At 73.6% G+C, this 57,671-nt stretch carries 27 protein-coding genes and 1 pseudogene (1 of these 28 running past the window's edge); 17 read left to right on the top strand and 11 right to left on the bottom strand.

Annotated elements, in window-relative coordinates; genetic code table 11:
* On the bottom strand, window positions 1–1,096 hold the 5' portion of the coding sequence (locus Q5694_RS12930) for a phthiocerol/phthiodiolone dimycocerosyl transferase family protein (protein WP_443040866.1). It extends 233 nt beyond the left edge of the window; only the first 1,096 of its 1,329 coding nucleotides appear in the window; its start codon is at window positions 1,094–1,096; its stop codon lies off the left edge, out of view.
* A gap of 448 nt (window positions 1,097–1,544) precedes the next feature.
* On the opposite strand from Q5694_RS12930, the gene Q5694_RS12925 reads away from it, so the two are divergent.
* The 4 genes from Q5694_RS12925 to Q5694_RS12910 all read left to right on the top strand — a co-directional run bounded on the left by Q5694_RS12925 (window position 1,545) and on the right by Q5694_RS12910 (window position 15,578).
* Window positions 1,545–10,154: an amino acid adenylation domain-containing protein gene (locus Q5694_RS12925; RefSeq protein WP_333932977.1), complete on the top strand. Its 8,610-nt coding sequence runs from the start codon at window positions 1,545–1,547 to the stop codon at window positions 10,152–10,154.
* Window positions 10,155–10,209: 55 nt separating this feature from the next.
* The gene (locus Q5694_RS12920) at window positions 10,210–14,034 is read left to right on the top strand and encodes a type I polyketide synthase (RefSeq protein WP_333932975.1); all 3,825 of its coding nucleotides are present in this window, start codon (window positions 10,210–10,212) and stop codon (window positions 14,032–14,034) included.
* 22 nt (window positions 14,035–14,056) lie between these two features.
* Window positions 14,057–15,286: a crotonyl-CoA carboxylase/reductase gene (ccrA, locus tag Q5694_RS12915; protein ID WP_333932974.1), complete on the top strand. Its 1,230-nt coding sequence runs from the start codon at window positions 14,057–14,059 to the stop codon at window positions 15,284–15,286.
* A 97-nt stretch (window positions 15,287–15,383) separates the two neighbouring features.
* Window positions 15,384–15,578: an antitoxin gene (locus tag Q5694_RS12910; RefSeq protein ID WP_333932973.1), complete on the top strand. Its 195-nt coding sequence runs from the start codon at window positions 15,384–15,386 to the stop codon at window positions 15,576–15,578.
* Window positions 15,579–15,773: 195 nt separating this feature from the next.
* Here the strand turns inward: Q5694_RS12910 and Q5694_RS12905 are convergent, their stop codons facing one another.
* From Q5694_RS12905 to Q5694_RS12895, 3 genes are all read right to left on the bottom strand, one after another.
* Window positions 15,774–16,520: a 4'-phosphopantetheinyl transferase family protein gene (locus tag Q5694_RS12905; RefSeq protein ID WP_333932972.1), complete on the bottom strand. Its 747-nt coding sequence runs from the start codon at window positions 16,518–16,520 to the stop codon at window positions 15,774–15,776.
* A gap of 208 nt (window positions 16,521–16,728) precedes the next feature.
* On the bottom strand, window positions 16,729–18,213 hold the full coding sequence (locus Q5694_RS12900; RefSeq protein ID WP_333932971.1) for a class I adenylate-forming enzyme family protein: 1,485 nt from the start codon (window positions 18,211–18,213) through the stop codon (window positions 16,729–16,731).
* A complete protein-coding gene (locus tag Q5694_RS12895) occupies window positions 18,213–18,461 on the bottom strand; it encodes an acyl carrier protein (RefSeq protein ID WP_333932970.1) in 249 nt (82 codons plus the stop codon). Before Q5694_RS12895 ends, Q5694_RS12900 begins: the two co-directional genes overlap by 1 nt.
* Window positions 18,462–18,836: 375 nt before the next feature.
* Between Q5694_RS12895 and paaA the strand changes: the two genes are divergently transcribed.
* From paaA to Q5694_RS12850, 9 genes are all read left to right on the top strand, one after another.
* Window positions 18,837–19,949: a 1,2-phenylacetyl-CoA epoxidase subunit PaaA gene (gene paaA, locus Q5694_RS12890; protein ID WP_443040865.1), complete on the top strand. Its 1,113-nt coding sequence runs from the start codon at window positions 18,837–18,839 to the stop codon at window positions 19,947–19,949.
* Window positions 19,946–20,257: a 1,2-phenylacetyl-CoA epoxidase subunit B gene (locus Q5694_RS12885; protein ID WP_333932969.1), complete on the top strand. Its 312-nt coding sequence runs from the start codon at window positions 19,946–19,948 to the stop codon at window positions 20,255–20,257. Before paaA ends, Q5694_RS12885 begins: the two co-directional genes overlap by 4 nt.
* Before the next feature lie 4 nt (window positions 20,258–20,261).
* Complete coding sequence (paaC, locus tag Q5694_RS12880) at window positions 20,262–21,083, top strand: 1,2-phenylacetyl-CoA epoxidase subunit PaaC (RefSeq protein ID WP_443040873.1); 822 nt, start codon at window positions 20,262–20,264, stop codon at window positions 21,081–21,083.
* 8 nt (window positions 21,084–21,091) lie between these two features.
* Window positions 21,092–21,592, top strand: coding sequence for a 1,2-phenylacetyl-CoA epoxidase subunit PaaD (gene paaD / locus Q5694_RS12875; protein ID WP_333932967.1), 501 nt, complete (start codon window positions 21,092–21,094; stop codon window positions 21,590–21,592).
* A gap of 515 nt (window positions 21,593–22,107) precedes the next feature.
* Entirely contained in the window at window positions 22,108–23,145 is a 1,038-nt protein-coding gene (locus tag Q5694_RS12870) for a 2Fe-2S iron-sulfur cluster-binding protein (RefSeq protein WP_333932966.1), read from the top strand.
* A 56-nt stretch (window positions 23,146–23,201) separates the two neighbouring features.
* Window positions 23,202–23,978 carry an SDR family oxidoreductase gene (locus Q5694_RS12865; RefSeq protein ID WP_333932965.1) on the top strand — a complete coding sequence of 259 codons (777 nt, stop codon included), beginning with the start codon at window positions 23,202–23,204 and terminating at the stop codon, window positions 23,976–23,978.
* 47 nt (window positions 23,979–24,025) lie between these two features.
* Window positions 24,026–24,871, top strand: coding sequence for a tryptophan 2,3-dioxygenase (locus tag Q5694_RS12860; RefSeq protein WP_333932963.1), 846 nt, complete (start codon window positions 24,026–24,028; stop codon window positions 24,869–24,871).
* Complete coding sequence (locus tag Q5694_RS12855; protein WP_333932962.1) at window positions 24,861–25,706, top strand: alpha/beta hydrolase family protein; 846 nt, start codon at window positions 24,861–24,863, stop codon at window positions 25,704–25,706. The genes Q5694_RS12860 and Q5694_RS12855 overlap by 11 nt, the downstream gene beginning before the upstream one ends.
* Window positions 25,703–26,962, top strand: coding sequence for a kynureninase (locus tag Q5694_RS12850; protein WP_333932961.1), 1,260 nt, complete (start codon window positions 25,703–25,705; stop codon window positions 26,960–26,962). Before Q5694_RS12855 ends, Q5694_RS12850 begins: the two co-directional genes overlap by 4 nt.
* Here Q5694_RS12850 and Q5694_RS34820 read toward each other — a convergent pair.
* Window positions 26,907–27,281 (bottom strand): SbtR family transcriptional regulator, encoded by a 375-nt coding sequence (locus Q5694_RS34820; RefSeq protein WP_443040864.1) that lies wholly within the window; start codon window positions 27,279–27,281, stop codon window positions 26,907–26,909. The genes Q5694_RS12850 and Q5694_RS34820 overlap by 56 nt on opposite strands.
* A 67-nt stretch (window positions 27,282–27,348) precedes the next feature.
* Window positions 27,349–28,362, bottom strand: coding sequence for a LacI family DNA-binding transcriptional regulator (locus tag Q5694_RS12845; protein ID WP_333932960.1), 1,014 nt, complete (start codon window positions 28,360–28,362; stop codon window positions 27,349–27,351).
* Between the two features lie 326 nt (window positions 28,363–28,688).
* On the opposite strand from Q5694_RS12845, the gene Q5694_RS12840 reads away from it, so the two are divergent.
* The 4 genes from Q5694_RS12840 (at window position 28,689) to Q5694_RS12825 (ending at window position 33,563) form a co-directional block, all read left to right on the top strand.
* Window positions 28,689–29,999, top strand: coding sequence for an ABC transporter substrate-binding protein (locus Q5694_RS12840; RefSeq protein ID WP_333932959.1), 1,311 nt, complete (start codon window positions 28,689–28,691; stop codon window positions 29,997–29,999).
* A gap of 88 nt (window positions 30,000–30,087) precedes the next feature.
* Window positions 30,088–31,074 carry a carbohydrate ABC transporter permease gene (locus Q5694_RS12835; RefSeq protein WP_333932958.1) on the top strand — a complete coding sequence of 329 codons (987 nt, stop codon included), beginning with the start codon at window positions 30,088–30,090 and terminating at the stop codon, window positions 31,072–31,074.
* Between the two features lie 12 nt (window positions 31,075–31,086).
* A complete protein-coding gene (locus Q5694_RS12830) occupies window positions 31,087–32,010 on the top strand; it encodes a carbohydrate ABC transporter permease (RefSeq protein WP_333932957.1) in 924 nt (307 codons plus the stop codon).
* Between the two features lie 113 nt (window positions 32,011–32,123).
* Complete coding sequence (locus tag Q5694_RS12825) at window positions 32,124–33,563, top strand: GH1 family beta-glucosidase (protein WP_333932956.1); 1,440 nt, start codon at window positions 32,124–32,126, stop codon at window positions 33,561–33,563.
* 128 nt (window positions 33,564–33,691) lie between these two features.
* On the opposite strand, the gene Q5694_RS12820 is transcribed toward Q5694_RS12825, so the two are convergent.
* From Q5694_RS12820 to Q5694_RS12800, 5 genes and pseudogenes are all read right to left on the bottom strand, one after another.
* Window positions 33,692–35,527, bottom strand: a complete 1,836-nt coding sequence (locus Q5694_RS12820) for a S8 family serine peptidase (RefSeq protein ID WP_443040863.1) — start codon at window positions 35,525–35,527, stop codon at window positions 33,692–33,694.
* A 190-nt stretch (window positions 35,528–35,717) separates the two neighbouring features.
* Window positions 35,718–55,073, bottom strand: coding sequence for a WXG100-like domain-containing protein (locus Q5694_RS12815; protein WP_333932955.1), 19,356 nt, complete (start codon window positions 55,071–55,073; stop codon window positions 35,718–35,720).
* 81 nt (window positions 55,074–55,154) lie between these two features.
* Window positions 55,155–55,532 carry a hypothetical protein gene (locus tag Q5694_RS12810; RefSeq protein ID WP_333932954.1) on the bottom strand — a complete coding sequence of 126 codons (378 nt, stop codon included), beginning with the start codon at window positions 55,530–55,532 and terminating at the stop codon, window positions 55,155–55,157.
* Between the two features lie 2 nt (window positions 55,533–55,534).
* Complete coding sequence (locus Q5694_RS12805) at window positions 55,535–55,987, bottom strand: YbaB/EbfC family nucleoid-associated protein (RefSeq protein WP_333932953.1); 453 nt, start codon at window positions 55,985–55,987, stop codon at window positions 55,535–55,537.
* A 157-nt stretch (window positions 55,988–56,144) separates the two neighbouring features.
* Window positions 56,145–57,671: pseudogene (locus Q5694_RS12800) on the bottom strand (AAWKG family protein); the annotation flags it as partial.

Here is a 57,671-nt window from a genome sequence, read left to right as displayed (position 1 = left end):
GTCCCTCCGGCAGCCGGGGACCCGGGACGACACCCATGTTGGTGACGATCACGGTGGCCAGTTGGAGCGCGGGATTGCGGGGGATCTCCGGCGTGAGGCGCATCTCGTGGAAGTGGTCGCCGCGGGAGAGGAAGTCGTTCAGGCGGCCGTGCACGGTACGCGCCAGGACCAGTGGCTCGGCCGAATCGGACACGTCGAGGGTCTGCAGGTGCGTGGTGACCGCGGGCACCAGGGCGGAGGCGGGCAGCGGCGGGGAGAGCCGGGAACGCAGGTCGACGGGGGAGAGGCAGCCGAGGGTGCGCGAGCCGTCTCCCTCCAGCCGCCGCCGGGCCGTGCCCAGCAGCGTCGCGGCGATCAGGGCGTGGACCGAGACGCCCGCGTCGCGCGCCGTCCGCCGCAACCGCGCGGTGTGATCGGCGTCCAGGGTCAGCCGGCGGACTTCGATGTGCCCCTCGCCGTCGGCGTGGTCACCGGCCGTGACGTCGTACGGCACCAGCTCGACCGGGTGCCGCCGCACCTCCTGCAGACGGCTGTCGAGGTACTTCGCCGTGTCGGCGGCGTCGGCGCCCGGCACCAGCCGGCTGACGGGTTCGGGCCAGCTCGGCGCCGCGGAGCCGGCTCGGTCGGTGGTGGGTTCCCCCTCGACCAGTGTCCGGTAGCGGTCCCACAGCGCGTTGTGCAGCGCGATGCTGCTGTGCCCGTCGGTGACGGTGTGGTCCACCACCAGGACGAACAGATGGCTCTCGGCGTCCGGTGAGCTGACCAGGACGGCACGGCTCAGCGGTCCCCCGACCGGGAGAGGCCGATTCAGTTCCGCCGCGTAGGCCTCCGTCTCGTCGCCGGTCCGGGTGGTCAGCCGGGGCCGTTCGTCCTCGTCGAGCAGGCGCAGCAGGTGGCCGGTGCCGTCCTGCTCGATGCGGGAGCGCAGCGGCGGGTTCGTCTCCGTCATGGCGTCGAACGCGGCCGACAGCGCCGCGACGTCCACGCGTCCGCGCAGGGTGCAGGACAGCACGGCTCTGCTTCTCTGACCCACGTAGAGCGTCTCGACCGGACACAGCGCACGGTGCATGCCGTCAGCCTTCTTTCCGTCGTCCATTGCGGGGTTCCACGGCCCCGGATCGGGCGGCCGCCGCGGCTTTCCGCGGGGCGCAGGGGGAGCGTTCCGAGAGTGCACGGCGCAACACGTCCTGATCCAGCGGAGAGGGCCGTGGCGGAGGAAGTCGCGTGATTTCCCTAGAAGTTGACCGGCGTGGCGCACTCCCCGGCACCCCGCATTCCAGGGAAACCCCTAATCGGCGCCGTCACGGCCCGTTGGCGCTTGACCCGGCGGGTTCGGGTGCCGCACCGTGATGTGCCGTGAAACCGGGGCCGGGTGAGGTGCCTCCCCTGCCCCCGGCGTGCGACCCCCCGCCCGCCCTGTCGGCCGCACGGTCCGGCGCGTACACCCGCGCGAGGACCGTGCGGAGCGGTGGCCGCACCCGTTTCCGATCCGGCCGGGCCTTCGCCGTCCGGGACATTACGGCTAGCCACGTGAGGGTTGTGCTATGTCACTCCAGGAGGACGCACGTCGACCGCTGTCCGGAGCCCAGGAGGGCCTCTGGTACGCCGGGCGCCTCGCACCGGACAGCGCCGCGTACAACACCGCGGAGGCGGTGGAGATCCACGGCCCCCTCGACACCGGTCTGTTCGAGACCGCGCTGCGGCGCACGGTGGGCGAGGCCGACACCTTCGCCCTGCGCTTCGCCGAGACCGACGACGGCCCCCGCTGCCACCTCGCCGCGGACGCGGACGACTGGGTCCTGCACCGGATCGACGTCAGCGGCACGGAGGATCCCGAGGCGGCCGCCTGGGCACACGTGCGTACCGACCTCGCGGCACCCGTGGACCTGGAGAAGGGCCCGCTGTTCGCACACACCCTGCTGACCCTGGCCCCCGACCGCTTCCTGTGGCTGCTGCGGGCCCACCACATCCTGCTCGACGGTTACAGCTACAAGCTGCTCGGGCGGCGGCTGGCGGACACCTACAACGCCCTGGCCGAGGGGCGTGAACCGGAGCCCTGCGGCTTCGCGCCGGTGAGCCGGCTGCAGACGGAGGAGGCGGCCTACCGCGCCTCCGAGGGGTACGCCCGCGACCGCGGCCACTGGGCGCGGCGCCTGTCCGCCCTGCCGGAGCCCGCCCGGCTCACCTCGCGGACGGCTGCTCCCACCGCGCCCTTCCTGCGCCGCACCGCCGAGCTCACACCCGCCGAGACCGGCACCCTCGACGCAGCGGCCGCCCGCCTCGGCGTGCAGCGCACCGACCTGCTGACCGCCGTCACGGCCGCCTATCTGCACCGCATGACCGGCGCCGAGGACCTGGTGCTGGGCATGGCCACCATGAGCCGCCTCGGCAGCGCCGCCCTGCGCACCCCCGGCACCGCCTCCGACGTCCTGCCGCTGCGCGTGACCGCCCGCCCCGGAACGTCCCTGCAGGACCTGGTGCGGGCCGTCGCCGAGGAGCTGAAGGCCCTGCGCCGCCACCAGCGCTACCGCGGCGAGTTCCTCCGCCGGGACCTGGGACTGCTCGGCACCGGACGCCGGCTGTACGGGCCGGTGCTCAACATCGTCCCGTTCGACGAGTCCCCGGTCTTCGGCGGACACCCCACCACCTGGCACCACTTGTCCGGCGGGGCCGTCGACGACCTGCAGATCTCGGTACGCCCCGGGAGCCGCCCCGGTGGACTCTGGCTGGCCTTCGACGCCAACCCGGCGCTGTACGAGGAGGACGAACTCGCCCTGCACCGCGACCGGTTCCTCGCACTGCTGCGCCACTTCGCCGAGGCCGGCCCGACGGCACCGCTGGACGACCTGGACCTGCTGCTGCCGGGGGAACACCCCCGGGACACGCCCGTCCACACGTATCGCGTCGAGCGGACCCTCACGGAGTTGTTCGAGGAGCGGGCGGCGGCCGGGCCGGAGCGCACCGCCGTCAGCTGCGGGCGGGAAAGGCTCACGTACGCCGCGCTCAACGCCGAGGCCAACCGGCTCGCCCGGCTGCTCACCGAGCACGGCGCGGGCCCCGGCCGGGTCGTGGCACTGGCCCTGGAACGCGGTGTGCGGCTGCTGCCCGCCCTGCTGGCCGTCCTCAAGACGGGTGCCGCCTACCTGCCCCTCGACCCCGGCCACCCGGCCGGGCGGCTGCGGCTCGTCGTCGAGGACGCGGCCCCCGTCGTCCTCGTCACCGAGCACGCCCACGCGCACCTCGCCCCCGGCACCGTGCCGGCCGTCCTCCTGGACGACCCCGACGTCACGGCCGACCTCGCCCGCCGCTCCGGCGCCGACCTGACCGACGCCGAACGGCACGGCCCGGTGAGCCCGTCCGACATCGCCTACATCATCCACACCTCCGGTTCCACCGGCCGGCCCAAGGGCGTGCCCGTCCCGCACGCGGCCGCCGTCCGCCTCTTCGCCGCCGCGGCCGAGCACTTCGACTTCCGCGACGACGACGTGTGGACGCTGTTCCACTCCTACGCCTTCGACTTCTCCGTCTGGGAGATCTGGGGCGCCCTGTTGCACGGCGGCCGGGTCGTCGTCGTGCCGTACGCCGTCAGCCGCTCGCCACGCGACTTCCTGGACCTGCTGCACCGCGAGGGTGTGACGGTCCTCAGCCAGACGCCGTCCGCGTTCGAGCAGCTCGCCGACGCGGATGCCGAACGAGGCGGCGGCGCCGGGACGTTGCGCTACGTCGTCTTCGGCGGCGAGGCGCTGCGCCCGGCGCGGCTGCGCCCCTGGGTGCGACGGCACGGCCTGGAGCGCCCGGCGCTGGTGAACATGTACGGCATCACCGAGACCACCGTGCACGTCACCCACCACCGCCTCACCCGGGCCGATCTGGACGACCCACGCCGGGGCAGCGTCATCGGCACCCCCCTCGCCGACCTGCGCGTGCACCTGCTGGACGGGCGGGGGCGCCCGGTGCCGCCCGGCGCCACCGGCGAGGTGTACGTCTCCGGCGCCGGCGTCGCCGCCGGATACCTCGACCGGCCGGAACTGACCGCCGAACGGTTCCTCGACGACCCCTACGGCCCGCCCGGCACCCGCATGTACCGTACGGGCGACCTGGCCCGCCGCCGCCCGGACGGCACGCTGGACTACCTCGGCCGCGCCGACGCCCAGGTGCAGCTGCGCGGCTTCCGCGTCGAGCCCGGCGAGATCGAGGCGGTCCTCGCCGCCCACCCCGACGTCGCACGCGCCGCCGTCGTGCCCCGCCGGGCCGGCAACGGCGCCCTGCACCTCGTCGCCTACACCGTCCCCGCGGGTGACGCGGCCGTCGGTCCCGCGGCCCTGCGGGCACACGCCGCAGCCCACCTGCCCGAGCACATGGTGCCGGCCGTCTGCGTCCCGGTGGACACGCTGCCGCTCACCGCGAACGGCAAGCTCGACGTCGAAGCCCTGCCCGCCCCCGACTTCACCGCCGCCGCCTCCGGGACCCGTCCCCGCACGCCGCGCGAAGCCCTGGTGTGCGAGCAGTTCGAGGACGTCCTGCAGCTGCCCCGCGGCGCGGTCGGCACCGACGTCAACTTCTTCGACCTGGGCGGCGACTCCCTGCTCGCCACCCGGCTGCTGGCCCGGCTCCGGCAGGCCACGGGCGCCGAGATCCCCATCACCGCCCTGTTCGAGACACCGACCCCGGCCGCCCTCGCCCAGCGGCTCACCGCGGCGGACGACACCCCGCCCCGCCCGGTCCTCGGCGACGCCGCCCGCCCGCGGCGGGTGCCGTTGTCCTTCGCCCAGGAACGGATGTGGTTCCTGCACCGCTTCGACGACGGAGCGGCCACCTACAACATCCCGCTCCTCGTCCCGGTCGGCTCCGGCCTCGACACCGAGGCACTCCGGTCGGCCCTCGGCGACCTGGCCGACCGGCACGAGAGCCTGCGGACGGTGATCGCCGAGCACGACGGGACGGCGTACCAGCGCATCCTGCCGCCCGGGGAACTGCGTCCCGAACTGCGGCGCGTCGACTGCCCCGCCTCGGAGACCGCCGCCCACGTCGGCGCCGCGCTGCGGCACCGGTTCGACCTCACCGCCGAAAGCCCGCTGGCCGCCTGGCTGCTGGGTACCGGCGGCGAGCGCGTGCTGCTGTTCGTCCTGCACCACAGCGCGGCCGACGGCTGGTCGCTCGGTCCCTTCGCCGACGACCTGAGCACCGCCTACGCGGCCCGCCGGGCCGGCCGGGCGCCCGCGTGGACGCCGCTGCCGGTGCAGTACGCCGACTACGCCCTGTGGCAGCGCGCCCTGCTGGCCCCCGCCCCGGACGGCCCGGGGCGGCTGGAGCGGCTCACGACCCACTGGCGCACCGCGCTGGACGGCCTGCCCGAGGAGTGCACCCTGCCCGGTGACCGTCCGCGTCCCGGCACGCCGCGCGGCGACGGCGCACACGTCGAGGCGACCGTCGACGCCACCCTGCACCGCGCCCTGCTGCGCCTCGCCGACCGCGAGGGCGCCAGCCTGTTCATGGTGCTGCACGCCGCCGTCAGCGCCCTGCTCACCCGCTGCGGAGCCGGCGAGGACATCGTCCTCGGCACACCGGTCGCGGCCCGCACCGAACCCGCCCTCGACCCCCTGATCGGCCTGATCACCAACACGCTGGTGCTGCGCGCCGACACCTCGGGCGATCCCGCCTTCCGGGACCTCCTCGCCCGGCTGCGCACCGCCGACCTGGCCGCCCTGGACCACCAGGACCTGCCCTTCGACCGGCTGGTGGAGGAACTCAACCCGGCCCGCACACCCGGGCGGCACCCGCTGTTCCAGGTGATGCTGGCCCTGCAGAACAACGCACCGGCCGTCCTCGAACTGGACGGGAACCGCGTCGAGTTGAGGCCCACCGCCACCGGCACCGCCAAGTTCGACCTCTTCGTGGACGTACGGGAACGCCGTACCCCCGACGGCGTGCCCGACGGGCTGACGCTGCACGTCGAGTACGCCACCGGCCTCTACGACGCCGGCACCGCCGAGGCGTTCGCCCAGGCCCTGCGCGACACCCTGCGCCAGGTCGGCACCGACCCCGGCGTCCGCGTCGGGGACCTGCCCGCGCTGCCCGAGCGTGCCCCCGCCGGGGCGCCCTGCCACGCGGAACTGGAACGGACCGCCCTCACCGTGCCCGGCATCCGCGAGGCCCACGCCCTGGACGGCGCGGACGGCACCCCACCGCACCTCTACGTGGTGCCCGGGCGGCCGGACGCCGCCGCGCAGCTGGACACCGCACTGGACCGTGCGGGCCACGGCACCGTCCGCGTCACGGCGGTCAACCTGCTGCCCCGTGCGCAGGACGGCACCGTGGACACCGCCGCCCTGCGCGCCCTGCCCGCCGTCGACCGCACCGCCGCCGGCGACTGGCGCGAGCGGCTGGCCCGGATCCCCGGCGTCACGGCCGCCGAGGTGTCGGTGGAGACCGTCCCCGAGGAACTCGGCCTGCGCCACGCCGGACTGCCCGAGCGCGCCACGGAGTCCGCCTCCGCCGCGCCCCGCACAGCATCCTTGTCCACCGTCCCGGCCGTCAGCGAGGGCCCCGCCCTGACCGAACCCTCGGTCCCGGACTGGGCACAGGCCCTGCGCCGTGCCGCCGAACGGGGCCGCGGCGACATCGTCCACGTCCACCCCGACGGCACCGAACACCGGCGCAGCTACGCCTCCCTCGTTCCCGAGGCCTCGCGCGTGCTCGCCGGGCTTCGCCGGGCCGGGTTGCGCCCGGGCGACCAGGTGATCCTCCAGTGCGACGTGACCGAGGACTTCCTCGCCGTGCTGTGGGGCTGTGTCCTCGGCGGCTTCGTCGCCGTCCCGCTGACCGTGCCCACCTCCTACGACACCCCGTCCGCCGCACTCACGAAACTGGAGGGCATCTGGCGGATGCTCGGCCGGCCCCGGATCGTGTGCTCCACCGCCCGCGAGGCCGGGCTGCGCGAGGTCGCGGCCCGGCAGGACTGGCCCGGACTGCGGCTCACCACGGCCGACGCCCTGCGCGAGGCGCCCGAGGACCACGACTGGCACGCGGCCGCTCCGGACGACCTCATGCTGATGCTCATGACGTCCGGCAGCACCGGACTGCCCAAGGCGGTGCGCCTGACCCACCGCAACGTGCTCACCCGCTCCGCCGCCACCGAGCAGATGAACGGGCTCGGCGCGGACGACGTGTCCCTGAACTGGATCCCGCTCGACCACGTCACCGGCGTGGTGATGTTCCACCTGCGCGACGTCTACCTCGGCTGCCGCCAGATCCACGCCCCCACCCCCTGGATCCTGCAGGACCCGCTGCGCTGGATGGACCTCGCCGACCGGCACCGGGTCACCGTCACCTGGGCACCCAACTTCGCCTTCGGGCTCCTCGCCGAGCAGGCCGACCGCTTCGCCGGCCGCACCTGGGACCTGTCGCCCATGCGGCTGGTGATGAACGCCGGCGAGGTCGTCGTGGCCTCGGCCGCCCGCCGGTTCCTGCACGCGCTGCAGCCGTTCGGCCTGCCCCAGGACGTGATGCACCCCGGCTGGGGCATGTCCGAGACCTGCTCCGTGGTCACCGACGCCGTCCTGCCCGCCCGGCCCGACACGGACGAAGGGATGTTCGTCAGCTGCGGCCGGCCCTACCCCGGGTTCGCCATGCGGGTCGTCGACGAGCAGGGCACGGTCCTCACCGAGGGCGAGGCGGGCCGGTTCCAGGTCCGGGGCACCTCCGTCACCGGCGGCTACCACGACAACCCGGCCGCCAACGCCGAGGCGTTCACCGAGGACGGCTGGTTCGACACGGGCGACCTGGCGTACCTGCGTGCCGGGGAGCTGTACATCACCGGGCGCGCCAAGGACGTCATCATCGTCAACGGCGTCAACCACTACAGCCACGAGATCGAGGCCTGCGTCGAGGAACTGCCGTACGTGGAGCGGAGCTTCACCGCGGCCGTCGCGGTGCGCTCCGACCCCTCGTCGCCCACCGACGAACTGGCCCTGTTCTTCCACCTCGTACCCGAGGTGACCGCCGGGGCCCTGCGCGAGATCGCCGGGAAGGTCACACGGGAGATCGGCGTCAGCCCGGCCTTCCTGATCCCCGTGGCGCGCGAGACCGTCCCCAAGACGGAGATCGGCAAGATCCAGCGCACGAGGCTGCGCAAGCGGTTCGAAGCGGGCGACTTCGACGCCGAGGTCCGCCGCACCCAACTGCTGCTGGGCACCGCGGCCACCGTTCCCGACTGGTTCCTGCGGCCCGTGTGGCAGCGGGTGGAACGCCCCGGTGCCCGCCCGGCGGAGCCCGGACGGCACGTCCTCGTCCTGGCCCAGGAGGAGGACGCGCTGGTCCAGCGGCTCGCCCACGCCTTCCGCGACAGCGGCGGCCGGTGCACCCTGGCCGAATCGGGCACGGCGTACGCGCGCCTCGGCGCCGCCCACTACCGCGTCCGGCCCGGCGAGCAGAGCGACTACGTCGCGCTGCTGGACCGGCTGGACCACGACCAGCGGCCCGTCGACGCCGTGCTGCACCTCGGCGCACTGCGCGCCACCGGAACCGTGGAGCCCCACGACACGACCGGCGCGGAGGAACTGCTCGCCCTCGCCCGGGCCCTGACCGCGCGCCCCGAACCGGCGCGGCCCGTCGACCTGATGTACGTGACGGCGGGCGCCCACGCCGTGCACCCCGGCGAACCCGCCCACCCCGCCCACGCCATGAGCGGTGCGCTGCTGAAGTCGCTGAGCGAGGAGTCCGGCCGCCTGCGCGCCACACACCTCGACCTCGCACCGGACGGCGGCACGGACTGGCTGACCCACCTCCTCGCCGAGGCCGCGGTCGTGGCCGGCGACACCGACGTGGCGTACCGGGACGGGCAGCGGTACGTGCGCCGCCTCGCGCCCCTGCCCGACACCCCGTCCCGCGCCGGGCAGCCCGCGCCCGACGGATTCACCCTGCTCACCGGCGGCCTGGGCGGCGTCGGCGCCGAGCTCGCCGCGCACCTGCTGCGCGCCCCCGGCACCCGGCTCCTCGTCGTCGGCCGCACACCACGGCCGCAGGGCCGGATCCTGACGCGCCTGCGCGAGCTGGGCGAGGTCCGCTACACCCCGGCCGACGTCACCGACGAACAGCAGGTGCGCGACGCGGTCGAGGCCGCCACCGAGGCGTGGGGCGTGCCCCTGAGGTCGGTGCTGCACCTGGCCGGCACCCTCGTGGAGCGTCCCGTCGCGGAGCTCGACACGGCCACCTGGCGCCGGGCGCTGGAGGCGAAGGTACGCGGGGCCTGGGCGCTGCACCGGCTCACCGAGGACCACCCGGTGGTTTCCTTCACCACGTTCTCCTCGGTGAACGGCTTCTTCGGCGGCGCCATGAACGCCGCCTACGCCGCCGCCAACGCCTACCTGGACGCCCTCGCCCACCACCGCCGCGGCCTCGGCCTGCCCGCGCAGTCCCTGGCCTGGAGCATGTGGCGCGAGCGCGGCATGAGCCGCGGTTACGGCCTCACCGCGCTCACCGAGGCCCGCGGCTACCGGCTGCTCGACACCGCCGCCGCGCTGCGCTCGTTCGACCTGGCCCGTGCGCTGGACGAGCCCCACCTGCTGATCGGCGCCGACCGCACCGCCCCGTGGGTCGGCAGCCACGTCGTGACACCCGTGCGCGGGACACGGCGGCTGGCCGGGCGCGTCGGCCTGGAGGACGGCACGGACCTGGGTGCCCTGTACCGGGTGGCGGAGGAAGGTGCCCGTGCGGCCGGAGTGTCCGACGCCTGGGTGCTGCGTTCCGCGGGCACCGCGGCGGGACCGGACCGAGCGGAGGCGGGCGAGGAACCGCGCGAGCTGGAGCGCCGCCTCGCCGAGGTCTGGTGCGGCGTCCTGGGCCGGGACCGGGTGGGCCGGGACGACAACTTCTTCGACCTGGGCGGCAACTCCCTGCTGCTCGTCACCGCGCAGAGCGCGGTCAACCGCGCCTTCGGCACCGAGCTGGCGGTGGTCGACCTGTTCGCGCACCCCACCGTGCGGGACCTCGCCCGCCATCTGGCGGCCGGCGGCGCGGGCCCCGCGGCGACCGCCGAACCGTCGCCCCCGCCGCAGGCGTCCGGTCTGGACCGCGCCAAGGCACAGGCCCGGCGGCAGCGTGCCGCACGCGCACGCCGCTCCGCCCGGCACGGCGAGGACCACGGCCGTGCCTGACCGGGCACATCCAGGCCCGCACACCACCGATCCGGGAAAGGACGAGGCACACGCCGTGCACGACACCAGCGCACCCCAGGACGAGGACCTCCCCGCCGTCGCCGTCATCGGCATGGCGGGCCGCTTCCCCGGCGCCGACGACCTCGACGCCTTCTGGGAGAACCTCGCGGCCGGCCGCGAAGCCGTACGGCCCGTCACCGACGAGGAGTTCCTCGCCGCGGGCGGCGACCCGCGCGACCTGGACGACCCGGCACTGATCCGGAAGGTCTCCGTCGTCGAGGGCATCGACCGCTTCGACTCCGGCTTCTTCGGCTACAGCCCCGCCGAGGCCGCCGTCGTCGACCCGCAGCAGCGGCTGCTGCTGGAGGTGGCCTACCACGCCCTGGAGGACGCCGGCTGCCTCGGTGAAGACCGTACGGGCGAGGCGTTCGGCGTGTACGCGGGAGCCGGCGACAGCCGCTACTACCCGGCCCACGTCCACCCGCGCTTCGCCGGGCAGCCCGGGTCGGTGGCGCTCGTCCACGCCGCCACCGCCAACTCCCTGGGCACCCTCGCCACCCGCGTCTCCTACGAACTCGGCCTCACCGGGCCCAGCGTGTCCCTGCAGACGGCCTGCTCCACCGCGCTGGTCGCCGTGCACACCGCCTGCCAGGACCTGCTCGACCACCGCTGCGACACCGCGCTCGCCGCCGCCGTCTCCCTCAACCCCTCGGCCGTCCTGGGCTACCGTCACGTGCCCGACGGGCCGTTCTCACCCGACGGCCACTGCCGTGCCTTCGCCGCGGACGCCGCCGGAACGTCCTCGGGCGACGGCGTCGGCGCCGTCGTGCTCAAACGGCTGGAGGACGCCCTCGCCGACGGCGACCGCATCCGCGCCGTCATCCGCGGCAGCGCCGTCAACAACGACGGCCGCCGCAAGGTCGGCTTCAGCGCGCCCAGCGCCGCGGGGCAGACCGAGGTCATCCTCGCCGCGCAGGCCCAGGCGGAGCTCGACGCCGACACGATCGGCATGGTCGAGGCGCACGGCACCGCCACCCGGCTCGGCGACCCCATCGAGGTGTCCGCCCTGACCGAGGCGTTCCGGCAGAGCACGGCACGCACCGGGTTCTGCGCGCTCGGCTCGGTCAAGACCAACATCGGCCACCTCGGAGCCGCCGCCGGCATCGCCGGGCTCATCAAGGCCGTCCTCGCCCTGGAACACCGGCAGATCCCGCCGAGCCTGCACTTCGACCGGCCCAACCCGCTCATCGACTTCGACGCGAGCCCCTTCCGCGTGCCCACCGCCCTGGAGGACTGGCCCGCCGGCGACCACCCCCGCCGCGCGGCCGTCAGCGCCTTCGGCATCGGCGGCACCAACGCCCACGTCATCCTGGAGGAGGCCCCGCCCACCCCTGCCCACGCACCGCGCCCGCCCGAGGACGGCCGCCGCCTGGTGCTGCCGCTGTCCGCCCGGACCGCCGGCGCCCTGCGCGGCCAGGCCGAGGCACTCGCACGGCACCTCGAACGCCACCCGCGGCTGCGGCTGGACGACCTCGCCCACTCCCTGCGCACCGACCGGCCCGCACTGCCCCACCGGCTCACCGTCACGGCCGCCTCCCGCGCGGAGGCCCTGGACGCGCTGCGCTCCGCGGCGCCCACCACCCCGCCGCTCACCGGCGAACCGCCCCGCGTGGCGTTCCTGCTGCCCGGCGGCGGCACCCAGTACCCCGGCATGGGAGCGGAGCTGTACCGCGACCACACCGTCTACCGCGACACCGTCGACGAGTGCGCCCGCATCCTGCGACCCGTCCTCGGCGCCGACCTGCGCACCGCCCTGCTCGAGGAACGGCACCCCGACGACACCTCCGCCTTCCTCGCCCTGGTGGTCACCGAGTACGCCCTGGCCCGCACCCTCATCGAGTCGGGCGTGCGCCCCGACGCGCTGATCGGCCACTCGCTCGGCGAGTACACGGCCGCCTGCCTGGCCGGCGTCATCGACCTCGCGGACATGCTCCCCCTGGTCACCGAACGCATCCGGCTCATCGCCTCCGCCGGCGGTGCCACGCTCGGCGTCGCCGCACCGGCCGAGGAGATCGCGCCGCTGCTCGGCGACGACCTGTCCCTGGCCGCCGTCAACGGGCCCGGCGCCTGCACCGTCGCCGGACACCTCGACGCGGTCACCCGCTTCGAAGCCGAACTGACCCGCCGCGGTGTGCCGTTCCGCCGGCTGCGCATCCCCGTCGCGGCCCACTCCCACGTCCTGGACCCGGTGCTCCCCGCCTACGAGACCCACCTGCGCCAGGTCACCCTGCGCCCGCCGCGCATCCCCTACGTCACCAACGTCACCGGCACCTGGGTCACCGGCGCCCAGGCCACCTCCGTACGGCACTGGCTCGACCACACCCGCCGCACCGTGCGGTTCGCCGACGGCATCAGCGCCCTGTGGGACCGGCTGCACCCCGTCCTCGTGGAGATCGGCCCGGGCGACACCCTGACCAAGCTGGCCACCGGCCGGCTCACCGGCCAGGCACTGGTGACGGTGACCACCATGCGTCACGCCAAGGCCGAGGCGTCCGACGGGTTCGTCCTCGCCGAGGCACTGGGGCGGCTGTGGAGCGCGGGAGTGGACAGCGCCCTGCCCCCGGTGCCGGGCACGCCGCGGCGGGTGCCGCTGCCCCCGTACGCCTTCGAACGCCGGCGTCACTGGATCGACGCCCCGGGCGCGCGCACCGGGCCCGGCACCGCTGACGACGGCCCGGCCGAGTCCGCCACCGGCCTCGCGCCCCGGCCCCGGCTCACCACGGAGCACGTCCCACCGCGCACCGACCGCGAACGGGAGGTGACCCGCCTGTGGGAGGAGACCCTCGGCATCGGCGGCATCGGCCTGCACGACAACTTCTTCGACCTCGGCGGCGATTCGATGCGCGCCGTGCTGCTGGCGGGCCGGCTGCGCCAGTCCGGCGTGCTCGACGTCCCGGCGGCCACCCTGCTGGCCGCGCCCACCGTGGCCGGGGTCCTCGCCGCCACCGACGAACAGGGCACGGCGACCCTGGAGTCCGCCCCCTCGGCCCTCGGCCCGCTGCTGCCGCTGCGCCCCGAGGGCACCGCCACGCCCCTGTTCTGCGTCCACCCCGGCGCGGGCGTGTCCTGGCGCTACACGGGCCTGCTGCCGCATCTCGGCGGCGATCAGCCCGTCTACGGCATCCAGGCGGCCGGTCTCGACGGCACGGCCCCGCCCGCCCCGGACGCCACCGCCATGGTCGCCCACTACCTCGACCTGGTGCGCCAGGTGCAGCCCCGCGGCCCGTACCGGTTGCTGGGCTGGTCCTACGGGGGCTTCGTCGCACACGCCATGGCCTGCGCGCTCCAGCGCGACGGCGAGCGCGTCGAGCTCCTCGCCATGCTCGACGCGCCCCAGCCGCACGGCGCCCCCCACGACCCCGACGGGTCCGAACGCCAGGTGGCTGCCCTGCTGTCCCGGGTGGCCGGCCTCCCCGTCGACGGGGCGCCCGTGGCGGAAGTCCTGGACCGCATCGACGCCCGGGTCGCGGCCGACCCGTCGAGCGTCCCCGTCACCCGCGCCGAGGCCGCCGCCGTGGCCACCGTGATGCGCAACAACCTGCGCATCGCCCCCGAGTTCGCGCCCGGCGTCTACCGCGGTGACGTGCTGTTCTTCAGCGCCGCCGAGGAGCAGCACACCGACTTCCCGGCGGACCTGGCGGTGCTGCCCGGCAAGGCCGACAGCTGGCGGCCGTACGTCGACGGCACCCTGCACGACCATCGCGTGCCGTGCGGCCACTACGAGATGACCGAACCCGAACCGATCGCCCGCATCGGCGAAGCGGTCGCCAAGGCCCTGGGCGGCCTCGGGGACCGGGCCGCCGCATCCCCTTCCCCGTGAACCCTCGTCGAGGAGAACCCGCGTGAGTGCGACCCAGGACCTCTACGAACTCGGTGACGCGCCCGAGATCGGCACGGCCCCCGAGAAGATGTACGCCTCGCTCATCCGCCGCGAGCGCTACGGACAGCCCGCCGACGCCTTCAGGACCGAGGTGGTCGACGTCCCACCCGTCGGCCGGGGACAGGTCCTGGTGAAGGTGATGGCGGCCGGCATCAACTACAACAACGTCTGGGCGGCGCTGGGTTCGCCGCTCGACGTGATCGCCGCCCGGCAGAAGGCGGGCGCCACCGAGGACTTCCACATCGGCGGCTCCGATCTGTCGGGGATCGTGTGGGCGGTCGGCGAGGACGTGCGCGGGGTGCGGCTCGGCGACGAGGTCGTCGTCCTCGCCAACCGCTGGGACGAGAGGGCCGAGGACGTCCGCCTCGGCGGTGACCCGACCTGGTCGACGAGCCAGCGCGTGTGGGGTTACGAGGAGAATCACGGCTCCTTCGCCCAGTTCGCCGTCGTCGACGACTACATGTGCCACCCCAAGCCCGCCCGGCTGTCCTGGGCGGAGGCCGCCTGCTACATGGCGACCGCGGCCACCGCCTACCGCCAGCTCTTCGGCTGGCCGCCGCACACCGTGCGCCCGGGTGACCCCGTGCTGATCTGGGGCGGCGCCGGCGGCCTCGGCTGCATCGCCATCCAGCTGGTCCGGCACGTCGGCGGCATCCCCGTGGCGGTCGTCTCCAGCGAGGAGCGCGGCGAGTTCTGCCTCAAGCTGGGCGCCGAGGGCTTCATCGACCGGCGGCGGTTCGACCACTGGGGGCGGCTGCCGGACACCTCCGACGAGGCGGCGATGGGCCGCTGGCTGTCGGGGGCCCGGGCTTTCGGGCGGGCCTTCTGGGAGGTGCTGGGCGAGCGCCGCAGTCCGCGCATCGTGCTGGAGCACTCCGGCGCCGACACCATCCCCACGTCCCTGTACCTCTGCGACAACGGCGGCATGGTCGTCCTGTGCGGCGGCACCACCGGCTACAACGGCGACGTCGACCTGCGCTTCCTGTGGATGCGGCAGAAGCGCCTGCAGGGCTCGCACGTCGCCACGGCACGCGAGGCACGCGAGGTGACCCGGCTGATCGACCAGGGGATCATCGACCCCTGCCTGTCCAGGACCTTCGATTTCGACGAGATCGGCCTGGCCCACCAGCTGATCCACGACAACCGGCACCCTGCGGGCAACATGGCCGCGCGGGTGGGCGACCGCGGGTGAACGACGGACCGGTATGAGCCTGCTGCGGTGATTCGTCCACATCGGACGGGGTACCTGCGCCGAGTACGACGTACGCGCACTCCCCGGAGGTACTCCCATGGGCAAGCTGGGCGACATGATGAACAAGGCCAAGCAGATGGCCAAGGGTCACCCCGACCAGGCCGACAAGGGCGTCGGCAGCGCCGAGCGCATGGTCGACGAGCGGACGGGCGACAAGTACGACGCCCGGACCGACAAGGCCGCCGACACGGTGCGACGCTCCTACCGGGACGGCGGGACGTCGGAACACTGACCGGTTCGACCGTCCCGGCCGCCCCCGGCGTACCGCACCGGGGGCGGCAGGACGCGCGCGGTGCCGGCCCGCGCGGCCGGCGGGCCGCTCCCGGCGCAGCACACCCGGAGCGGCCGGACGCCGCGGCGTCGAGCCGCTGAACCCGCTGCCCACCCCCGGCGCACGGCGTTCACGGGTGGGCCGGGCGGCGCGGGGTCAGGCCCGCGGCCCGGCCCACCCGGTGACCTGGCTGAACACGCCCGCTTCCAGGCGCGTCACCCGCACCCGCACGGCTCGGGCGGGCGCCGTCCGCAGGGCGACGCGCAGATCGCCCTCCATCGGTTCGGCCCGCAGGTCCCTCAGGTTTCGCGGTGCCGTCCCCGCCTCATGGGCGTCGTCACGCGCACTCAGCGCCTTCCACGCGGCCTCCTTCGCGGAGAACAGCTCGGTCACCGACCAGGCCGCGCCCACCGGCCCGCAGCCGCCGGCCAGCAGCCCCTCCTCGTCCTCGCGCAGCACCAGCCGGGCCGCACCGCGGGGGAGGGGCCGCAGCTCGAGGTCGCAGCCGAGAGGGACGTCCCCACCCGGGCCCCGGGCCACGGCGACCGCCATCCCGGCACTGTGCGAGATCGACGCGGCCAGGCCCGGCGGGAACACCGGCAGCCGCCCCGCACGGGGGATCTCGCCGCAGTCCACTCCCACCGCGCCCAGAGCCCGCCGGGCGGCCCACCGGCCCGCCAGGAACTCCAGCCGCCGCCGGTCCGGCATCGACGCCGCCGCGGCCGCCTCCGCGGGCCCCGCCGGCTCCAGACACGCCTCCCACACGGCGGCGGCACCCAGCCCGAGGCCGGCGGCGACCGGCAGCGCGGTGAGCGTCGACAGGCCGGGCGGGCCGGACGGCCCGGGGCGGTCCGGGGCGCCGGGGAACGAAGGCGGAGCGGACCGCGAAGACGGCGCGGACACCACAAGCCGTGCGGGCGCCGCGGGAGGCGCGGGCGCTCCGGACGCCGCGTACGGCGCGCACGGCCCGGCCGGCGCGCTCCCGGCGCCGTGCGCCGCGTCTCCGGCCCACCGATCGCCTCGGGCCGGCCACGGCGTCACCGCCGTGGCCGGCCCGGTCCCGGAGGGGCGGCCGGTCATCGCCGCGCGCCCCGGACGGCGCCGCGCACCCTCACGCCCGCAGCACCTTCTTGATGATCTTCCCCGCGGGATTGCGCGGCACCTGCTCGATGAACTCCACCCGCCGCGGCCGCTTGTACGGCGCGAGCAACTCGGCCACGTGCGCCAGCAACGCCGCGGCGTCCGGCTCCACGCCCGGTTCCGCGACGACGTACGCCAGCGGCACCTCGCCGTAGTCCTCGTCGGGCATCCCGACGACCGCCGCGTCCCGGACCGCCGGGTGGGTCATCAGGGCGCGTTCGATCTCCGAGGGGTAGACGTTCTGGCCCGCCCGGATGATCACGTCCTTCGTGCGGTCCACCAGGCTGATCCGGCCCTCGTCGTCCAGGAACCCCAGGTCGCCCGTCCGGATCCAGCCGTCGAGGGTGATCTCACGGGTGGCCGCCGGGTCGTTCCAGTAGCCCTGCATGACGCCCGGCCCGCGCACCACGATCTCCCCGATGTCACCGGGCGGCAGCTCCCGGCCGCCCCCGTCCACGGCCCGCGCGGACATGCCCGGCACGACCCGGCCGCAGGGGATGCGGGCGGTGACGTCCCCGGGCGCGGGGTGCTCGTCGGGTCCGAGCGTGACGAACGGGCCGCCCACCTCGGTCATGCCGTACACCTGCCGGAACCCGCAGCCCAGCCGCTCCACCGCCTCGGCGTAGACGTCGAGGGGCATGGGGGCGGCGCCGTACAGGACCTCCCGCAGAGAGGACAGGTCGGTGTGCCGGGACGCCTTGGCCTGCAGCATGAACCGCAGCATCTGCGGCACCAACCACATGTGCGTGGCACGGTGCCGTTCCACCGCGGCGAGGGCCCGCTGCGGAGTGAACCCCGGCATGAGCACGATCGTCGCGCCGGCCGCCATGTACGTGAGGGACACGACCATGCTGCCGTGGTACAGCGGACAGCAGTTGACCATGACGATGTCGTCGGTGGGGCGGGCCATCACCAGCCAGCCGAGCGCGATCGCCCGGAACGACGCGCTGTCGACGGTGACGCCCTTGGCCTGCCCGGTGGTGGCGGAGGTGTGCAGCACGGCGACGGGGTCGGTGTCGGCCACGTCGGGCAGATCCCGCTCGCCCGCCAGGCTGCCCAGTTCGGCGAAGGCGGGCTTGTCGAGGGCCAGCCGCAGCCGCACCGACTCCGGAAGCCCGCAGTGCCGGTCGAGCAGTTCCGACTCGCCGATGACGGCCACCGCGCCGACGCGTTCGACGATGCCGGCCACCTCGGGCTCGGCCAGGCTGTGGTTCAGCGGCACGAACAGCGCGCCCAGCCGGGCCAGCGCGAAGTAGCTCTCCAGCACCTCGACGCGGTCCTTGGAGAGCACGGCCACCCGGTCACCCGGGCGGATGCCCGACTCGGCGAGACCCCGTGCCAGTTCGATGGTGCGGTCGTGCAACTCGGCCCAGGTGACGCTGCGTTCCTCGTCGACCAGCGCGGTGCGCCGGGGCCGGCACTGGCGGTTGCGCTCCAGCAGCTGCGTCAGCCACATCACGCACCGCCGCTCGCCCCGGCGACCGAGTGCTCGGCCACGAAGCGCTCGTAGTCACCGATGGTGTGCAGCTTCTCCATGTCCTCCGCCGTGATCTCGACCCCGAGCCGCTGCTCGACCAGGAGGACCAGGCGCACCAGGTCCCCGGAGTCGATGCCGCTGGCGGCCAGGTCGACGTCGTCGCCGACCTGGTCGGCGTACTCGGCCGTGCCGGTGAGTTCGACCAGCAACTCCCTGATGGTGCTCATGGTTTCCCCTTTCCTCGGCGTGCCGGCCGCCGTACGGGACTCGTCTGTCACCTCTGCAAGAGGGCGGCACGGCCGGTCCCACTCCCCGTGCCGTTCCGTGAGCTTTGTCACGCGGCCGATCCCGGCGGGGTGGGGATAGCCGGGGCGGTGCCCGGCCTCTTACCGCAACGAAGCACCCGCCCCGCCCGGCCGGCCCCGGCCGGGCGAACGGCCCCCGACCGAAGGAGTGATGCGAGTGCCCAGGCAGCCGGTACAGGTCCCGGCACCGGGACGCCGTCGCACGCCACGCACGGCGGACGCCCGTCGCACGGCCGGCACCGGCCGCCGGGCGGGCACCGGCCCCACGGCCGGCACCGGTCACGCCGGGAGTGCCTCGTGACCGGACCCGCCACGACGGCCGGACCCGTCGCCGCCGCACCCGACCCCGCCACCGCCGAACAGGACGCACTGCTCGCGCACTTCGACGCCCTCATCGCCGACGGCGAGACGATCGAACCGCGGGACTGGATGCCCGACGCCTACCGCCGCATGCTGATCCGCCAGATCGCCCAGCACGCCCACTCCGAGATCATCGGAATGCAGCCGGAGGGCGCGTGGCTCACCCGGGCCCCCTCCCTGCACCGCAAGTCGGTCCTCATCGCCAAGGTGCAGGACGAGGCCGGCCACGGCCTGTACCTCTACTCCGCGGCCGAGACCCTGGGCGTGGACCGCGCCGATCTCCTGGACGCCCTGCACCGCGGACAGCAGCGCGCTTCCGCCACGTTCAACCATCCGGCCCTGACGTGGGCGGACACCGGGGCCATCGCCTGGCTGACGGACGGCGCCGCCGTCATCAACCAGGCACCCCTGTGCCGCACTTCCTACGGACCGTACGCCCGCGCCATGCGCCGTGTCTGCCAGGAGGAGGCCTTCCACGTCCGGCAGGGGTACGACCTGATGCGCGCCCTGTGCGAGGGGACGCCGCAGCAGAAGGAGATGGCGCAGGACGCGGTGAACCGCTGGTGGCTGCCCGCCGTGGCGCTGATGTTCGGGCCGCCCGACACGGAGGCGGGCGGGGCCGACGCGCGGACCGCCGCGCTGGGCGCAGCGGTGTCGCGCCGGGCGATCGCCTGGGGGATCAAGCGGCACACCAACGACGAGCTCCGCCAGCGCTTCGTCGACACGTGCGTCCCGCAGGCCGAACGCCTCGGTCTGACGCTGCCCGACCCGGCGATCCGCTGGAACGAGGACCGGGGCCACTACGACTTCACGCCCGTCGACTGGGAGACCTACCGCGAAGCCCTGGGCGACGGCACGCACTGGGCGCGGCAGCGCCTCGCGCACCGCCGGGCCGCACACGAGGACGGAGCCTGGGTACGGGAGGCCGCCGCCGCGTACGCCGCCCGCACGGACGCCACGGGGATGACAGGGGCCACCGACGCCGGCGAGGCCACGCCGGTCACGGATGCCGCGGGCGTCGTGGACGTCATGGGGGAGGAGGCCGGATGAGCGGCGGGGCACGGGAGGGGGTGCCGGCGTCCTGGGAGGTGTTCCTGCGGGCCCGCCGGGGCCTGGCTCACCAGCACGTGGGATCGGTGCGCGCCGCCGGCCCGGACGCCGCGCTGGCCACGGCCCGCGACCTGTTCACGCGCCGCGGGGAGCCGTCGTCGCTGTGGGTGGTCCGCTCCGACGCCGTGCACACGGCCTCCCCGGACGAACGCGATCCCTACTTCGCGGGCACCGACAAGCCCTACCGCCATCCCGAGCACTTCGCGCCGCTGAACGAGAAAGGCCCCCGAGGTGACCACCACGCGTGACGACCTGGCAGGTCCCGCGGCCGCCGACCCGGGCGGCACACCGGCCGGCGCCGCTGCACCCGTCGCGACCGGAACCGCCGCCGACCTGGCCGTGCACCTCCAGCGGCTGGGCGACGACGCCCTCGTCCTGGGTCAGCGCCTGTGCGAGTGGATCACCCGCGCGCCGACCGTGGACGAGGACCTGGCCCTGTCCAACATCGCCCTCGACCTCATCGGGCACGCCCGTGTCCTGCTCACCCGCGCCGGCCGGCTCGACGGCACCGGCCGCACCGAGGACGACTTCGCCTTCACCCGCTCGGAGCGCGAGTTCACCAACGTCCTGCTGACCGAACTCCCCAACGGGGACTTCGCGACGACCGTGGCCCGCCAACTGGCCTACACGCACTACGCGGTGCCGTACTACGAGGCGCTGGCGAACTGCCCCGACGCCGAACTCGCCGCTTTCGGCGCTCGTGCCGCCAAGGAGGTCGCCTTCCACCGGCTGCACGCCGACCGCTGGACCCGGACGCTGGCCGGCGGCACCGAGGAGAGCGCCCGCCGCATGCAGGCGGGCTTGGAACGGGTGTGGCCCTACACCGCTGAGCTGTTCGACGAGGACGACACGGCGCGCCGCCTGTCCGCGTCCGGCACGGTTCCCTCCCCGGCGCTCCTGCGTCCGGCCTGGCAGCGGAGCGTCTCCGAGGTCGTCGGCGGAGCGGGACTCACCGTGCCCAGGGCCTCCTGGTCGGCGAGAGGGGGAAGGTCCGGCTTGCACACGGAGGAGTTCGGCCCGCTGATCGCCGAACTCCAGTCGGTGCACCGGCAGTTCCCCGGAGGTTCCTGGTGAGTGCGCCGATGCCGTCCCCGTCCCGGTGCTCCGTCCGGGAGGTGCGCGAACGGGTGGAGGCGCTTCCCGACCCCGAACTGCCGGTGATCGGCCTCGGCGACCTCGGTGTCGTGGGCTCGGTCGGAGCGGCCGCGGACGGGGTGCTGGAGGTGGAGATCATGCCCACCTACCTCGGCTGCCCGGCCCTGCCCGAGATCACCGCCGCCGTACAGGACGTCCTGTCCGCCTGCGGCCACCCCGAGGGCCGCGTACGGCAGGTGCTGTCGCCTCCCTGGACCACGGACCGCATCACCTCCGAGGGCCGGCGCAGGCTCGCCGCGCACGGCATCGCCCCGCCCGTGTCCCCGGCCCCGCACGGCCCGGTCCCCGTCGAGCTGGGCGTCGTGCCCTGCCCCCACTGCGGGTCCCGGGCCACCCGCCCGCACAGCACCTTCGGGCCGTCGCGGTGCCAGTCGGTGCTGTGGTGCACGGCGTGCCGAGAACCCTTCCCCCACCTGACCGCGCTGTGAGGCCCACCGTGAACACCGCCGCCGGCCCGCCCACCGCCACCGAGGAAACGGCCGTGAGCTCGCCCACCACCGGGAAACCGGCCGCCAACCCACCCACCACCGCCGGGGCGTCCGCGACGCCGTCCACCCATGCCGCCGGGGCGTCCGCGACGCCGTCCACTCATGCTGCCGGGGCGTCCGCGACGCCGTCCACCCATGCCGCGGGGGCGTCCGCGACGCCGTCCACCCATGCCGCGGGGGCGTCCGCGACGCCGTCCACTCATGGCGCGGGGGCGTCCGCGACGCCGTCCACCCATGCCGCGGGGGCGTCCGCGACGCCGTCCACTCATGCCGCGGGGGCGTCCGCGACGCCGTCCACTCATGCCGTCGGGGCGTCCGCAACGTCGTCCAGCCCCACCGCTGGGGCGGGCGCGACGCCGCCCGCCGCTGCTCTGCCCGCGGCGCCCGCCCCGTCCGGCCGCACCGGCTTCCACTCGCTGCGCGTCACCGACCTCCGCCGCCCGACGGCCGACACGGTGGCCGTCACCCTCGAGGTGCCCGCCACCCTGCGCGGCGTCTTCGCCCACCGCCCCGGCCAGCACGTCGTCGTCCGGCACCGCCGCTTCGGCGGTGAAGTGCGCCGCAGCTACTCGCTCTGCCCGCCACCCCACGATCCCGAGGCGCTGCGGCTGGTGATCAAACGTGGCGCCCCCGACGGCTTCGGCGCGTACGCCATCAGCCGTCTGGAAACGGGCGACCGGCTCGAACTCTCCCCGCCCACCGGCTCCTTCGCCCTGCCGGAGCTGCCGCCCGGCGCCCACCACGTGCTTCTCGCGGGCGGGTCCGGCATCACCCCGCTGGCGCCGATGGCCGCCCACGCCCTGCGCCGGGACCCGACCTGCCGCGTCAGCCTGATCCACTCCGTCCCCACCTCCGCCGACGCCGTCCTGGCCGACGAACTGGCCCGGCTGAAGGACGAGTTCGTGGACCGCCTCACCGTCCTGCACGTACTGACCCGGGAGGACCGGGGGAGCGGGGACGGGCCGCTCGCGCGACGGCTGGACGCGGCCGGTCTGCGCCGGCTGCTGGCGGCCGTGGACGCCCGGCCCGGCCCGGACACGGCGTTCGCCCTGTGCGGCCCGCCCGGTCTGCTCGACACCTCGCGGCGGGCCCTGGCGGACTGGGGTGCCGACCCCGCGCTCGTACGCTGGGAACTCTTCACGGTTCGGGCGGCAGCCCACGTGCCGCGCACAGCGTCTCCGACACGGGCGCCCGGACCGGTGCCCGCGCCGGGGGAGACCCGGGTCAGCGTCCTGCTCGACGGGCGCCGCCGCGCCGCGACCGTGCGGGCCGGGGACGCCTCCCTCCTCGACGCGCTGCTGCGCGCCCACCCCGACGTCCCCTACGCATGCCGCGAAGGCGTGTGCGGCAGTTGCCGGGCCAAAGTCCTGTCCGGGCAGGTCACGGCCGACGCCCAGCACGCCCTGGACGACCGCGACCTCGCCGCCGGCTACACACTCGTCTGCCGGGCCCGCCCCACCACCCCCGAGGTCACCGTCGACTTCGACGCCTGAGGCCCGACCCCGACCACGCCCCCCCAGTTGCCACCCGACCGCGAAGGAGATCCACGTTGACCACGACCGCACGCCACGAAGGGAAGACCGCCCTGGTCACCGGCGGCAGCCGGGGCATCGGCAGAGCCATCAGCCGCCGCCTCGCCCGCGAGGGAGCCCTGGTGGCGGTCCACTACGGCCACGACGAGGCGGCCGCCGAGCGCACCGTCAAGGAGATCGAGGCCGACGGCGGACGTGCCTTCCCCGTGCACGCCGAACTCGGTGTGCACGGCGACGCCGACACCCTGTGGACCGCCTTCGACCGAGCCCTGGCCGCCCAAGGGGCACCCGAGGGACTCGACATCCTGGTCAACAACGCCGGCATCACCCTCCCGCGGCCGTTCGCCCAGGTCACCGAGGCCGACTACGACCGGGTGTTCGCCATCAACACCAAGGCGCCCTTCTTCGTCGTCCAGCGCGCTCTGGAACGGCTGCGCGACGGCGGCCGGATCATCAACATCTCCTCCGTCGCCACCCGTGTCGCCTTCCCGCCGATCGTCACGTACACCATGACCAAGGCCGCCCTCGACTACCTCACCCTCTCCCTCGCCCAGGAGCTGGGACCCCGGGGCATCACCGTCAACGCCGTCGCACCCGGCTACACCGAGACGGAGATCAACCCCACGCTCAGCGTGCCGGAGATCCGCCGCAGGTACTCCGAGGCCTCCGTCTTCGGGCGGCTCGGCGACCCGGTGGACATCGCCGACGTCGTCTCGTTCGTCGCCAGCGACGACGCCCGCTGGGTGACCGGCCAGTGGATCGACGCGTCCGGCGGCGCCCACCTGGGTGTGTGACCCCAAGCCACCCGGCCGTCCGCCGGCCGGCCTCTCAAGGAGATGTGATGAACCACGGCACGTCCGCCCTCGACGAACCGGTGGACGACGACCTGACCCGCCCGTTCCCGGGTGCGAGCCCCTACGACACCTACGTGCACGCGTCCGTCCTCAACACGCTGCAGCACCCGCTCACCGAGGCCCCGGACGAGATGGGCTTCCTCGTCACCACCCAGGTGATGGAGCTGTGGTTCACCCTGATCGTGCACGAGTGGCGCACGGCCAAGGTGGCGTTCGCCAAGGACGACCCGGACGCGGCCATGGACGCGCTCACCCGCAGCCGCCGCGCGCTGACCGCCCTCAACGGCGCCTGGGCGCCCATCGCCGCGCTGACGCCCGCCCAGTTCAACGGCTTCAGGGCCGCGTTCGGCCAGGCGTCCGGATTCCAGTCGGCCATGTACCGGCACCTGGAGTTCCTCCTCGGTGACAAGTCCTCCGGACTGCTGCGCGCCCACCGCGGCGACCCGGCCGTCCACGAGGCGCTGGGCGAGACCTACCGCGAACCGTCCCTCTACGACGAGGTGCTGGCCCACCTCCACCGGCAGGGACTGCCCGTGCCCCGGCACGTCCTCGAACGGGACGTCACCCTCCCCTACACCTCCGACCCCGGGGTCGTGGACACCTGGCGGCACGTCTACGCCGGACCGCGGCACCACCCCCACCTCGCCCTGGGGGAAGTCCTCACCGACATCGCCGAACTGGTCACCCGCTGGCGGTTCGAGCACGTCCTGGTGGTGCGCCGCGCCATGGGCGCCAAACCGGGCAGTGCCGGCTCGGCCGGACTCGCCTGGCTCGAACGGCGGGCGGCCCGGCCGGTCTTCCCCGAGCTGTGGGAGGTGCGCGGTGACGTCTAGGACGATCTCCGCCTTCGCCGCCGAGGAGGAACAGCGGGTCCTGAGCCTGAAGCCGGTACTGGCACCGGCGCACGGCCGCTACGGCGACCACCCCCACCAGTCCTACGACGCCTGGCCGTCCGACGACCCGGACGCCCCGCTGGTCGTCCTGCTGCACGGCGGCTACTGGCGTTACGACCGCATGCACCTGACGCCCTTCGCGGCCTACCTCTCCGAGCAGGGCTTCGACGTCCTGCTGCCCGGCTTCCGCCGCTCCGGCGGTGCCGGCGGCTACCCCGAGACCTTCGACGACGTCGCCCGCATCGTCGACACCCTGCCCGAGGGACGCCCGTACGTCCTCGCGGGCCACTGCTCCGGCGGGCACCTGGCGTTGTGGTGCGCCGCCCGGGGCCTGCTGCCCGAAGGCTCACGCTGGCACACCCGCAGCCTCCCGACGAGCGTCCTCGCCCTCGCGCCGATCACCGACCTGACCGCCACCCGCCGCGACGACCTCAGCAACGGCGCCGCCCTTCAACTCCTCGGGGGGCAGGCGCACTTCGCTGAGCGGCTGCCGGAGGTCGACCCGCTCACCCTGTTGCGCGGCGCAGGCACCACCGGCGTCCCCACCGTGCTGCTGCACGGGGCGGCCGACGAGGAGGTCCCGCTGACCCAGTTCAGCGACTACGCGGCCGTGCACCGCGACCTCAGGACGGTCGTCCTGCCCGGCACCGGCCATTACACCCTCATCGAACCGGGAGCACCCGGCGCCCGCGCGGTCGCCGACACCCTCCGGGACATGGCGGCCGCCTTCCCGCCGAGGCGGTCCGGCCGCGCGGACCAGGAGGCCGCACGATGACCACCGCACTGTCCGCACCGGCCGGCCTGCGCGGGCGAGCCGCACGGCTCGACGCCGACGATCCCCTGGCCCCCCTCCGCGCGCGCTTCCAGCTCCCGCCGGACGTCGTCCACCTCGACGGCAACTCCCTGGGCCCGCTGCCCGCCGCCGTGCCCGCCGCCCTCGACGACGTCGTGCGCCGCCAGTGGGCCACCGGGCTCATCGGCTCGTGGAACGCGGCCGGCTGGTGGCAGGCGCCCCTGCGGGTCGGGGACGCCGTCGGCGCCCTCATCGGGGCGGCCCCGGGCCAGACGATCGCGGGCGACTCCACCAGCGTGCAGCTGTTCACCGCGCTCGACGCCGCCGCCGCGCTGCGTCCGGACCGTCCGCTCCTGGTCACCGACCCCGGGCACTTCCCCACCGACCGCTATATCGCGGACGCGGTCGCCCGCCGCCGGAACCTGACCGTGCGGCGGGTGCCCCCGGCGGACCTGGCGTCGTTCCTCGCCGCCGAGGGCCATCGGGTCTGCGTCGTCAGCTACGCGCCCGTCGACTTCCGCACCGGCGAGCTGTACGACATGCGGGCGCTGACCCGGGCCGTCCACGACGCCGGGGCGCTGGTGCTCTGGGACCTGTGCCACGCGGCCGGCGCCCTGCCCCTGGACGTCGACGGCCTCGGCGTCGACCTGGCCGTCGGCTGCGGCTACAAGTTCCTGTCCGGCGGGCCGGGCGCACCCGCCTTCCTGTACGTGGCGCGGCGGCATCACGCCGAGTTGGAGACCCCGTTGCCCGGCTGGACCGGACATGCCGACCCGTTCGCACTCGCTGCCGAGTACACACCGGCCCCCGGCATCGCCCGCGCCCGCATCGGCACGCCGCCGATCCTGTCCCTGCTCGCCCTGGAAGCGGCCCTGACCGCCTTCGACGGCGTCGACATGAGGCAGGTCCGTGACAAGAGCCTGTCCCTGACGGGCTTCTTCCTGCACTGCGCGGGCGAGCTTTTGACCCCCTTGGGCTTCACGTCCGTCACCCCGGCCGACCCGGGCCGCCGCGGCAGCCAGGTCAGCCTCCGCCACCCGCACGCCCGCGGACTGGTCGCCGCCCTCGCCGAACACGGCGTCATCGCCGACATGCGCGCACCCGACCTCCTGCGCTTCGGCGTCAACGCCCTGTACACCAGCCACCGGGACATGCTCACCGCCGCGCTCCGCCTGCGCGACCTCACCCGGGACGCCGCCTACGACCCCGCACCACCGGCTGCGGGACCGGTGACCTGAGAGAACACACCCGCCTTCCCCCGGCCCCGCCGCCGAGGGCCGGGGCAGGCGGGTTCCCCCGGACCCAGACGTGCCATCCGCGCGTGGGTTTCGGGGTCGTGGCCGCGAGGGACAGCCCACCGAGGCTGAAGAGCACGTCGTCCGGTTCGATGTCCGCGCGCACCAGGCCCGCTTCCCGCCCGGCGTGGAGCAGCTCCGTGATCGCGGCGGTCAGCATGGCCCTGCTCCGGGAGAAGGGATCCCCTCCCCGCCGGCGATGAGGGCGCGCAGCGCCTCCGAGATCCCGCGCTTGGTGGTCGTGTAGCGGACGAAGCCGCACGGTCCGGCCGCCCCGCGCCCGGCGAGGCAGACGGGGAAGCCGTCCTTTGTGCACCGCGGCCGGGGCGTCAGGAGGACTCGCGCACCACCAGCTCCGTCGGCAGCGTGATCTGCTGCCGGTCCGCACCGTGCCGGGTGATGTCGGTCAGGATGCGGGCCATCGTCCGGCCCAGCTCCTCCACCGGCTGACGCACGGTCGTCAGCGGCGGGTTGGTGTGGCGGGCCAGGACGGAGTCCTCGAAGCCGACGACGGCGACGTCCTCCGGCACCCGTCTCCTCCGGCGGCGCAGTTCGGCGAGGGCGCCGACCGCCATCAGGTCGGACGCGGCGAAGACGGCGTCCAGATCGGGGGCGCGTTCAAGAAGCGAACGCATGGCGTGAGCGCCCCCCTCCTCGGTGAAATCGCCCGTCTCGACAAGGAGATCCGATGGGGCGGCGCCCGCTTCGCGGTGGGCGGCGCGCCAGCCTGCGAGCCGGCTGCGGCCGACGTCCATGTCCAGCGGTCCCGTGATCGTGGCCACCCGCCGCCGTCCGCGGGCCAGCAAGTGCCGCACGGCCGCGGCGGCGCCGCCGGCGTTGTCGGCGTTGACGTAGCTCAACTGCTCGCCCGCGTCACGGCGTCCCGCCAGAACGGTGGGCAGCCCCATCTCCTCCAGCATGCCCGGCAGCCGGTCCCCCGAGTGCACGGAGACGAGCAGCACACCGTCCACGCGGCGGGTCGCCACCGACTCGGTCAGCTGGTCGCGTTCGGCCTCGTCGCGGACGAGCATCAGCTGCAGCTGGATGCGGCTCTCCGCGCACGCGCCGCTGACGCCGCGGATGATCGCGGCGAAGAACGGCTCCGAGCCGAGCCGGCTCTCCGACTCGGGGATCACCAGGGCCACGGCGTCGGTGCGGTTGGTCACCAGGCCGCGGGCGACGGAGTTGGGGACGTAGTTGAGCTCCTTGATCGCCGCGAGCACCCGGGCACGGGCATCGGCACTGACCAGGTCCGAGCCGTTGACGACACGGGAGACCGTCGTGCGGCCCACGCCGGCGCGGGCGGCGACCGTTTTGATCGTCGGACGGCGGTTTCCGGTCATGTGCTCCCCCCTCGCGCCGCGGCGGCAGGCCCTGCCGCGGAGGTGACCTGCGCAATTCTTGCAGATCCGGCCGTCGCCGGGGCACAGGGCGATCGCAGCGGATCCCACCGCAGCTCAGCACGGTGAGAGAACGAGTTGTGTTCAAGTCATTGACAGATCGGTCCACTCCTACGAGTCTTCGATGCGCCGGTGGGAACGTGCCCACCCCAGAGTGGGCACGTTCCCACTCGTCCAAACCATCCCAGAACTCATCACCACGGCTTCGTCGTGGCCAGCGCTGGACCCGTCGCCGTCGACGGTTCGGCGACGTCGCTAGGAGGAGACCCATGAGCACTTCCGGTTCGTTGCGCAGAAAGGCGGTGGCGGGGGCCGCGGCCGCCGGCGCGCTGGCGCTCGTGGTCGGCTGCGGCGGCAGCGACGACTCCGCCACCGGCGGCGGCAAGAAGGACGGCAAGGTCACCATCACCATGGGCCTGTACGGGGTGATGGGCCTCAAGGAGACCGGCCTCCTCGAGCAGTACGAGAAGGAGAACCCCGACGTCGACATCAAGGCCGAGATCGCCGGCGACGAACAGACGTACTACACCGCCCTGCAGACCAGGCTCGCCGCCGGCAAGGGCCTGAAGGACATCCAGGGCATCGAGATCGGCCGGGCCAAGGAGATCACCGACACGCAGTCGGACAAGTTCGCCGACTTCGGCGACATGTCGGGCACCGACCACTTCCTGCCGTGGAAGGAGTCCCAGATCAGCACCGCCGACGGCAAGGTGCTCGGCCTCGGCACGGACATCGGGCCGATGGCCGTCTGCTACCGCAAGGACTACTTCGAGAAGGCCGGCCTGCCCACCGAGCGCGAGGAGGTCGCCAAGCTCTGGGAGGGCGACTGGAAGAAGTACGTCGAGGTCGGCCGCACCTTCAAGAAGGACTTCAAGGGCGACGGCGTCGCCTACATGGATGCGGCCAGCGGCCTGTTCAACGCCATGATCTACGGCAACTCGGAGCAGTTCTACGACGAGAAGGGCGAGCTGGTCTACGACAGCAACCCGGTCGTCAAGGAGGCGTGGGGCCTTGCCGCCGACGCGGCGGAGGACGGTCTGACGGCCAAGCTCCGCCAGTTCCAGCCCGGTTGGGACCCCGGTCTGGCCAACGGCACGTTCGCCACGGCCGTGTGCCCCGCCTGGATGCTGAGCCACATCAGTGAGAAGGCCGGACCGGCGAACAAGGGCAAGTGGGACGTGGCCAAGGCCCCCAAGGGCGCCAACTGGGGCGGGTCCTTCCTCGGTGTCGTCGAGCAGAGCCCCGTCAAGGAGGAGGCCAAGAAGCTCGTGGCCTGGCTGACCGCACCCGAGCAGCAGGCGCACATTTTCAAGGAGATCGGCAACATCCCCTCCTCGCGCCAGGCGCTGGACAGCCCCGAGGTCAAGAACGCCGAGTCCGAGTACTTCAGCGGCGCGCCCATCGGCCGGATCTTCGGCGCCGCGGCCCAGGAGATTCCCGACAAGCAGGTCCTCGGCCGCAAGGACGGCACGATCAAGGACACCTTCTCCCAGGGCCTGACGCTGATCGAGCAGCAGGGCACGGCACGGGACAAGGCGTGGGAGACCACCGCGGAGCGCATCGAGAAGGCGGTCGGCTGACCCCCGGCCCCCGCGGCCGTCCGGGCCCGCCCGTCGCGGCCGGGTCCGGACGGCCGGCTCACCCATCCGCTCTCAGGAAGGAACTCCGGTGGCCATCTCCACCACCAAGGCCCTGACCGGGGACGAGCCCGCCGGGCCGCCTCCGGAAGAAGGCGCCGGCCGGCGGCGCGGCGCGCTCCTGCACCGGCTCGACATCAAGGGCGCCCCGTACGTCTTCGTCGCGCCGTTCTTCGTGGTCTTCGCCGCGTTCAGCTTCTACCCCCTCGTCTACACGTCCTGGATCTCCCTGCACGACGTCGAACTGGCCACCCTCGACGTCATGGAGTGGGTGGCGTTCGACAACTACGTCGAACTGTGGGGAGACTCCCGGTTCTGGAACGCGCTGCAGAACACGATCACCATCGGCGTCATCTCCACCGTGCCGCAGCTGCTGATGGCCCTCGGGCTGGCACACCTGCTGAACTACCGCATGCGCGGCTCGCTGTTCTTCCGCGTCGCCTCACTGGTGCCCTACGCGACCTCGGTCGCCGCGGCCGCCCTCGTCTTCACCATGATCTTCGAGCGCGACTTCGGCATGATCAACTGGGCGCTGGGTGCGGTCGGGATCGACCCCGTGGACTGGGAGGCCGACAAGTGGCCCGCCCAGGTGGCCATCTCCACCATCGTGATCTGGCGCTGGACCGGCTACAACGCGCTGCTCTACCTCGCCGCCATGCAGGCCATCCCCGCCGACCGCTACGAGGCCGCCTCCCTCGACGGCGCCTCCCGATGGCAGCAGTTCACCCACGTCACGGTCCCCGGGATCCGCTCCACGATCGTCTTCACCATCGTGCTCTCCACGATCGGCGCCACGCAGCTGTTCGGTGAGCCGCTGATCTTCGGCCAGGGGCCCAACGGCGTCAGCGGCGGCGCGGACAACCAGTACCAGACCCTGGGACTGCTGCTGTACGAAGAGGGCTGGAAGAACTACCAGATGGGCCGCTCGGCGACCGTCGCCTGGGCCATGTTCCTGCTGCTCCTGCTCGTCTTCCTCGTGCAGCGCGTCGTCAAGCGCGCCCGCTCCCGTACGTCCTGACCCGGAGTCACCATGACCCTGCAAAGTCTCCCGGCCCGGACCGGCACCGCGGGCCCGGCATCACCCGAGAAGACGACCCGCCGGGGCGGCCGCGGGCTGCTGCGCCAGCGCGCCGGCCGCCAGCACCACGCCGGCCCCCTCGCCTACGTCCTGCTCGCCGTCATGGCGGTGCTGTCCATCTTCCCGCTCTACTGGACGATGGTGGCCGCCTCCACCGACAACACCCGGGTCAGCCAGACCCCGCCGCCGTTCCTGCCGGGCCCGAACCTGTTCAGCAACCTCGCCCGTGCCTGGGACGAGGCGGCGATGGGCAAGGCGATGATCAACAGCCTCATCGTGGCCGGCGTGATAGCCCTGTCCACGGTGCTGTTCGCGACGCTCGCCGGATTCGCCTTCGCCAAACTGCGGTTCAAGGGGCGCAACGCCCTGCTCATGCTGGTCATCGGCACCATGCTCGTGCCGCCGCAGCTCGGCGTCGTACCCCTGTTCATGATGATGGCCGAGCTCGGCTGGTCCCAGCAGCTGCCCGCCGTCATCTTCCCGACGCTGGTGAGCGCGGTGGGCGTGTTCTTCATGCGGCAGTACCTGTCCGAGGCCCTGCCGGACGAGCTCGTCGAGGCCGGACGCGTGGACGGAGCGCACTCGCTGCGGATCTTCTGGAGCATCGTGCTGCCCGTCGCCCGCCCCGCCATGGCCGTGCTGTTCATGATCACGTTCGTGCACGCCTGGAACGACTTCTTCTGGCCCTTCGTGGTCCTCGACATGACCAACCCGACCGTGCCCGTCGCCCTCACCCAGCTCAGCGCGGGGTACGTCCGCGACCAGTCGCTGATCATGGCCGGGGCCCTGCTCGGCACACTGCCGCTGCTGGCGATGTTCATCGTCTTCGGCCGCCAGATCGTCAGCGGCATCATGGCCGGCGCGGTCAAGGGCTGACCGCCGCGCGAACGGCCACGCCACGCTCCCGAAAAGGCCCGTCGGGCCTTCCGGGCCCTTCACCGCAGGGCTCCACGCACCCCGTCGCACACCACCACCTCGAAAGGACTTACGTGGTCACCGCAGCACAGCAGACCGCGTCCGCCCCGGACGCCGCCCGCACCTTCCCCAAGGGCTTCCTCTGGGGCTCCGCCACCGCCTCCTACCAGATCGAGGGAGCGGCCGCCGAGGACGGCAGGACGCCGTCCATCTGGGACACCTACGCCCGCACCCCGGGCCGGGTCCGCAACGGAGACACCGGCGACACCGCCACCGACCACTACCACCGCTGGCGCGAGGACGTCGCCCTCATGGCCGAACTCGGTCTGGGCGCCTATCGCTTCTCCCTCGCCTGGCCGCGGATCCAGCCCACCGGCCGCGGGCCCGCCGTGCAGAAGGGCCTGGACTTCTACCGGCGCCTCGTCGACGACCTGCTCGACAAGGGCATCCAGCCCGTCGCCACCCTCTACCACTGGGACCTCCCGCAGGAGCTCGAGGACGCCGGAGGCTGGCCCGAGCGGGCCACGGCCGAACGCTTCGCCGAGTACGCGGCCCTCGCTGCGGACGCCCTCGGCGACCGGGTGAAGACCTGGACCACGCTCAACGAGCCCTGGTGCAGCGCCTTCCTCGGCTACGGCTCCGGCGTGCACGCCCCCGGCCGCACCGACCCGGTGGCCGCCCTGCGCGCGGCGCACCACCTCAACCTGGCCCACGGACTGGCCAGCCGGGCGCTGCGCGACCGCCTGCGCGCCGACGCCCAGGTCTCGGTCACCCTCAACATCCACCACGTCCGCCCGCTCACCGGGTCGGAAGGCGACGCGGACGCGGTCCGCCGCATCGACGCCCTCGCCAACCGGGTCTTCACCGGTCCGATGCTGAACGGCGCCTACCCGGAGGACCTGTTCAAGGACACCGCCGAGCTGACCGACTGGTCCTTCGTCCGGGACGGCGACCTCGCACGGATCCACCAGCCGCTGGACTTCCTCGGCGTCAACTACTACACGCCCACCGTGGTCTCCGAAGCCGACGGCAGCGGCACCCACACCTCCGACGGACACGGCAACAGCTCCCACAGCCCCTGGCCCGGAGCCGACCGGGTCGCCTTCCACCAGCCGCCCGGTGACACGACCGCGATGGGCTGGGCCGTCGACCCCAGCGGCCTGTACGACCTGCTGCGCCGGCTCACCGACGACTTCCCGCGTCTGCCGCTGGTCATCACCGAGAACGGCGCCGCCTTCGACGACTACGCCGACCCCGAGGGCCGGGTCAACGACCCCGCCCGGATCGCCTACGTGCGCGGCCATCTGGCCGCCGTCCACCGGGCCATCCTGGACGGCTCGGACGTGCGCGGGTACTTCCTGTGGTCCCTGCTGGACAACTTCGAGTGGGCGCACGGCTACAGCAAGCGCTTCGGCGCGGTGTACGTCGACTACCCGACCGGCACCCGCATCCCCAAGGCCAGCGCCCGCTGGTACTCCCAGGTGGTCCGCACCGGTGTACTCCCGGGCGCCTGACGGACCGGTGCGGCACGCACCCGTCCCCGCGTGACGCCGCACCCCGCCCCCGCACCCCGCCCCCGCACCCCGCCCCCGGCTCTCCGCGACCGCGGAGAGCCGGGGGCGGGGTCATGCGGGAGGCCCGGCTAGAAGGTCAGGTTCCAGGTGTCGATGCGTCCGGTGTCCCGGGTCGCGATGTCACGGACGCGCAGCTTCCACGTCCCGGAGGCGGTCTCCGAGGAGGCGTCGACCGTGTACGTCTTCACCACGTCGTCCCCGCTGTCTCCGTCGGCGAAGTCCTCCAGGGGATGGACGGACCCGTCCGGGGCGACGAGTGACAGCACCAGGTCGCCGCGGTAGGTGTGCTTGACGTCCACGCCGACCTTCAGCGCGGCTGGGGCGTTGCCCGCGATCCCGGTCACCGTGATCGGCGACTCCACGGTGGCGTTGTCCGGGACGGCGACGTCGGCGGTGTTCTCGAAGTACCGTCCCGGCTGCGGCGTCGTCCCGCCGACGGCCTTCAGCGCGTCGACCTGGCCCTCGCCGAAGAAGGCGTTCTTCGCCGTGGTGCCGGTGCACCGGCTGTCCGACGGGCACGCCGTGTCCGTGGCCTGGGTGCCCAGCCGCTCACGCAGCTGAGCCGGGGTGGCGGACGGGTCGGCGCTCTTCAGCAGTGCGGCGACACCGGCGACGTGCGGTGAGGCCATCGACGTGCCGTTCATGTTGCCGTACTTGCCGCCCGGCAGGGTGGAGTAGACGCCGTAGGCCCCGTCGCCGCCCGGCGCCGCGACGTCGATGACGTCCCGGCCGTAGTTGGAGTAGGACGCCTTGACGTTCCCGTTGCCCATCGCCGCGACGGTCACGACGCCCGGCAGCTCCGTCGGGATGTCGACGCAGGCGTTGGTGATCGTGCGGTTGACCGGGGTCGAGTCGTTCGGGCTGGAGTTGTCCGACCGCTTGTCGGCCAGGTCGTAGTTGGAGTTGCCGGCCGCGGCGATCTGGAGGGAGCCCTTGCCCTCCGCGTACTCCTGGGCCCGGCGCACACCCTCGATGATGGCCGCCTGGTCGGGGTCGTCCGGGCAGTTGAACATCCACGGGTCGGTGTAATAGCTGTTGTTCGTGACGTCGAAACCGTGGTCGCCGGCCCACATGAAGCCGCAGACGGTGTTCTCGGCGAAGAACATGCTGGTGGTCGGCTCCGCGATGCGCACGGACGCGATGCTCACGCCCGGTGCGACGCCGACCACGCCCTTGCCGTTCTTCGCTGCGGCGATGGTGCCGGCCACGTGTGTGCCGTGGGTGCCGACGTCACGCCAGGCCCCGGAGCGGGTGTCGGCCTTGCCGTAGGCGCAGGAGACGGAGTCGGCGGCGTTGAAGTTGGGCGCGAGGTCCTGGTGCCGGTCGTCGACACCGGTGTCCAGGACACCGACCTCGACCGACGGCGAACCGGGGTTGACGGCCCACGCCTTGTCGGCGTTGATCCTCGTCATGTCCCACCGGGCCGTCTCGGTGAGGGTGGTGGCCGACTGCGGGGGAGCGCTCGGCAGGGTGGGGGAGTAGGCGTCCGCGGGGACGTCCGAGGTGCGGGTCGCGCCCACCTTCTGCACGCCCGCCGCGGAGCGCAGGGCGGAGGCGAAGCCGGCCGAGGCGGAGTGGGCGACCACGACGCCGATCGCGTCGTACGACGCGAAGACCGAACCACCGTTGGCGGCAACGGCATTGCGGGCGGCCGAGGTGTCGCCGGGAGCGGTGATGACCAGGTAGGACCTGGTCCCGGCGACCCAGCCTGCGGCGGCCTGGGCGGTGGTGGCGGCGCGGGAGTCCGCACGGGAGACGGCACCGGCCGCCGCGGGTCCCGGCGGAAGGCCGGTGTCCGCGCCGACGGCACCTGCGGGCGTGGCGAGGGCGAGCGCCGCTGAGACGGCGGCGACGGACAGCAGCGACCGTCTGAGACGGCGCGGTGATATGCGGGGGGTTGTCACAGCATCCTCCGAGAGCCCGGGGCAGGGGTGGCGCCGGCCGGGCCGTGGGCCGATTGGGTCGACGCAAGATTTCAGATGAGGGCATGACAAGGGAAGAGCCCGAGGCGCATTGATCGTCGCGAGGGGACAAATAGGGGAGCGGGCTCCGGATCGCCGGCGGGACCGGAGCGCGAAACGGGCGCCCCTCGGCTCAGGTCGTCCGGGGCTGCTGGATGCTGTCGCCCCGGTTGTTGATCGCCATGTACGTCCCGATCCGGCGGAAGTCGTTGATCACGCCGAAGAGGGTCTTGTTCGTCGGCAGGAGCGCCTGCAGGGATGCCTCGTCCGACAGACGTGTACGGAGCATGTCCTTGTAGGCGTTGTAGACCCTCGCCGTGTAGTTGGGCTCCTTCGCCGCGTTCATCCGGTAGTCGTTCGTGACCGCGATGGAGGCGAGGTCCATCAGGAAGCAGTCGAAGAGGTCCGTGACGTCCGCGGCTCGCACGCCCTCTTCCCCCGACTGCGCCTGACGGGCGAGGATCTCGGCCATCTCGACCACGATCTCGCGGTAGACGCGGTGCCGGGTGCTGCTGGGGAAGGCCGCCATGACGTGGTCGGCCTGCCCGGCGCCCCGGGTGTTCATCGTGCGCGGCTCGGCCAGATCCGCCAGGCCCGGCACCGGCAGCGGAATGTCCTGGAACATCGACTCCTCGTCGGGGATGCCCGTGTCGCGGGAGGCGAGCGGGTGCAGGCCGATCTCGTGGGCGAGCATGCCCATGATGTAGCCGATGTCGTACTTCTCGAAGTAGTAGCTGGCCAGGTTGATCTGCACGCCCTCGGCACCGAGGTCGCGCACGTCGGCGGGAGTCTCCGTGGTCCGCACCAGCAGGGTGATGCGGCACGGGCGGCCGGCGAGGTAACCGCGGATGGTGTCGTGCGTCCGGAGCAGCTCGATGATCCGGACCGCCTTGTCCCGGTACCTCGGGTCCGTGTGCTTGACGTTGGTGAACTCGAAGGCGCCCGACGTGAACGGGACGAGGACGGGCGCAGCGGAGGGTGCCGTGTCGGTCATCATCCGGGCGGGAACCGTGGTGGGCACCCCGGTGTCCCCACCGGCTCCGGTGAGCGTTCCGCTGTCGTCCTGCTTCCGGCGCGGCGTGGGAAGGGACACCGGGTCGACCCAGACGAAGGCGCGGGGCGCGGGCGTGGCGTCCAGCCGCGCCGCGTCCCAGGTCGTGCCGGATGCCCGGCTCGCCCCGGGAGCGACGTCACCGATCAGGGCGTCCAGGAGGTGCAGGTGCCGGTCGCGGAGACCGGCGGTGGGCAGCGAGGTGTCTTCGGGAGCCCGGTCCGGGACGCCGAGGAGACTGCCGGGGATGTGGGGGCGGTGCGGGGCGTCGGAGTCGCGGTACTCGTCGCGCAGGCCGAGTTGGTGGGTGAGCTCGTGCACCAACTGGACGGGTTCGGCGTCCGTCCACCAGGTGTTCTGGTCCATCACGCGGTCCCGGTCGACCAGGTCCACCGTCAGATGGGGGGCCTTCGCGCCCGTGTCGGCCGGATCGACGAGTTCCACGGTGACGTGCAACCGGTCGCCGTTCGGCAAGCGGTAGGGAGGAGTGTTCAGGAAGTCGTCCACCCCGCCGCGGAGCCGGTGGAACACCTGGGACACCTGCTCCTCGGAACCCTGATCATCGAGGCCGCGCAGGGCGACGCGGACGGTGAGGTCGGTGACCGGCTCGCCGTCATGGACGAACCGCCGCGCGTCGAAGCCGGAACGCACCACGAAGCGGGGCCGGTCGTCCCGTGGGCCGCCTTGCGGGGGCGCCACCGGAACCGGCTGGTGCGGAGTTCGCTCGACCGGGTGCCGGACTCCGTCACCCTGCGGCAGCCGCGGGCGCGCCTCCTCAGGTCTGACGGGCTGCTGGATGCTGTCCCCGCGGTTGTTGGCCGCGATGCTCGTCGCGAGCTGCGCGAAGTCCCGGATCACGCCGAACATCCCCTTGTCCGGCGGCAGCAGCGCACGGGCCGGGCTGTCCTCCGCCATGTGCTCGACGAGGAGGGCCTTGTAGGCGTTGTAGACCTTGGCGGTGTTGCCGGGTTCCTTCGCCGCGTTCATCCGGTAGTCGCTGGTGATCGCGATGGAGGCCAGGTCCATCAGGTACGTGTCGATCAGGTCGGTGACGTCCCTCGGCCTGGCTCCCTCCACGCCGGCGCGCGCGGCCTCGGCGAGCAGGTCGGCCATCTGCAGCACGATGTCGCGGTAGATGCCGTGCCGAACGGTGCGCGGGTAGGCGGCCATGATGTGGTCGGCCTGCCCCGCGCTGTCGGTGTTCATCGTGCGCGGGGGCCGCAGATCGGTCAGTCCCGGCACGGTCAGGGGCATGCCCCGGTACGCCTCCTCCTGTTCGGCGATCTCCGCGTTGCGGGAGGCGAGCGGGTGCAGGCCGATCTCGTGGGCGAGCATGCCCATGATGTAGCCGATGTCGTACTTCTCGAAGTAGTAGCTGGCCAGGTTGATCTGCACGCCCTCGGCACCGAGGTCGCGCACGTCGGCCGGGGTTTCGGTCGTGCGCAGGTGCAGGGTGATCCGCACGGGGCGGTCACCGACGTACGACCGGATGGTCGGGTGGTCACCGAGCAGTTCGATGATCCGGACCGCCTTGTCGCGGTACTTCTCGTCGGTGTGCTTCAGATTGGTGAATGTGAAGTGCCCCGACCTGAAGGGTGTGAGGGTCGGCTGCGTGCCGGCCGGTGCCGGGTCCGTGCTCGGCGGCATGTGGGCCGGGACCTCGGTGGCGGGCGTGCCCTCGGCGAGGGGATCCACGTCGGGAAGGGAGACCGGGTCCACCCAGAGGGAGGTGCGCGGGACCGGCGGGGTGCCGGTGCGCGCCTCCGCCCACGTCCGATCGGTGTCCTCGTCACCCTGGCGGGGCTGCGGCGTCACGTCACCGATCAGGGCCTGCAGCAGGGCGAGATGGCGGCCGCGCAGACCGGCGGCGGGGAGGGAGGAGTCCTCCGGGATCTCGTCCAGGGCGCCGAGGAGACTGCCGGGGACGTGGGGGCGGTGCGGGGTGCCGGTGTCGCGGTACTCGTCGCGCAGGCCGAGTTGGTGGGTGAGCTCGTGCACCAGCTGGACGGGTTCGGCGTCCGTCCACCAGGTGTTCTGGTCCATGGCGCGGTCCCGGTCGACCAGGTCCACGGTCAGATGGGGGGCCTGCGCGCCCGTGCCGGACGGATCGACGGGTTCCACGGTGACGTGCAGCCGGTCACCGTCGGGGAGCAGATGACCGGGCGAGTTGAGGAACTCGTGCACGCCCGCCCGGAGGCGGTCCAGGACCCGCGACTTCTCCTCCGCCGTGCCGCGCAGGGCGACGCGCACGGTCAGGTCGGTGACCGGCTCGCCGTCGTAGAGGAACCGCCGTGCGTCGAAGCCCGAGCGGACGACGAACCGGGGGCGGCGGTCCAGAGGCCTGCGGGCTTGCGGAGATCCAGGAGAAGGCTGGGTGAGGTCACCGCCGGTGTCGGGGAGCCGGGGCCGGGTCTCGCCCGTGGTGCCGGTGCTCCGTCCCGGCGGGGGAGTCTGGATGCTGTCGCCCTGGTTGTTGAACGCGAGGCTGGCGCCGAGCCCGAGGAAGTTGTTGGTGACGTTGTACCAGCTCTTGTCCGGCGGCAGCATCCCCCGTACCGGGCTGTCGTCCGCCAGCCGCGCGGCGAACTGCTCCTTGTAGGCGTTGTAGACCCTCGCCGTGTAACGGGGTTCCCAGGCCGCGTCCTTGCGGCGGTCGTTGGTGAGGGCGATCGTGGCGAGGTCCATCAGGTAGGTGTCGACGAGGTCAGTGACGTCCTGGGCCTTGGCGCCTTGCTCCCCTGCCCGCGCCTCCTCGGCGAGGAGGGTGGCCATGTCGATGACGATGTCGCGGTAGACGCGGTGCCGGGTGCTGCTGGGGAAGGCGGCCATGATGTGGTCGGCCTGGCCTGCGCCTTCGGTGTTCATGGTGCGCGGGGTCTTCAGGTCGCTGAGTCCGGGGACGGTCAGGGGGACGCCCTGGAACATGGCCTCTTCGTCGGGGATGTTGCCGTTGCGGGAGGCGAGGGGGTGCAGGCCGATCTCGTGGGCGAGCATGCCCATGATGTAGCCGGTGCCGTACTTCTCGAAGTAGTAGCTGGCGAGGTTGATGTCGACGCCGTCGTCGCCGCGGTCGACGACGTCCGCAGGTGTCTCGGTCGTGCGCAGGTGGAGCGTGATGCGGACGGTGCGGTCGCCGACGTAGTCCCGGATCGTGGCATGCCTGCGCAGCAGCTCGATGATGCGGACGGCCTTGTCGCGGTACTTCTCGTCGGTGTGCTTGAGGTTGGTGAACTCGAAGTTCCCCGACTTGAAGGGTGCCAGGACCGGGCCCGGAGCCGGGGGCGTGGGCTGGGAGGCCTGCGGCATGCGCGGCGGGACGGTGGCGGCCGCCTCTCCGTCGGCGTGGGGCAGTCGCGGCCGTGCCTCACCGGCGGGAGCCGGGGTCCGGGTCTGCTGAGCGGGCCGCTGGATGCTGTCGCCGCGGTTGTTGGTGCCGACGGCGGTGGCGAGTTGCGCGAAGTCGCCGAGGACGCCGAACCTCCCCTTGTCGGCGGGCAGCAGGGCACGGACGGGGCTGTCCTGCGGGAGGCGCTGGAGCAGTTGCTCCTTGTAGGCGTTGTAGGCCCGCGCCGTGTAACCGGGGTCCAGGATCGCCTTCGCCCGGTGGTCGTTCGTCACCGCGATGGAGGCGAGGTCCATGAGGTAGGTGTCGATCAGGTCGGTGACGTCCTTCGCCTTCGCTCCCGGTACGCCCACCCGCGCGCGATGGGCGAGGACCCGGGCCATCTCGATGACGATGTCGCGGTAGACGCCGTGCCGGATGGTGTGGGGGAAGGCGGCCATGACGTGGTCTTCCTGGCCGGCTCCTTCGGTGTTCATGAAGCGGGGTGTCTTCAGGGTCTCGAGTCCCGGGACGAGCAGGGGCATGCCCCGGTAGAGCTCCTCCTCCTCGGGGATCCGGCCGTTGCGGGAGGCGAGGGGGTGCAGGCCGATCTCGTGGGCGAGCATGCCCATGATGTAGCCGGTGCCGTACTTCTCGAAGTAGTAGCTGGCGAGGTTGATGTCGACGCCGTGGTCGCCGCGGTCGACGACGTCGGCGGGTGTCTCGGTGGTGCGCAACTGGAGGGTGATGCGGACGGTGCGGTCGCCGATGTAGTCCTTGATGGTGGCGTGTTCGTCGAGCAGCTCGATGATGCGGACGGCCTTGTCGAGGTAGTCGTCCGTCTGGTTCAGGTTGGTGAACTCGAAGTTGCCCAGCTTGAAGCGAACCGGCTCGGAGACGGTGGGCGCCGGATCGGTCTCCTGCGGCATGGGGGCGGGGACATCGGCCCGGGCCGTGCTGTCGGCGGACCGGGGCAGCGAGACGGGATCGACCCACACGGACTCGCGGAGTGCGGGAGTGGCGCCACGCCGGGCCGTCGCCCAGTCCGGGGCGGCCCGGTCACCGCCGGGCGGAGCTGCGGCCGGGGTCACCTCGCCGATGAGGGCGCCGAGGAGGGCCAGGTGCCGGTCACGCAGGCCGGCGGGAGCGAGTGAGGGATCTTCGGGAGCCTCCTCGAGACCGCCGAGCAGGCTGCCGAGGATGTGCGGGCGGTGCGGGGTGCCGGCGTCACGGTACTCGTCGCGCAGGCCGAGCTGATGGGTGAGTTCGTGCACCAGTTGCACCGGAGCGGCATCGGCCCACCAGGTGACCTGGTCCATCGTCCGGTCCCGGTCCGTCACGTCCACGGTCAGGTGCGGGGCGCCGGCGTCCGTGCCCGTGGCGTCGACGGGTTCCACGGTGACGTGCAGCCGGTCGCCGTTGGGCAGCCGGTAGCCGGGGGCGTTGAGGAACTCCTCCACTCCGCCGCGGAGTCGAGCGAGGACCCGGGCGGTCTGCTCCTCCACCCCGCGCAGGGCGACGCGCACCGTGAGGTCGGTGACCGGCTCGCCGTCGTACGTGAACCGCCGTGCGTCGAAGCCCGAGCGGACCACGAACCGGGGGCGGCGGTCGACGGTGCCCCGTGGCTGCGGAGTCCTGGGTGCGTGCGGCTGCGACGCGGGGTCGCGGTGGTTCCCCGGCAGCCGCGGGTGCGCCTCGCCGGGGGTGGTCTGCGCCGGGACCGCGGGCTGCTGGATGCTGTCGCCGCGGTTGTTCGTCGCGATGCTGGTGGCTAGTTGGGTGAACGACCGGGCGACGCCGAACAGGGTCTTGTTCGACGGCAGAAGGCCGCGGAGCGCCGGGTCGTCGCCCAACCGGGTGCTGAGCAGGTCCTTGTAGGCGTTGTACGCCCTCGCCGTGTAGTTGGGTTCCCTGACCGCGTTCAGCCGGTGGTCACCGGTGACGGCGATGGAGGCGAGGTCCATCAGGTAGGTGTCGAACAGGTCGGTGACGTCCTGGGACCTCGCTCCCGGTACGCCCACCCGTGCCCGGTGTGCGAGTACCCGGGCCATGTCGATGACGATGTCGCGGTAGACGCGGTGCCGGGTGCTGCTGGGGAAGGCGGCCATGATGTGGTCGGCCTGGCCTGCGCCTTCGGTGTTCATGGTGCGCGGGGTCTTCAGGTCGCTGAGTCCGGGGACGGTCAGGGGGACGCCCTGGAACATGGCCTCTTCGTCGGGGATGTTGCCGTTGCGGGAGGCGAGGGGGTGCAGGCCGATCTCGTGGGCGAGCATGCCCATGATGTAGCCGGTGCCGTACTTCTCGAAGTAGTAGCTGGCGAGGTTGATGTCGACGCCGTCGTCGCCGCGGTCGACGACGTCGGCGGGTGTCTCGGTGGTGCGCAGCTGGAGGGTGATGCGGACGGTGCGGTCGCCGATGTAGTCCTTGATGGTGGCGTGTTCGTCGAGCAGCTCGATGATGCGGACGGCCTTGTCGAGGTAGTCGTCCGTCTGGTTCAGGTTGGTGAACTCGAAGTTGCCCAGCTTGAAGGGACGCAGGACCGGCTGCGCGGCGGCGGGCTGCGTGCCCGTGGCCACGGCGGCGTCCGGGCCCGTGTCGTTGCCCGACAGGGTGCTCAGCTCGTACGCCTCGTCCTCGTCCCCGAGGTGCGGCGCCTCGCCGCCGCTCGTGCGCGCGGGGGCCGGGGTGCGCGGGAGGAGGGGGACGACGTCGCCTCCTCGGCGTCGCAGCCGCAGGTGGGGGCCGTCGGTGGAGGGACCTGCGTAGGTGTGCGCGGTGCCGTTCTCCTCGACGAAGGTGATCGTCGTCCCCGTCGCGGCGGCCGCCCACTCGGCCACCGCACGGTCGGCCTCCGGCCCCCACGGCGCCTCGGCGAGATGACGGCGCAGGTGACCGTCGAGGGCCTCACGGCTCGGCTCGGGTGCGCCCGGCCGGATGCGCAGGGGCGGGGGCGTGAAGAGCGCCCGGCGCTCGGCGGGTCGGCCCGGGAGGCCGTTCAGCCGCATCAGCTGGGCGGGAGTGACCCCGGCGCGGGTGCGCAGGCGCGCCGCCTCGCGGTGGTGCAGACCGGGCTGCGCGGCCGCCTGGCGCAGGGCGGTGGACAGCGCGCCGAAGAAGCCGTTGCCACGACCGGCCGGGATGCCCTGCGTGTAGGTGGCGCCGTCGGGTGCGGTGAGGACGCCGTTCCGGTCGAGCCGGTAGCGCGGGCCGCTGCCGCCGGTGGGAGGCGTCCACGGCGGGGTGGTGTGGCTGGGGCGCGCGGACTGCCGGCCGGGCGTACCGGTGCGGCTCGTGGTCGCCGCAGGCGAGCCGCCGGCTTCCGCGACCGTCGTGGTGTCGCCGGGAGGCGGGAGAGGGGTGGTGAGCGGGGGCGGGGTGCCCGGCGGGAGCGCCGCGTGGAAGAAGTCGCCGGCGGCGAAGAGGACCGGGTCGGTCGCGGGGCGTACGGCGGCCGGGTCGCCGCCGTGCGGCAGGAACAGCTGACTGCGGCCCTCGCCGGTGACCACGGTCACCGGGGTGCCCATGACCCGGGCGGCGAGGGCGGGCAGCAGATCCGCGCCGCCGTGGTCACCGGCGCGACGTCCGGGCCGGGCACGATCGCCGTCCGGGTACACCGCCGTGTCCTGGCGCGGTTCGCTCGCGAACGGCCGGGCCAGGGCGGTCAGGGCCAGCGCCATCCGCTGCTCGGGGGTGGGCCAGAAGGTCTCCGGGAGCCGTCCGAAGGCCTCGAACTCCGCCTGCTGGGCCGGGGTGAACCGCACGCCCGCCGCGTCGACTTCGTCCTGCGTGAACGTGTCGGCCGCGTCCAGTGCGAGTGAGTCGAGCAGGTCCGCGTTGCCGTCCTCGCCCAGTTCCCAGGCCAGCCGGTCGCGGGCGGTGCCGATGGCCTCGGCGGTGACCGCGGGGTTGCCGGGACCGGCCGTGAAGCGGCCGGCGAGATCGGTGCCGAGCAGGTGGGGCAGCCGGCCCCGGTCCCGGGCGACGGCGAGCAGGGCGTGGAAGAACGAGGCTCCGTCGTGCGGCACGTCGTGGATTTCGCGCACGGTGGCACCGTCGGGAGAGGTGAGGGTGCGCGGCCCGGAGCCGGCGGAATCCGTGACGGTGTACGGCTGGGGCGCTTCGGAGCGCCACGCGGGGGCGGTGTACTGCTGCCGCCGGTCCGGTGCCGGCACGGCGGAGGGGTTGCGGTGGTGGGCGGTGAGGCGCGTGGCGGCCAGGTGCAGACGGTGGTGGTCCGCGGCGGCGGCCTCCGTGCGCTGCTCCCACAGCCGGACCTCCGTGCGGGCAGCCTGCCACGCCTCCACGGCCGGTGACCCGGGCACCGCTCCCGACGCCGCGGTCGGGGACCCGAGTGCCCTCTGCTCCTGCGGGGTCAGGTCCAGCCAGGTGTCACGGGCGCGCGCCCGGGCGTCGTAGTAGCGCTGCTCGGCCGTGGCGAGGTCGGCCGTCGCCCTCGCCAGGTCGTCCCAGGCGGCGGCGACCTCGTCGGGGAAGGTGGTGTCGTCGAGGAGGCCGTAGTCCCGGGCGATGTCCTCGCGCAGCCAGACCAGGGCGGTCGTCCGCGCCTCCGCGGCGCGCGGTCCGCGCCTGGCCTTGCCGAGGGCGTGCAGCGGCCCGCTGTCGGTGAACGGGTGGTGCACCTCGGCGACCGACAGCCAGCTCACCGGCAGCGCGAAGAGCATGCTGCGGTCGGTGACGACCTTGAGGTGGGTGCCGAGCGTGGTGTCCGTGGCGCCCTTGAGGGCGGTGTTGTCGTTGGCGCCCCCGATCGGGAGCGTGGCGCCGGGGTTGGTCACGCCGGCGTTGCTGTTGCCCGCCAGAGGCGACGTGCCCACCGCGCCCTCGACGTTGTCCGTGATGCCGGCCTCCAGCGCGTCGGAGGTCTTACGGCGCTGCATGGCCTCCATGCGCGGCTTGTTCTCCACCGCGAGCAGCCGGGCCCCGGTGCGGTGCATCTTCGCGTAGAGGCGGGAGTCGGCGGTGTGGGACTGGCCGAAGAGGCGCGCCGAGGACTGCGTGGGCAGGACCGAGCCGTTCGGGCCGAGCGCCTCCCGGAACCCGGCGGTCAGGCCGCCCTGGGACGTGGCCTCCTGCTGCGCCTGGCCGGGGGCCGTACCGAGGCCGGTGAGCGGGGTGAGCCGGGCCATGCGTACACGCTCGGCGAGGACGTGTCCGCTGTGCCGCCGGCCGAGGTCGCCGTCGCCGAGACCGTCCGCGCGGGCGGTGGCGAGTGTGAGGCCGTCCTGCACGTTGGCCGCGCCGACGATGTCCACGGCGAGTATCCCGGAGCCGATCCGGTCGTCGAAGGGCAGGACGTCGGAGTCGGCGGTGTCCGGGGGCGCGGTGTTCGCCCCGCGGGTCCGGGAGCCGGTGCTTCGCGGGCGGGCGGGTCCGGCGGTGCCGTCGCCGGACGTGCGCCACGCGGCGATGCCCTCGGGCCGCGCCTGCTCCGCGGTGAGCAGCCGGACCGCCCGCTCCGGCTCGGGCACGTCCTGCTCGGTCAAGGCGCTGTCCGCGCCGTCGCCGTCCGGGGTGAGCAGACTGACCGGGAGCATCTCGTTGAGGGTGCCGACCGAGGCCCCGACCCGGGGGGCGAGCGGTACGCCGGTCGCGTCGGTCATGGAGACGGTCAGCACGTAACCGGTGACGATCTCGGCGTGCGCCTGCGTGGTGGCGATGTTGGGCATCGCGGTGCTGCCGTTCGTCTCGGTCCGGGCGCTCGACCGCTGCTTGGCGGCGGTGCCCTGGAGCGACGGACTGGCCGTGAGGACGCCGCCGCTGCCGGCTGCCGCGCGCTCGCTGACGCCGAGCGTCACGTCGGCACCGCGGTCCTGTGACGCGGTGACGGCGTTGTCCCGGGCGATGGCGCGGTAGTCCTCCAGCTCGAATCCGGTGCGCAGCCTCTCCACCGTGGTGGTGACAGGGGTCAGCCGGAAGTGCAGCTGACCCGGGCTGCCGCCGGCCGGCAGGTGGTGGGGTCGCGTCCAGGCGCGGTGGCGCACCGGCAGGGTCATCCCGTCGGTCGTCAGCTCGTGCAGATGAGCGCGCAGGAAGTCGGGCGAGAGGCGCTGCAGGACCTGCTCCCGGTCGTGCGAGGGCACCCCGATCCCCTCCAGTTGCCCCAGCAGTTGCCGCGCGGCGCGGCTCGCGTCGAGCCGGCCGCTGGGATGGGTGGGGAAACGCCGGCCGCGCAGGAAGCCGGGCACGCGGTAGCCGCCGCCGAGGTTGCGCGGGGTGGCGTTGCCCAGGCCGTCCGGGGCGAGCCCGGCCTCGATGACGTCCTGCATGGGCAGGTGGAACATCACCGCGTCCCGGACGCGCTGCAGCGCGGCGGCGGCTCGCCGGGGTGCGAGGCGGCGGCCCAGGTGCTCCGACAGGCGCCCGGCCGCCGCGCTGATCCGGGCCCCGGCGCGGGTCCCCGCCGTGCCCATCGCGGCCGTCCAGCGGTCGCGCACCGCGACGGTCTCGGCGGTGTCGGCGACCACCAGGTACATGCGCCCGGCGAAGGTGAGGGTGGTGTTGCGGCCTCGTGTGAGGGTCTGCGAGATGCTGCGGCCCCGGCCCCAGGCGTACTGCAGGGCGGTCGAGTAGGTGCCCGTCACGGCCTCGCGGCCGGGGCCCTGCTGCAGCGGCATGCCGGCGCCCTGGACGCCGAGCGTGGCGTGCGAGACGGTGCTCGCGCTGCCGACGACCCGGCGCTCGTTGCCGATGGTGGCTTCCAGACTGGCGGGCTTGGGGTCGCTCTTGACCCGCAGGTTGAACAACTCGCCGCGGATCGCGGCCTTGAGGTAGTGCGTCTGGAGCGGACCCGCGCCGGCCAGACCGGCGACGCGGGCACCGAACGGCCCCAGAAACTGGCCGAGTTGACCCGCGACGCTGAGGTTCGCCGCGGCCCGGAGCAGAGCGGTGCGGGCCGGTGCGCCGGGTGCCCCTACGTGCCAGGACGAGCCGGTGGCCCGGTCCGCGACGTCCTGCACGAGCTGCCGGCGCTGCGGACCCCCCTCGATGCTGAGCACCACGTGCGGCGCGCTCAGCAGTCTCTCGGCGAGCCGCCGGTCGGACGAGTCGACCCTGGGCAACGGGCGGGTGCCGTCCAGAAGTTGATCGGCCTCGGTGGAGGGGAGCCGTTGCGCGGGGGGCACGGCAGCCGGCGCCGTCGACCGGCCGGGCGGTGGGTCCGCGGGGGCGTGGCGGTGGGAGCCGTGCGCCGCGGGGACGGCCAGCTCCACCCGGCCCACGGTCTCGGCTCCCCGGGTGAACAGCGGCCGTTCCGCCACCTTGCTGACGAAGACGCCCGCGCCGAGCAGGCCGACCGAGGCGAGCCGCGCCCAGCCCCTGGGGCGGCGGTGTCCTTCGAAGGTGGCGCCCAGCTCGACCCGGTAGCTGTACAGGTCGGCGCCGTTCTGGAACGTGAGGTGGTCGTGCGTGACCGCGGCCGTGCTGCGGGTGGCCTTCTGGCCGGTCCTGGCGTAGCGGGCCCCGACGGTCACGTTGCCGGTCCGGCGCGGCAGCCCCACCTCGGGCACCTTGTCGTGATCACGCGGCGAAACGCCCAGCTCGACACCGGCCGAGAGCGTGACGGACGCCTGCTGCCCCTGACCGGAGACCTCGGTGCCGATCACCGCGTTGCGCAGCGACCGCTCGCTCATGGTGGTCTCGAACCGCCGGTCGCTCAGACGCGCTCTGAGGATCAGGGTGTGGTGGCCGCGCCGGACCTTCCCGTCCTCGGTGAGGGTGACCGGCACCCCGGTGGTGGTCAGATCGTCCAGACTCTGCGCCAGGCTCGGCCGGTTGAGCGCCTCCCGCACCTGGCGGTCGTTGTGCAGCGCGGTCCGCATCCGCCCGTCGCCGTACCAGAACTTGGCCAGCCGCGGGTGGCGCAGCATCAGCGGCGGGACGAACAGCGAGGGATAGGAGCGGTGCAATGTGTCGAGGACGGTGTCCGTGAAGACCCCCAGGGGGTCCTGCGGTGCCGGTTGGCCGGTCCGGTTCGGCCGGTCCTGATCCCCGGGCCGGTCGTCGCGCGGAGGCTGGTCGCCGCCCGGGCGGTGTTCCTGTGGCCGGTCGCCGCGCGGGTGGTCGGGGCGGAAGCCCTCGGCCCGCACCTGGCCCCCGAGGTGGACCGGGTCCTCCCGGGTGAGGTACCAGGGCACCGGCGGTTCGACGTCCGGGGCCGGGCCCGTCCGGCCGGGCGTGCGGCTGTCCCAGCCCGCGAGCCGGCGCGCGTCCTGCGTGGACATCCAGTCGAGGCTGACCACCCGCACCGGACGTGCCGCGGACGCCGGCTCGCCGGGCATGCGCACCATCAGGGTGCGCTCGACCCGGTACAGGGCCATCGGGTGGTTGCGGACGCGGCCGGTGGTCTTGCGCGCCGCATCGGCACCGAGGTGGTGGCCGCGTCCGCTGGTGAGGTCGGCGCGCACCAGCGGACCGCCCTGGAGGCGCACGTCCGTCTCCGGGCCGACGAGGGTGTGGTTCGGTCCGGCGGTGACCTGGATGCCGAAGCGGGTGTCCCGGACGTGACCGCGTTCGTTCTGGTAGGTGGTCTGGGTGAGGTCGCGCACCTCCGCCTTGACCGACTCGGTGACCAGAGTGGCCCGGTGCGGCACCGACCGTTCCACGATGAGGTGCCCCAGCGGGTGCCGGCCGCTGCCCCGGGTCAGCTCGGGCCCGGTGACCGGGCCCGTCATCCGTCCGAACAGGCCGAGCAGCCGCGTCGGCCGGACGTACGACACGACGGTGCGGTGGGCCGAACTCCCGGGCCTGGCACCGGAGACGGCCAGCCCCAGGTCCTCCGGCGGGTCGACCAGGTGCAGGCCGGTGACGTCGGTGACCCGCGGCTCCGCCCCGTCCGGGAAGGTGAGGGTCAGGGGTGCGCGCCGCGGCCCCTTGAAGGGCACGGTGAGGTCGTCCGGCAGCCGCCAGCTGAGACCGTCCCGCACGGCGAAGCCCCCGGCGTGCACCTGAGTGCGCCGCCAGTCGGGCCGCGGAGTGCTCGGGGCGCCGGGCGTCGCGGACCCGCCGTCGCGACCGCCCCCACCCACCGGGCCGTCGGCCTTCGGCGCCTCGGTGACGCGGTCCACGCGCACCCGGTAGTACACGTCGTCCAGGTGCAGGTGTGAGCCTTCGTGCGCGCGCCACTCGGTCTGGTGGTACGCCTGGGTGCCCTGGGTGTAGTCGGTCCTGCGGGTCCAGCCCAGCGACACACCGATCTTCAGCAGCCAGTTGAGCGGGGGACCCATGCTCAGCGCACCGGCGATCCGGCGCCCGAAACCGACGCTGCGCCCTCCGCCGGTACCCGCCTGCCCGCGCCGCATGGTGTCGACGCGGGTGGTGCCGCCGTCGACGTCGGCGAAACGCTCCCAGCGGTGGTAGGGGACGGCTTCGACCGTCATCTCCAGGCCGACGCCGGACTTCTCCCGTCCCACGAACCGCGCACCGCGCGGAGCGGTGAAGGCACCGGGATGATCCGTCAGCATCCTCAGCAGCTCCGCCCCGTCGAACCGGGACCGCACGCTCCTCGGCAACCCACCGAGGATCTCCTGCGCGACCGACTCGGGTGAACGCAGCGTGAGGACGCCGGGGCCGGTGAAGAGGCCGGACGAGAGGGTGCGCGGGACCCGGTCACCCGCTGCCGCGTCCTCGGGGCCGGCGTCGGGGCTGATCAGGACCGCGGGCAGCCGGCTGCCGTCCTCGAAGGTGACGGTACGCGGTGCCGGTCCGGGCTCAGGCGCGTCCTGGCCGGTCAGCACGCGTGCCGGGCGGTGCCGTTCGAGCTGGGTCTCCAGCGGCACCGGGTCACCCCGGTCGGGGGTGCCGGAGTCCGCGGCGACGTCCGGGTCCTGTGCGGCGACGTCCTGCACGGCGCCGTCCTGGACCGACGGGTCCCGGACGGCCGGGTCCCGAACGGCCGGGTCCTGGGCCGGGGGAGCCGGGGTCAGAGAGTCCTCGGCGAGGCCGTCCCGTGTGCCGGCCGGGTCCGGCGCGGGGGTGAGCGGGGCCGGCGCCGGGATCAGGGCGTCGTAGTGGTCGGTGCCGTTGTAGGCGAGGTACAGCGCACCGCTCCGGCCCCCGGGGTGCAGCGAGGTGACGAGTGGACTGCCGGGCGACTGCGGATGCGGCCGTACGAGCCGCAGGTCCAGGTCCAGGGTGTGGGCCAGGACCTCCGGGAGCAGGTCGGCGAAGGGGGACGCCCACAGTCCGGGGTGCTCGGCGGCCGCGGCGACGAGGGCGCCCGAGCCGAGGCGCCGCGCCTCGGCGGGCGTGGGCGCCACGTCGGCGAGGCGGGGGTAGTCGCTGTCACGGAGGAGCCGCCGCCACCGGTCGGCATCGCCGCGGGTGACGACCTCCTGCGCGATGCGGTTCCACTCGTCGGTGATGCGGGCGCTCTCCCCGGCATCGCGCGCTCCCCCGAGGGCACGCATCCGAAGGTCGTCCACGACGGCGTAGACGGGATCCGGGATCGCCGTCGCCACCGCCGTGCTCAGCTCCGTGCCCCGGATCCGGTCGCGCAGCAGTGCGCGCAGACCGGCGACGTTCCGCGCGGCCCACGCGGGAGGCACCGCCTGACTGCGGGCGCTGTCCAGCAGCGCCAGGAACAGACAGTTGCCGCCACCGGGGGTCTCCAGGCGCGTGAAGGTGTTCCCGTCCGCGTGCACCGTGTCCGCGCGGGCGGGCGTGGCGCTGCCTCCGCCGAGCAGGGTGAGGTCCCCGGCGGGACTTTCCGGCCTGCCGGCCGCCGGGACGAGGTCGGGCCTGCGGCGGGCGAGTTCCGCGCTGTCCTCCGGGCTCAGGGCCAGCTCGGAGAGCGGCAGCGGAGTGTCGGAGAGCGACCACGTGATCTGTGCGGAGGGCGCGTACGCCAGCCCCCGCACGTCCTGCGGCGTGACCAGGGTGGTCGGCGGGAGCACGGGCGGCGGTGGGGGCAGCAGGGTCTCCAGCGTGACGTCGGCGCCCGCGGTGGAACGCAGCCCGGCCGCGGCCCGCAGGAACCGCGCGTACTGCTCGGGGCCGGGGCCGGCCCCGGTTGCCGGACCGGTCGTGCCGTCCGGGGTGGTGTCCCGATCGGTGACCATCCGGCGCAGCAGATCGGGCGTCATCCGGCCGTCGCCGTAGCGGGCCGCGGTGCTCGGACTCAGCCAGCGCAGGTTGTCGACCAGGGCGAGGCCGGCGAGCAACTCGTGGTTCCCCGGGTCCTGTTCGGCGTCGGTGCCGAAGACGTCACGCAGGGTGCGGATCTGCTGGAGCGTACGGGCGCGGGTGAAGGCGTCGGCCGGTTCCGGACCGGCGTGCAGACCGGCGACACGCGCCAGGTCGTCGAGGTCGGCGCCCTGCGGCTCCGGGGTGAACAACCGCCAGCGGCCCGGTCCGTCCGAGCCCTCGGTGAGCACCGCGCGGACGTTGCCGTCGCCGTCCCGGGCCGTGCCCGCCTCTGTGGTCGGCGCGTACACCGGCCGCCGGGTGCGGTTCGCCACGTGCTGGGCGACCGGCAGGCCCGCCACCTCCGGCTGCCGTCCGGTCTCGCAGGAGAACAACACGATCGGCCGGTCCGGATCGCCGTCCTCCGACCACGACTTCAGGACCTCGCCGAACTGCACCCCGCTCACCTTCACGGTGGGACGCTCGGAGTCGTCGGTGCCGAGCGTGACGGTACGGGAGGTGCCGTGCCCGGCGAAGTAGTCGGCGCCCGTCCCGGTACCGGAGCCCGGCAGCGCGGTCGGCGGGCCGGTGAAAACGGTCCTGGGCGGCGCCGAGGGCACCTCGGCGGTTCCCGGAGCGGACACGGTGCGCACCCCCCGGTACGTGTCCTGCCCGAGCAGCGCCCGCCGCCCCTCACCGTGGGCTGTGCCGTCCTCAGCGGCGCTCTGCGAGACGGTCAACGTCCGCACCGCCCGCCCGGCTTGTGACTGCCCGGTGGATTCGGGCACCCAGCGCCGCAGCTGCGCGACCGGGACGGAGTGGCCGCTCAGCGTCGTCACGACCGGCTGCCCGTAGGGACGTGCGGGACCGGACCCGGCGTCACCCGTGACGTCCACCGGCCGCACGACCACCCGGCCCTGCGGTGGGGGCGCGCCGAGGGGCGCCGGCGAGGGGACGTCCGATGTGACGGGCGCGGGCGCGGGCGCGGGCTCGGGCTCGGGCTCGGGCGGGGCCGGGCTGGCGGCACCGTTGCCGGTTCCCGGTCCTGTCCCCGGTTCGGTCCCCGCGCCGATCTCGCCGGAGGGGCCACCCCCGTCCCCCGACTCCAGATGGAGGCCGGTGGCCGGCTCGGCCCACGGTCGGGACAGGGTGGCGAGCTTGGCTGCGGTCGGCACGGCGAGGGGCGTGTCCGACTGCGACACGTCGCTGCGTGCCGGGGGCGGCTCCTCGGACAGCACCTTGGTGGACGACGGGTCCGCACCCGAGGGAGCCGACTCCGTCCTGACCGGCTTCGCGTCGACGACGGCGCCGTTCTCGGTCGTGGCGGCCGGAGCGCCGACGGTCGTGCGGGTCTCGGTGGAGACGGCCGGGGCGTCGACGCTCGTGCCGGTCTCCTCCGTGACGGTCGTGCCGGTCTCGCTCGTGACGGCCGAGGCGTCCAGGGGCGTGCCGCTCTCCGTGGCGGGCCGGGAGGCGCGGCCGGTGGAGGCAGGCGGACCGACAGCGTCAGCGAGTGGGAGCAGCACGTCGGACCCGGGAAAGGCGGTGTCGCCCGTGCCGGTGAAGCCGTTCGGCGCCGAGGCGCTCGGGCCGGTGAGGGGCCGTACCCGGACCGGTTCGCCGGGCGCTTCGCGGGTCAACTCGACGGCGGCGCGTACGGGACTCGCCGTCCCGTCCACCAGGGCCGGCGGCGGCCCGAGCACGACGGCCCGGTCGGTGCCGGCCCCGTCCAGGAGCGCGGCGGCCTCGGGCGACCCCTGTGCCGGCGGCGGCGACTGCGACACGACGACGGTGAGGGGCGCCGCCTCGGCGGGGCCGGTGCTCGGACCGGTGACAGCGTCGGGCTTCCCCTCGACGGTGCCGCCCGCCTCGCCGGGGACGCCTCGCGCGTCGGGAATGTCTCCGTCCGGCGACCGCGCCGCGTCCGGCGAGGTCGAGCCGTCGAGGGAAGACGGCGATACGTCGGGCGTACGGAGGCCGCTCCGTGACTGCGTGGAGGACGGTGGTGTCGTCGCGGTGCCTCCGGTGGGCACACCGCCCGCCCTGGCGTCGGAACCGCCGGAACCGGCGGTGCTGCCCGGACCCGTTCCGGCCGCGACAGAGCCGGTGGAGCCGGGATCGACACCCGGACCCGCCGCCTCCTGACCTCGGTCCGACTCCGCCCGGGAGCCGGTCGACGTGCTGCCGAGCACGTCCGTCGTGCCCGAGGTGTCACCGGACGGGGGCGCTTGCACCGTGACCGGCACGCCGAAGGAGTCGAGAGCGCGGCGGACGCCGTCGGCGTCGATCTGTGCGGCCGGGCTGTTCCCGGTGGGCACCACCCGCACCTCGGGACGCTGCGCCAGGCTGCTGTGCAGCGCATCGCGGACCCCGACCTCCGTGGTGCCGGGGGGCTGGGAGCCGCGGACGGCGGCGAGGTCGCGCAGCGCCTGCTCGCGTGTCTCGGGTGTGCCGCTGTGTACCTGCTGCCACAGCGCGTTCTCCGCGGCCGTCACCGGCAGCGGGCCGGGGACGTAGGGCGGCGGGTCCGAGGTCGTGTGAAGCGGCGGGGGCGGGCCCGCGGAGAAGTCGGCGGACGGGGACGAAGGGACGGTGACACCGTTCGAACCGGTGGTCTGCCGGCTGGCGGACGGGGGAGGGGCGAGCGCGACCCCGTCGCCGCCCGCGCCGTCCGAAGGGTCACCGGTGCGGCCGGCCCCGTCGCCGGTCCCGGGACGTGGGGAGTCGGTGGTGTTCCGGTTGCCGGAGTCGGTGTCACCGCCGGACACCGTGGACGGCTGAAGCCGCAACTTGTCGATGGCGTGGCGCAGTTCGGCGCCTGTGTTGAGTGCCGTGTCCGTGAGCGTCGCTTCGACCTGGCTGCTGATGCCCGCGCCGACGAAGGTGGACCAGCTCGTGGACCAGTCGCCGTCGAACGCACCCTTGATCAGTATTTCCGCGAGTGCCTCGCCGGAGCCGGCGGCGAGGAAGTCGGCAGCTCCCTTGAGGCCGTAGTGACCGGCCAGCGCGCCGGGCCGGTCGGCGTTGTCGCGCAGGAGCCGGTTGTTGCGCCACAGGTCGAGGTTGTTCCGGAAGGACAGCGGATCGTTGCGGAAGGTCGTCGGAAGGTCGCGGTGCGGGGCCGGGCCCTTCGGGGACGGATCCGGGCCGGGGCGGGTGTCCGGGGTGTCGTTCCGGTGGGGTCCCGCTCCCGGCCCGATGTCGGCGTCCGGGCGGTCGCGCAGGCCCGGGTTGTTCTTGAAGTCGAGGTCGGGGCCGTTCTTGAGGAAGTTGTTGTCGTAACTCCTGACGATGCTCCTCGCGAAGTCGTCGAAGACGCTGGTGAGGAAACCGGCCGCGGCGCCGAACGCGGCCGACTTGAGGATGTCGTTCCAGTCGAAGCGGTCGGGACGCCGGCCGTCGGGGGCGAAGTTCATCATCGCCAGCCGCACCGCGAAGGTGGTGAACGCCTCGGCGAAGGCCTCCGTGAGGGAGGGCGCAAGGTGCAGCCGCTGCAGCAGGTGACTGAGCGTGGTGAGGATCATGAACCGGCTGCGCAGCTTGGCCATCATGATCTGGCTGGCCGAGGCGCCTCCCGTGAAGAAGGACATCGCGAGGTAGATGGCGATCTCGATGAGCAGCCGGATCACCTCGGCGATGACCTGCCACTTGGACTCCATGATGTCCATGGAGGTCTTGCGCCGGCCCTCTGCGATCTTGTCGAGCTGCTCGGCGAACTCGCGCAGGTAGTTCTTGCCGCCGTCGTCGACGAGCATGCCCATCGCCCTGGCGTACGACTTGGACAGGTCGTCCGGCATGGACTCGGCGATGTCGTGGATCGACTTGTCGATGAGGGAGGACAGTCTGTCGAGCTTGCGGCCCAGGCCGGAGTAGGGCTTGCGGCTGTCGTAGGCGAGGTCCTCGTCGGCGTCGATGAGCTTCTCCCCGGTGAGGATGAAGATCATCGCGTTGACCTCGGGTGACGCCTGGAGGCTCATCCGCGGCCGTCCCGAAGGGTGCGGGGGCAGCGCGCGGTGGCCGCTCCCGCAGGAGTGCGGGAGCGACCGGTCGTGCCGGGGTCAGCGGCGTCCATGGCCGGCCGGGCCTCCGTCGCCGTGCAGTCCGTCGGTCTCGATCCGGCTGTTGCGCTCCTCGATGCCCTCGATGTTGCGGTCGCGGGTGTCCTTCATCATCCGGACCTGGCCGACCGTGGCGTCGGTGATGGCCACCAGGGCGTCCCGGATGGACATCATGGTGTCCTTGGTCGTCTGCCGTTCCTTCTGCTCCTGCGGTCTGGCCTTCTCGGCGAACTCCCCGTCCGTGCCGGGCCAGCCGACCGTGGGCGCCAGTTCGTCGAGGAACTCCTCGGTCATGCTCCGGGCCAGGGAACCGATCTCCTCCAACTGACCGGCCAGGGCCTCGATGCGGTGCGGATCCACGTAGTACCGCTGTCCCACCGTCAGTCCTCCCCGTCCTCGTCGAGCGCGTCCCGCCAGGCGGGGCCCTGCTCGCCGCCGCGTACCGGTTCCTCGTCGTCGCGCAGCACCTCGGGTCCGAAGATCCGCTCCCAGTCGACCTCGAAGCCCTTCAGCTCGGGCACGTTGCTGCTGGGCTCGGTGAAGGGAGCCATCGCCTTCATCACATGCCGGTTCATTTTCAAGCGGGCCGCGCCCGCCGCTTCCAGGACACTGGCGGCCAGTTCCTGCGGCGACATGTCGCGGTACTTGTTCTCCAGGAACTCGACCCCGGTCAGCTCGCCCTGCGGTCCGACGGTCGCCCGGACCGCGCGGTCGGAGGAGAGGACCGCGAACGACGTCTCACGCAGCTCGCGTTCGGTGCGGGACAACGCCTCCTGGGCGGCGTGGAGTTCTGCCATCGCCCGCTCGAGGCGCTTCTCCAGCGGCTCGGTCATGTTCGCCCCTCCCTTCCTCCGTGGCATCCGTTCACGTGGCCCGGTGTCCGGCCGCCTGCCCGTCCGGCTCTCCGGCCCTCGACCGTGGTGCTGATCTTGCCCGGTGACCGTCCCGGCGCAAAGCCGGGCTCGTTCGGCGTACGTCGCTCCGCGTCGGTCATCGGCCGATGACGGCCGGTGTGCCGCCCTCGTCGGTCCCCCACACGTCCGCGTCCTCCTCCAGGTAGTCGGCCGACGTGGTCGGCCTGCGGCCGGGTTGCGTCTCCTCCTCCGGCGACTCGCCGCCGGTGGTGGCCACCCGGGAGGCGGGGGCGAGGAAGGTGTCGCCGTCCTCCTGGCGGTTCCACGGGCTGCGCCGCCGGCGGTTGCGTCGTTCGCTCTCCTCGGCCGCGTCGACCAGGACGGCCCGCACCCGCTCGCCGTTTCCCCGCTCACCGCCCGCGCCCATGCCGCCCATGCCGCCCATGCCGCCCATGGGCATGCCGGGACTGCCGGGCATGCCGGGGCTGCCCGGGGCGCCGGCCGTGGCGGCCGGTGCGAGCGGCGCGGCAGCGCCTTCCGACAGGGGAGCGACCCCTGAGCCGTCGGGGAAGGAGCCCGTCGAGGAGAAACCGCCGGGAGTGGCGGTGCTGGTGGCCGATCCGCTGCCGCCCGCCAGCCCCAGCTCGGACAACGGCACGTCCCGGGAGGTCGTCGAGGTGCCTCCGCCGACGCCGTCCAGGTCGTCCAGACCGTCGAGGACGCCGGAACGGCCGGACGTCGAGGGCGAATTGAGGTCGTGCAGATCGACCGTTTCGGTGCGGCCCTGCGGATCGGTGACCGTGGCGACACCGGTGTCCGGGTCGATGACCTGCCTGCTGCCGTCCGGGAAGGTGGTGGTCAGCCTGCCGTTGTCCAGGGTCGTGACGGAGCCGTCCGGATTGGTGACCTTCGCTCCGTGGGTGAGGTCGGTGGTCGTGGTGGAGCCGTCCGGCCGGGTCGTGGTGAGCATGCCGTTGTCCGGATCGAAGACGCTCTCGCTGCCGTCGCGGAACGTGGTGGCGAAGTCGCCGTCGTCCTCGAGCGAGACGTGACCACCGGTCGGGGTCTCCAGACCGGACGAGTCGGTGTTGAGGTCACCCAGGTCGCCGATCGACTCGGTCGTCACGTCCGGCTTGATGTCGCCCAGGTCGCCCAGGTCGCCCAGGTCGCCGAGGCCGTCGGGACTCCCCGGCTGGTTCCGGCCGTTGAGGTTCCCCAGTTGCCCCAGGCTCTCGGTGGTGGTGGTGCCGTCCGGGGTGGTGGTGGTCGTGGTGCCGGTGGTGGGGTCGACGGTCTGGGTGGTGCCGTCGGGGAAGGTCGTGGTCAGTCTGCCGTCGTCGTCCAGGGAGGTGACCGAGCCGTCGGGGTTGGTCACCGTCGTGCCGTCGCCCAGGTCGGTGGTGGTGACGCTGCCGTCGGGGTGTGTGGTGGTGAGCACGCCGGAGTCGGGGTCGAAGGAGGTGTGCCCGCCGTCGGGGAAGTCGGTGGTCAGGTTGCCGCCGCTGGTGAGCTGCGTGCTGCCCCCGGTCGGGGTGTCGAGCACTCCGTCCCGGCTGTTGAGTCCGTCGAGGTTGCCCAGGTCGGTCGTGGTGGTGGTGCCGTCCGGGGTGGTGGTGGTCGTGGTGCCGGTGGTGGGGTCGACGGTCTGGGTGGTGCCGTCGGG

It is taken from the genome of Streptomyces sp. AHA2 (assembly GCF_036857595.1).
Lineage (GTDB): Bacteria > Actinomycetota > Actinomycetes > Streptomycetales > Streptomycetaceae > Streptomyces.
Note: the sequence above shows the minus strand (reverse complement) of the source record. Positions and strands in the feature narration are given on the sequence as shown.

Excerpts from the sequence above, each read along its gene's own strand:
- Q5694_RS12925 (WP_333932977.1), top strand. The coding sequence starts at position 1,545 with ATGTCACTCCAGGAGGACGCACGTCGACCGCTGTCCGGAGCCCAGGAG.
- Q5694_RS12910 (WP_333932973.1), top strand. The coding sequence starts at position 15,384 with ATGGGCAAGCTGGGCGACATGATGAACAAGGCCAAGCAGATGGCCAAG.
- Q5694_RS12900 (WP_333932971.1), bottom strand. The coding sequence starts at position 18,213 with ATGTGGCTGACGCAGCTGCTGGAGCGCAACCGCCAGTGCCGGCCCCGG.
- Q5694_RS12895 (WP_333932970.1), bottom strand. The coding sequence starts at position 18,461 with ATGAGCACCATCAGGGAGTTGCTGGTCGAACTCACCGGCACGGCCGAG.
- Q5694_RS12885 (WP_333932969.1), top strand. The coding sequence starts at position 19,946 with ATGAGCGGCGGGGCACGGGAGGGGGTGCCGGCGTCCTGGGAGGTGTTC.
- paaD (WP_333932967.1), top strand. The coding sequence starts at position 21,092 with ATGCCGTCCCCGTCCCGGTGCTCCGTCCGGGAGGTGCGCGAACGGGTG.
- Q5694_RS12860 (WP_333932963.1), top strand. The coding sequence starts at position 24,026 with ATGAACCACGGCACGTCCGCCCTCGACGAACCGGTGGACGACGACCTG.
- Q5694_RS12850 (WP_333932961.1), top strand. The coding sequence starts at position 25,703 with ATGACCACCGCACTGTCCGCACCGGCCGGCCTGCGCGGGCGAGCCGCA.
- Q5694_RS12845 (WP_333932960.1), bottom strand. The coding sequence starts at position 28,362 with ATGACCGGAAACCGCCGTCCGACGATCAAAACGGTCGCCGCCCGCGCC.
- Q5694_RS12840 (WP_333932959.1), top strand. The coding sequence starts at position 28,689 with ATGAGCACTTCCGGTTCGTTGCGCAGAAAGGCGGTGGCGGGGGCCGCG.
- Q5694_RS12830 (WP_333932957.1), top strand. The coding sequence starts at position 31,087 with ATGACCCTGCAAAGTCTCCCGGCCCGGACCGGCACCGCGGGCCCGGCA.
- Q5694_RS12815 (WP_333932955.1), bottom strand. The coding sequence starts at position 55,073 with ATGAGCCTCCAGGCGTCACCCGAGGTCAACGCGATGATCTTCATCCTC.
- Q5694_RS12805 (WP_333932953.1), bottom strand. The coding sequence starts at position 55,987 with ATGACCGAGCCGCTGGAGAAGCGCCTCGAGCGGGCGATGGCAGAACTC.